Origin of the sequence: Mesorhizobium sp. M1B.F.Ca.ET.045.04.1.1 (genome assembly GCF_003952465.1) — a bacterium.
In the GTDB taxonomy this organism is placed as follows: Bacteria; Pseudomonadota; Alphaproteobacteria; order Rhizobiales; family Rhizobiaceae; genus Mesorhizobium; species Mesorhizobium shonense.
In genome coordinates this window covers 1414870-1472540 of record NZ_CP034448.1, presented here as the reverse complement: position 1 = coordinate 1472540, position 57671 = coordinate 1414870, and the positions used below count along the sequence as shown (strand labels likewise).

The window sequence follows — 57671 nt, the reverse complement described above, 5'->3', positions numbered from 1 at the left end:
GGACAGCCCTATCCGCCTATCCTGATCGCCACCACGAAACGCGACGACCGCGTCCATCCGGGCCATGCGCGCAAGATGGCCGCAAAACTGCAGGCTCTTGGCTATCCCGCTTACTTCTACGAGGCCAGCGCAGGCGGGCACGGCTGCGGCGAGGACAATCGGGAGCAAGCCGCATTCATCAGTCTAGGCACCAATTTTCTCCGCAGCGCAATCGGCTTCAACGATCACCTTCCGGAGACGGCGGAACGCGTTGCAACGCAAGTGGGGCATTTGAGGTCCATCAACAATTCATTCGAGCAGGAGACGAAATAGTGCAGTGCATCCTTTCTGAACATCAAGGAGTGAATCTCATGGCGAGAACGCGAATGGGCGTAGCGCGGGCAACAGCAGCGGCGGTGGCCCTGATCATGGTGGGACAGCAGGCCGTCGCCGCGGAGCCTGCGCAAGCAGAGACCGTCCTGGCGGAGACGGGAGCCTCGGTCACCGAAGCGCCAATCCCTTGGCAGATCCGCCTGCGGGCGTTGGGCGTCGTTACGAAAGATCTGGGCTACGTTGATACGCTTCCCGGCTCCGGTCTTTCGTATTCGGACACGGTGACGCCGGAACTCGATATCTCGTATTTCTTCACCGACAACATCGCCGCCGAACTCATACTCGGTACCACCTATGCCAACATCGCGGGCCAAGGGACGATCGGAGGGTTGGGCAACATCGGCAAAGTTTGGCTGCTGCCGCCGACGCTCACGTTGCAGTACCATTTTACCGATCTCGGCGCGTTCAAACCTTATGTCGGCGCAGGCGTGAACTACACGATCTTCTACAACCAGGACACTGGCAGCGCTGATGCTCTCAAGGTGAAGAACACGTTCGGCACGGCGCTGCAGGTCGGATTCGACTACATGGTGGACCAGCACTGGGGCCTCAACTTCGACGTGAAGAAGCTTTTCCTGAAGCCGGACTTCGACGTCACGGTGGCCGGCGCGAAGCTGACGGGGAAGGCGGAGCTCGATCCCTGGCTGATAGGCGCAGGTGTCACCTACCGCTTTTGAATATCAGAGTGAAGTCTGCTTCCCGACTGCCGGTTTAAATGAAGGGCGCCTCGCGCGCCCTTTTTTACGGTCGACACTGCAGGGCGAGACCTCATGAAGCCGATTGTCGAGAGGGCGGGGCTCTCTTCCGGCGGACCAAGAAGGTGCACTGGCCAGCAGGCCTCGCGCCTGAGATGGAGGGCTTAGAAGCGCTTTGGATCGGGACGGGCTTTGGTATTGTGGGTGGAATGCTTCAGCCAGACTATTTGCCAGCATCGTCTCCCGGACGTTATGTCTGAGCTTCGTGTCAGCGCAAGGCGAACACGCGACTCCTAGATGCCGACACGATGGCTGGTTCAGCCATGCTGCGACAGTTGCCTGTTTTTTCGGTTCCTTTGCTGTTCGCGCGCTAACCGCAACGCTCCATACTAGTCTCGCGTGCCTGTCCCCGTGGGGCGGGCGACAGAAAGCGATTAGGCCCGCTGAAAGAGGCAGACCGCATCCGAAGGACCGTAACCAAGAGAAGGACCTGAAGCGAGAGCGAAGGTTGCGGCAGGCCGCGGCGGGCCTAAAAGGGAATGCCGACCACCCCACGTCCCAGGAAAAGCTGACAAAAACGCAGCGGCCGACTGTCCAATAGGGTGCGCCCGCGCGAGGGCGAGCTAAATGGCAGGGGCTGCCGGGGGACCTAAGAAAAGCGTGGGCTCACAAGCACCCGGCGCGCGCCATCAGGCCGCCAGCTACTTGGAGGGCGGGGGCATCAGGCCTGTTTGTCGGGCCGAACCAGATCCATGTGGCTGACGCCGAGGGCCAATGCCAGTTCATAGATCGTGATAATTGTCGGATTTCTTCGGCCTTTCTCCAAGCCGCTGATGTACTGCTGACTGAACCCGGAAATCTCCGCAAGCTGCTCCTGCGTCAGGCGCTTCCTTTGCCTGATCCTCTGCACATTCCGTCCGACCAACTTGCGCATATCCATGCACGCAAGCCAGCGGATCAGGCGGCTTGAGTTTATCAACTATAATATGTAATCCACATTTAGCAGGCACAGGGCTTCGCGGGTCCATCGGCCGGAGATAGAATTAGCGATGTTGCAGCCCAGATCGAACACGCCGTTCGCCGACGAGGTCCCCTGGTCGGACCGCATCACGCCCTACGACAAGGACCACTTTACAACCTATATGAGGCTCCTGGACGCCTCAGCCGACAACGCCACTGAAGAGGAAATGGCCCATGTGATCCTCGGCATTGATCCGGCACGCGAACCGGAGCGCGCACGGAACGTTCTTCGCAGTCATCTCGACCGTGCAAACTGGGTGGTGACGAGCGGCTACAAGGATTTGTTCGCCAATTGACGAAATGGGCGGTGCGGTCGCTTCGCTTCAAGCAACGAAGTAGCGCAACCACCATGCATCGACGCATCACCACAGCGCGAATGCCGCTCCAAGATGATCGCGAGGACTTCCAGTCGGCGCGGATGGCCCTGCGCTTCGCTGGTCTCATCGTTTTGTCCTCCGCTCGCCAATGGCTGCTTCCCAGGAAGCGGTGCGGCGGCGAGTCATGACAGGAAGGGGCGCGCCGTCTGAGCCGCACCGCATCCGGAGGACCGGATGGACGACCTACTGAAAGCTCACAGCTGGCTAAGGGTTGCGGGACGCCGCGGCGGGCCTAGAAGGATACGGCGCCACCTGCTGGGAAAGGCACAAACAGAGAGAATTGCGAGAGTCTAACGACGCGCTAGGAGGCGCAGCGGAATGGTCGAGACGCCAGAGCCAAGAAAAGCGGGGATCAATCCACCGGCACACGGCACGCGCGGTGAGGGCGCGGGCGCCCACTACGTGCGCAGGCTCAACAGAATCTCACACGGATCAGCATCGAGGGCCGCAGTTACGTCGAGAAACTCAATGATATCGAGACGCCGCTCGCCACCCTCATATTTCGCCACGAAAGATTGCGGACGACCAAGCTTCTCAGCCACCTGCGCCTGCGTCAGCCCTTTGACATTGCGCAGTGAGATCAACTGGGCCAGAAACCGCTGGTGGCGGGGAGATCGAAGAGATTTGGGCATTTAGGTGAACCGGTCAGGTAGAGACCGGCTCAGCGACTAATCCCCGTTTCGGATTATCCCATTTTGGGATATTCTGCCTTGCATCCAGCGATCAACATGCGAGGTTCGCGGCAGACATGAATCGATCACCGGGAACAGATAGGACTCAAAGCTCAACACTGCTCGACGAAGTCCCTTGGTCTGACCGTCTTACCTCCTACGACAGGGCGCACTTTACCATCTATATGAGGCTCCTGGACGCCTCAGCCGATGAGGCGCCCGAAGAGGAAATGGCCCAACTGATCCTCGGCATTGATCCGGCACTTGAACCGGAGCGCGCCAGGAAGGCGCTTCGTAGTCATCTCGACCGTGCGAACTGGATGGTGACGAGCGGCTACAAGGAATTGTTCGCCAGCTGACAAATTCGCAGTGCTCGGTCATAGAAGCAGGCAGTTCCTGTGGCAGCCACGGTCAGGCTGATCGGGACCTGCACTACAGCCCCGGCAAAATGGCCCCAGTGGCGAGCACAATTAAGTTCCCAGGAAATCGGGTTTGGCAACCGAGCGTCTGACGTGATAGAAGGTTCCGCTCTGTCTGGATGGGTATTAGCCCGGAGCAGCACTCCATATCGTGCCGGCGCTCGACGAAGGGTCCACCTCTTCGCTTTCAAGCCGCATAACCGACAGCCATCGCCCTAAGTTAAGGGTTTAGAGATTACCGGCAGGCAGGTATGCAAGCGGGCCATCCTCGGAAACTATATAACCGCACGACTAGCTCGTCAGCGACGAAACACCCGCTCGAGCACCCATAGACTATGAGCACCGGCGCGGACTGGAAGAATACGGCTGCATCGCCCGAGCCGGCGGAACAGAAGATCTTGGCATCCAGTCAACGCTCGATACAAGGCGTGCGATCGAATGGCCCGAGCACAAGGGGATCAGAAAGCTTCTCAGAGAATTGAGGACCCTTCGGACCCCAAAAGGGCTATAGCCTGATTTTGGGTTCGCACGCCTAGCTTCTTCTTGGCATTGTCCAAATGAAAAGCGATCGTGCGTGGCTTGATACCCAAGATGCGGCCGGTCACCCAGGCTGAATTACCCCGCGCTGCCCACCTCAGGCACTCATATTCGCGGGATGTCAGCGAAATCCCATCCACTGTTCGATCGCTCGGCAATTTGCGGCGAACGCAACGATGAAAGCAGGCCGCCATCAGTTGAAGAGCTTGTTCGTACCGCTCAGCGACCCGAAGAAATACTGGACGAGGCTCATCGGCGGCAAAAGTAACCGCAGCGATGCGGCCGCGGAGATCGACAATTGGGATCGTCAAACCGCAGCAGATGCTGAATTGAGCCGCCTCATCGAATAGCTGCTGTTGAGCCGGCGACATTTTATCGCCTCCGAAATTCGATCCCCAGTGAAACGGGCAGCCGCCATTTCGAGCACGCAAGACCACAGGATCGAGTTTCTCATACTGATTTTCCAGATACTGTCTGGTCCAGCGGGGTGGATAGTTTGAAATTAGCCTCGGTTTGCCGGAAGGCCGTGCTGGCAAGGAGAGGTAGGCAAAGAAGATTAGGTCAAGTCGTCCGGCCGCCTCAGCCATGGCATCCCGGAAATCTGCCTCATCGACACTCTGTGACAGTCTTTCTAGGAATGTCTCGAAAACAAGTGGCATGTCCCTCGTCATCGTCGCGCTCGATTCTTCCTCTTTCTGCACGCCTTCCGGCTGCGTCGTGTATGTCCCGACAAACGTGATTGAATCCGCGGGCGTCGCTGGGCTGACCGGGCTCCAGAATGCTGCCACACTTTCGATCTTCGTCGGTCATCCCAATCATGCTGGGCTCACCCGATGGGCGTCTGGCAGACGCCTCATGATCTCAACAGCTCAATCAGAGAATCTCCATGCATTAAATCATGACCGCCCCTGCACCGACCAAACCAGGAGAAATCATCCTGCGCTGACCAAAAGCCATCATTGACCCCAGCTTTTGCAGGAATTTGGGTCGGCATTAGCATAACAATTCGGATAGCCGCTCATCCCCCACCCGGGGCGCCGTGATCCGCAAAGAAGTGTTGCGATGCTTTCTTTTCTTTGATAGGCAAATCGTCTCAACAATATTAAAATGCCTTTCCTTGTGAACGGGGTGGCGTGTGAGTATCGTCCTTTTATATACCTGACGTGATAAAATTCACCGCAATGATTATTCTGCTCTTTGTGATGTGAAGGAAGATAATCATCGGCATTGCCGCACTTTGGAACCGGCGACCGTGGCCCGCTGCAATGATGTAAAGGGCACGTCTAAGCTCAATCTGCATCGGAACGTGCAGATGACCTTTACCAGACCCTCGATTCCGCACGGGCCATAATGATACTGATTACGTGGGTCAAAAAGGGCGCCCTGCCGGCGGGGAGGTACACCCGCAGGGCGCGCCGCACAGAGGTCCTGGTCGTTGGGCAACAGGACAGCGGCGGCAGATCTGATTCGGTTACAAATCGTGACTGAAATAGCCCGGAGCATGCTCAAGATCAGATATCTGGAATTCAACAGTTTTGGGTCTGCTCGGCGCAGTAGCGCGCAGGGACATGCCTGCCTCCGGACTCGCTCCTTCGCGATCGCAAAATCATACGGCACCCTCGGCCTTCAGCGCGCGATAGGTGGTATCGACCGACTTTACCGTCGCGTCGACAATGATGTCGATCTCTTTTCGGGTAATGATCAGGGGGGGGCATAACCGAGGATGTCGCCATGCGGCATGGCCCGTCCGATGACACCATTCTCAAACAGAGCAGCTGCAGTGCGCACCCCGACCTGAAGGTCGGGTTCGAATGGTATCCTTTGTTTTGGGTCCCGCATCATCTCTACGGCCGACAGGATACCCACTCCGCGAACTTCACCAACGATGGGATGTCCCGCCAGCTCGGCCTTCATCCGGTCTTGCCAATACGGTCCAACATCGCGGACATGCTCCAGAATATTTTTTCTTTAAGCAGTCGAATATTGGCGAGCGCGGCTGCGGCACAAAGCGTGTGCCCCGAATATGTCCAGCCGTGGCCGAGTGCGCCGTGCTTCTCAGTTCCTTGTTCCAAAACCGACCAGACACGGTCGCCAATGATTGACCCGGAGATGGGGAGGTAGGCGGAACTCAAACCCTTTGCGATGGTCACGAAATCCGGACGCATGTTATACAGGTGGGAACCGAACTTCTCGCCGGTTCGCGCGAAGCCACAGACCACTTCATCCGCGATTAGAAGGATATCGTATTTGTCGAGCACCGCTTGAATGGACGTCCAGTACCCTTTGGGGGGCGGCACAATACCTCCTGTCCCAAGTACCGGCTCTCCGATAAAAGCTGCAACCGTTTCCGGTCCTTCGGCCAGGATCAAGGCTTCAAGCTCATCGGCACAGCGCCGGGAGAACGCTTCCTCGCTCTCCTCGACACGCGCCTGGCGGTAATAGTGCGGCGTGGTTGTATGGCGCACCAAATCCAGAGGCAGGTCGAAGAAATTGTGAAAGAAGGGAAGGCCAGTTAGGCTACCCGTGACCAATCCAGACCCGTGATAGCCGCGATTTCGCGAGATGATCTTTTTCTTTTCGGGCCGGCCAAGAATGTTATTATAGTACCAGACCAGCTTGATGTTGGTTTCGTTGGCATCGGAACCGGAGAGGCCGAAATAGACCCTTCGCATGTTCTGACCGAAATACTCGACCACGGCCTCTGCCAACAGGGCGACCGGCTCCGTACCTTGGCTGGCATAGACGTGCGCGAACGGCAATTCGTGTGCTTGCCTGGCAATGGCCTCGGCGATCTCCGTGCATCCATATCCCATGTTGACGCAGTAGAGTCCTCCGAAACCGTCGAGGCTCCTTCGGCCTTCGGTGTCCCAGATATAGACGCCTTCCGCACCGGCCATAATCCTATTTGGCGTTTCGCCTCGGCTGTGCTTGGCCAAATGCGTAGAAGGATGGAAGACGAAGCTTCTATCCTTCTCCCGGAGTTGCTCGGTTCCCAGATTGCTCAAGCGCATGTCCCTCTCCTCGCGATAAATTGGCGGAGGGCACTCGGCCAGCCACCTGTTTAGCAAATAGCATACCGGAAACGTCCCTCGAGTTTCTCGGGAATGCAGGTTATTGGCCGTGGAATTCGCGGGATCGGCCCGAATTGCCGTGAAAACTAAGGCGTCACCTTCGCCTTAGCCGAGGGTCGGGGGCGCGTCCTGCAAACACGAACAGCTTACGACGCGCATGCGCCCACCATAGTGCCCGATTAGCGGGCGATATTGGGTAGTGTGCTGAGGGTTCTGCAAATTCGCTGAGAGAGGGCGGTCATGGCAGGCTGGTGATGTTCAACGTCACCGATTCCCTGGAAGGAACGCCACCATGACCAAGACAGAAAGTAAGACCGCCAGCGCTGCCGTCAAAGACATTCTGCTTTCGAATCCGGATGGATTGCACGAGGTGATCCGCGCGGTGATGCAGGAGGTGCTCGAGGCCGAGATGGACGAGGCGCTGGGTGCTTCGAAGAGCGAGCGCACGCCGGAGCGTCTCGGCTATCGCTCGGGTTACTATGGCCGCACGCTTGTCACCCGGGTCGGCAAGCTTGAGCTGCGGGTTCCGCAGGACCGGGCGGGCCGCTTCTCGACCGAACTTTTCGAGCGTTACCAGCGTTCCGAGCGGGCCTTGGTGGCGACGCTTGCGGAGATGTATGTGCAGGGCGTGTCGACCCGGAAGGTCAAGGCGATCACCGAAGAGCTGTGCGGCCATGAGTTCTCGGCCTCGTCGATCTCGGCCATCAACAAGCGGCTGGACGAGAGCCAGAAGGTTCGGCCCGGCAAAGACGCGCGGCGAGAGCTCCTTGCCATCGACATCTTGATTCGCAGCCGACCAGCGCCGCCAAGTTCTATCGGTCAGCGTGTTGCCTTTCTTGCGATCGCAGATTCGTGGTTGCAGCGCAGGGCGAGCCGAGCTGCGGCTCGCAGGAGGGGGCAGCCGACAGAATTGCGCGGCCTGAAAAGCTGCCTCCATCAATGCTCGCCGCTCGTGCAGTCTCGAAACGCTGGATCAAGCCTCAACGTCGAACAGCCGCTCCTTTTCCTCGCGAAACCAGCGCCCTCGCGCGACGTGATCGTGCCTGACGATCCGACGCTTCGAGCGGGGCTCCTCAAATAGGTTGCACATGACCTGCAGCTTTCTGCCAAACTCAGCAAATCGGACGTCTTCTTATCATCGCTCGGCAAGCTCGGAACAGGCTGGCGGTCGTTGCTAAGGCTAGTCGCCGCCAGCGGATGGCGAGGATGTTTTGGCGGCTAAGTGCTTTTAGGTGGGCGATTATAAGCCGAGATCGCGATAGGTGCTTTCGCCATAGCTCCTGGCGCCATCGCCACGCTGAGCGTTTGAAAGCCGATGAAATTCGCTCGGCCAATTGGCTAGCGCGTGCTTGATGGCCTTCATCTTGAACGGCACGTGCACAACACATTTGTCCCTGATGATAGGCGGACAGCTCACATCTTGTTGCCGCGAGCCGTTAAGGTTTGCTGCGATTATCGGCAGACCTAGATCAAGAGCCAATTCCATTTCCCAGCGCACGAAGCGAAAAAGGTTTTTCGTCTTCTCACCGATCAGGACAAGTACCTGGCTCGATCCATTCATTCTGTTGCGAAGATTGCGTTTAACATAATCTTCGTCCTGTGCTCGGCCCGTCATATTGTCCAGATCGTGAGCGTTCGCGAATTCAAAACTCACATTCTCGCTGGCGTTCCACCCTTTCATAAAGCGGTATGCCCAAGCGTCTTCATCGCCGTCAAATATTACATAGGTCGGATCGCTGTATGCCATTGTTGTCTCTTAGTTGTTTTGACGAGCAACCCACTGGGTGTGCTCCCGTGAGAAAGCCAGTTCGGCTTCGTTCACCGCGGCGGAGAATGCCTCATCCGAGTTGGCGTCCGTAATAAGGTCGGCAGTCAAGCCGATCTCGTGAGCTGTCAACGTGTAAGCCGATGCCAATTCGTTAAATTTCTTGATCTGGGTCCACCCGATAAGGGAGGCGGCGATGACAATTAGCGGCTCGGTCGGCCAGCCTGGCATCGCGGGGTCAGCGATGCGTACTACGATGAACGAGAATCCCAGAGCGTATGCAAAAATACCAAGGCCCATCCAGACTTTCGCGGACCTCTTGTTCGAGCGCGCCTTCTTCTCGTACCACTTCCGTTGGTCGCAGATTCGTCTCTGCAGATATAGGTCTTTTCGTTCTTTTCGCGGGGAGTCCCTTATCGACATCATCTCGTCCGTTGTTTGGGGCGATGCTGAATCGGTGCCGCTCAACGCGCTACCAAGGTGACGATTGCTATCAAGGATATCTTCCATGAGCTTTCGAAAATCAGCTCTGGCGTCAGCCGCGCGCGCGTCATCGAACGGCTGTGCTCGCATCGCGAAGCGCCAAGTCAATGTCTTCACCGACTCTGCCAGAGCTCGAGCCTGATACCAGACCTGCTCGGGCTTTGTGACCGACCGGAAAATGAGGACTCCCATTGAGCAAAGAAATACCGCAGCATAGACACCGAAATAGGCTTTTGATGACGACAAGTCCAAAGAGAGCACCGACGCTAAAAAAAGAAGAACGTACTCTGCCCGGATCAGGCGCAGAAACGTCGCCTGCTGCTCGTTGGATGCCACGTCGGCGCTATTATAGAGTCCAGGATATTTCATTTTTGAAGCACACCAGTCTATTTTGTGGCGGTAAATTCTTTAAGCCAGGATTTGGCAAACGTGAGGTTAGCAGTCGAGCTTACAGAGCCTATTCTTGAGCGAGGCGCGGTCCCTCTGTTCATAAACAGGAATGCAGGTCCTGTCCCATCAATGTAAGGGTATAGGCCCAAAAATTCTTGCCCGGAGAATGTTTCCGAAGAATTTTTTGCCACGGGCAGAACCGCTACCGCGGTCCGAAACCCATCGAAAAAGCCAAGCTCCCAAGGCATCCATCTGGATCCTGGAGAATTGTTTGAATGCACATAGATAAGCGTCTTTGACTGCCTCATACGGGTTCGCAGCAACTCGGCGGTGGCCGAGGAGACCTTTGTGCGGTCCAGTTGTGAATCTTCGACCCAATCTACGTAAGCAGTGAACCCAAGCTCCTCGAAAATTCGCTTCACACCGAGAATGATCTCTGCGTCCTTGAAAGAATGTGACAGAAAAACGTCGAATGACGATCTGGCTGTAGCTGCGGCCGTCTCTTCCTTTAGAACGATCGATGCGGCTCTATGTCCTCGACTGGCATTCGCAACTCTTTTCAGCTCTGCCTCGGTCAGTAGCACTATTCAAATCCCCCCATGATCTGTTCGCAATCTATGAACTTGACGCCCATTCGATTAAGCGACCCTTGTCTTGTGAAAACTGGCACCATGCTCTCCAGCCGGGTAGCGCAACCTCCACCTTCTCAAAGACCACGTCGGCTGGCAGGAGTGACCGGCCTTGTCACCCACCTACGCGCCCCCGGCACAGCCATGCTCCTCACTTAGAAGGCTGCGGAGACCAGCAATGTCAAACAGGACAGACGATCTCCTAATCTCGATCAGCAACGAACTTAGGACGTAAAAACGCGATGGAGCGATCTCCGAATGTCCGCAGGCGTCGAGGGCCCGGTTGGTCGTCAAGGCCGAGCGGGCCAGCTTGCACTCCCGCTATCCGTCGGCTTGCCAAACCCTCGCTGTAGATTTCGCCCCCTACACGGATGCGCTGACCGCGACTAAGCTCAATCGCCACTGATCGCCAATCCAGGGCGAAAGTTCCCCCCTTGAAGTAGCGGTAGAGGCATTTTTCGGCACTTCGCATCTTAGATATGGACGCCTCCTCAACCAGGCACGATCCGGTTTGGCTTCTCGCCGTAACCGTGCTGGGCAAGTGCGTCCGATGGCTGCTTCGATCCGTCTCCTGGAATGATCGGTTCCAGATTGCTCAAGCGCATCGTCCTTCCTCGCCATCAACTGGCGGATAGCGCTCGGCCACCTTTTTCCAGCAATTAGTATACCGCAAATGTCCCTTGAGTTTCGTCGGAATGGGCGCCTTTTGCCGACGAATCTACGGGATCCGCGCCAAACGCCGTTGAAACTTAAACTTTCGGTTTCACCGTTGCCTCAGTGCGGACAAAGGTATCGGTGAATTGGACTTCACTGGTTTCGTGACGACAAGGCTATAGTATTGATCAATGCCCAAGCCTGCCTGCAGCAGTCCCTCCATGAAATCCTGATAGGCGGCCATAGAAGGAGATGCGACCCGCATCAGATAATCGACGCGCCCCCCAATTGCCCAGCAGTCCAGGATTTCCGGGATCTCTTGGATTGCAGTTTCGAAGTGTCGTTGGTCCTCAAGACGATGGCGATCCAGCACGACTTCTACCATCACAAAGATCATGCCGCCAATGAGGGCAGGACTCAGTCGCGCATAGAATCCCTCAATAATCCCTGCGGCCTTGAGTGCTCGGAGCCGCTCCGAACAGGCCGACGCCGAAAGATGAACTCGTTTTGCAAGCTCACTTTTTGAAATCCGACCGTCTGCCTGAATCTCGGAGAGAATCCGGACGTCCCAACTGTCGAGTTGCACGGGGTCGGGTTTCGACTTCATAACCTGTTGCTCTCAAGCAGCGATGACAGCGCCTTGTGCGCCGATCAATTCTATCCATCTTGAATGACCGAATGTAGTAGTGGAACGCATCCGTTCTCGGTCCGAAATGTGCCAGAATGGGGTACGACAATCAGCTGAGGGAGAGCGATCCGCTGAGAAAAGCTGCAGAAGTACTTTGGCTATCGCCCCGACGCCTAACGGGGCAATGATGCCGCTGGAGAGAATAGTCGGCGGCGGCGAAGACCTCCTAATAAATAGATACCCCATTTTCTTGAATCTCCGCTGCCGTACTTGATAGACGTGCGACAGCATTCGAGCCTCGATCGCGTGGACGGCATACTCAATGCAGTATTCAGTGGCACATTCAGCTATTGGGGTGAATTGAAGGCCTTGCTCGTCCGGCTCGCGGAGGCGCAAGGCACCGCAAATGCCGCTCGTCTCACGGCAATTTGACGCTGGAGTCTGGCCGAAATCGCCCAACGGAAAGACTCAAACGCCAATGTTGCGTGCGATGCTGTCGGCCGCCATACGCTTACGCCACTCAAGAGGCCCGGAATTGTGAATGGAGTTTCCCTCAACATCGACGGCCATGATAACAGGCATGTCCTGCACATCGAATTCATAGATGGCTTCCATGCCCAGGTCTTCAAAGGCAACGATCCGCGCCGCCTTAATCGATTTTGAGATCAGGTACGCAGCGCCACCCACTGCAGCAAGGTATGGCGTTTTGTGTCTTACAATCGAGGCGATGGCCGCCGGTCCCCTCTCCGCTTTGCCCACCATCGCGAAAAGGCCGGTTTCGGCGAGCACCTTGTCCGTAAAATCGTCCAAGCGGCTGGAGGTTGTTGGACCGGCGGGTCCAACGATCTCATTTCTCGCTGCCCGGACGGGACCGACGTAGTAGATCACGCGTCCCCGCAGATCGACTGGAAGCGGCTTGCCGGCATCGATCAGTTCGACCATTCGCTTGTGGGCAGCGTCACGGCCCGTCAGCATCTTTCCAGACAGCAGGAGCGTTTCACCGCAGCGCCACGATGCCGTCTCTTCCTTCGTCAGCGTATCTAAATTGACCCGCCGGACGCCGGCTGGGTTCAATTCGTCGGCTCCGATGTCGGGCCATTCGCGCAAATCGGGCGGCTGGAGGCTGATGGGTCCAGAGCCGTCCAAAGTAAACTTCAGGTGCCGGTTGGCGGCGCATTGCGGGATGAGCGCCACAGGCTTGGACGCTGCATGAGTAGGATAGGTCGCAACCTTGACGTCAACGACTGTCGTCAGACCACCAAGGCCTTGGGCGCCGATACCAAGCGCGTTGATCCGCTCATAAAGCTCAATCCGCAGCCCCTCCTCTGCGCTTGACGCCCCCCTTGCGATCAGTTCCGCCATATCGATGGGCTCGTTCATGGCCTCCTTGGCCAGCAGCATCGCCTTTTCAGCGCTACCACCGATGCCGACAGAGATCAGTCCAGGTGGACACCACCCGCTGCCAAGGGTCGAAACGGTATTGACCACCCAGTCGGAAACGGAGGCGCTGGGATTGAGGGTGGTAAAACGTGCCTTGTTCTCCGACCCGCCGCCTTTTGCGGCGATGGTGACCTCAATCTGGTTACCTTGCACCAGGTCGACATGGACAACTGCCGGCGTGTTGTCGCGGGTGTTGACCCGTCTGGCGAGGGGATCCGCAACGATCGATGCCCGAAGGGGATTGTCCGGATCGAGATAGGCTTGACGTACGCCCTCATTCACAAGATCAGCGAAACTGGCCGTTGACTTAATGCGGGCATCCATGCCGACCTTTGCGAAGACAACCACAACTCCGGTGTCCTGACAAATCGGGCGCCGCCCAAAGGCCGCCATGCGGGAGTTCAGCAGAATCTGACCTATGGCATTCTTCGCCGACGGGCTCTGTTCTCGCGTGTATGCGTGAGAAAGAGACCGGATATAATCTGGAGGATGATAGTACGAGATGTACTGAAGAGCGTCGGCGACGCTTCTTGTGATGTCCTTGCCAGCGATGGTCCGTGTTCTATTTCCCACCGGATTTTATCCAAATGACCCGAGGCCATTCACCATTTTCAGAATCTGGAAGCTTCGCACCCCCTGCTCGCCGCCTTCATATCCATAGCCGCTTTGCTTGACTCCTCCATAAGGGGCATCAGCGGAAACCCCTTTCAGGTAATTCACACTAACAGCGCCCGCAGAAAGACCGCCCACAAGCCTCTGTTGCGTATCGGCCGCGCCAGTAAACAAGTAGGCGGCCAGACCGTACTCCGTGGCGTTGGCTTCATCGATCGCCTCTTCGATCGTATCGAAAGGAGCCACGCTGAGAATTGGTCCGAACGGCTCTTCATGAAGCACTCTCGCTTCCTTCGGTACGCCAGTCAGGATGGTTGGCGGCCAGTAAAACCCCGGTCGGTCAAGGGGGGTGCCACCGGTCTCGATTTGGGCGCCGCCCTCTACCGCATCTTTGGTCAGGCGTTGCATGGCCTCGATTCGCCGCGCGTTTGCCATGGGACCCATCTGCGTTGCAGGGTCATCCGGTGGACCGATCCTGATTTTTCGGACCGCCTCCGTCATCCGGAACAGGAATTCCTCATAGCGGGATCGGGCGACAAGAATCCTGCTGGGCGCATTACAACTCTGGCCCGCGCACTCGAATTTGTATTCCGAAATAGCCGGTATCGCCGTTGCCAGGTCGGCATCTTCGCACACAATAACCGGGGAATGTCCACCGAGCTCAAGGATGCAGCGCTGCAGATTATTCGCGGCCAGTGTGGCCAGCTGTTTCCCAACAGCGGTCGACCCCGTGAACGTCAAGACTTTGACAATTGGCGAACTGAGCAGATGCCGTGATATATGCACAGGAACACCGAACACCAGGTTGACCACGCCTTCCGGTATCCCTGCTTGACGCAAAGATTCCACGATATGGACAGCCACGCTCGGCGTCTCTTCGGCCCCTTTGAGGATCACCGGGCAGCCTGCCGCCAGCGCGGGGGCGAGCTTGCGGGCGATGAGAACGGCTGGATAGTTCCACGGCGTAAAGGCAGCGACGACACCGAGGGCCTCCGGCACGATCATCCTGTTCGGACCCAACGGAATCGGGGTCGACAACTCATCGGCATGCCGGCCATTCCATTCCAGCGTTTCGACTGCGCGCGCGTACTCTCCTGTTGCTTCGGCAATCGTCTTTCCCTGTTCGGACGACAGGTCCCTGGCTGCGGCGCCAGCTTTCTCTGCCAGAATGCTGGCGGCAGAGACGAGTATCTCGCCACGCTCTTTGGCGGGTCGTGAGGACCACGCCTTGCGGCTGCGTTCTGCCGAAGCAAGAGCTTCATCCAAGTCTGAAACCGTAGCCGAGGCCACTGAGGCAAATACCTTCTCCGTCGCCGGGTTGATCACCGGCAAAGTGGCTCGGCTACCACCGGCTCGCCATTTGCCATTAATGAAGAGCTCGTAACTCTTGGCGTCGGACATCGCGGGCTCCACTTGACTGAATTCTTGCATACGAGCGCAGTTTCGATATCGAAACTGCTGAACTCGCTTGAGCCAGTTTCATCGCGATGGTCGCGGCGGGTCAAATATCGAATATTGCCGAAATCCATCTGGAATCCAGATCGGGCTGGTCCTAATGGCCGCAAAAGATCATGCCCAGCTTTAAAGGTTAGTTTGTCAGGTCGCCTCAGGCGCCACCGCTGCCCAGCTCCGGATTTCAATCAATTCTCGAGCGACCTTCGGAATGAGCGTGCGGACTGCGGACACGGCGGCGGAACGCTCATCTTTCGGGTTTACAGCAAGCACAACGGAGCGGGTAATCACCGGATCCACGATCTTGACCGTACGGACCAGACCCTGAGAGGCTTCTTTCTGAACCGCAGACGCGGCGAGAATAGAATGCGCTTTCCCCTCTACGACCATGTTGATGATCGTTGAAAGCGAGTCCACTTCAAACCTGACGTCCAGCGCGCAACCGTGCTGTGCGACGACGTCAGCCACCGAACGCCTGACATTGTTATTGCGCATGGGAACCGCCAGGGGGAATGCATGCAGGTCGGCCAGAGATATCGCATCTTCGAATGGCGGCTCACCCGACGGTACCACCAGACAAAGGTTTTCGCGCGCTATCACCGTCATTCGGCCTACGCTATCCGCAGTGCGGTAGAGTACCGCCAGATTGAAGCGTCCAGCAGCCATCCACTCCTCCAGCGGTCCCGTCATACCCTCGACCATCTTGAGGGAGACCCTGGGCAGTTCGTTTCTCACCGACTCAAGCAGGGGGCCGCTCAGGACGCGGGCAGCTCCAGACGGAATGCCAATCGTCACCTCCCCGGCGGGGGAAGCAGCTGTGTTGGTCAATTCCACCTCGGTAAGTCGAATTTCTTTAAGAATCGCCCGAGCGCGTTCGAGCAGTTTGGCTCCTGACGCCGTCACGCTCACACCGGTCCTGTCGCGTATCAGCAGTTGAGTGCCGAAGGCTTCCTCCAGTTGACGCACATGCAGGCTCAGCGCACTCTGGGCAACATTAAGGAAGCCAGCGGCCTTCGTGAAACTGCCTGCTTCGACCACACCGACGAAGTATCTTAACTGCCTGATTTCCACGAGTACCCATCCGAGAGCGGACTGCAATTAGTTTAATCTATCTCGAAATGCGATGGCGCGACAGCAATAATTGTGCCGAGTTGCATAACTCCTAGCCGTAGGGTCGCTCCAGTTTGGTAACCAACCTCTGAGGCCTCAGACGCCCAACCCGGCGCCCGGATCCGTGGCGATGATATCTCGGGCCCTTTGGATAACCGGTGGATCGACCATCCTTCCGTCCAGGGCGAACGCGCCTATGCCCTGCGCCGTCGCATCTTTCTCCGCCGCGAGGACACGACGGGCCCATTCGAGTTCCTGTGGGCTTGGCGAAAAAGCGTCATTGAATATGGCAACCTGGTTTGGATGGATCGCCAAAGCTCCGGCAAAGCCGAGCCGCCGTGCACGCTCCGCAGCCTCACGAAGTTTGTGAGTGTCAGAGAACGCGCCAATGCTTCCTATGAAGCCCAGCGGGAGCAACCCCGCCGCACGGGCGGCAAAAAGAACAGAAAGGTTTGGCGTCAAGAGAAGATCAAGTTCTGGGGCGCCGCCAACAGCGGCACTAAAGTCTTCAGGGCCAAGGGCCATTGCGACCATCCTGGGATGTGACGAGGCAATGGCCGATAGCTCTTGCAAGGCACCTGGGGTCTCGATTTGGGCAAGAAACCGGATACATCCCAACGGAAGATTTCTTTCTCGTTCGAGTTCCGATACCGCATTCGCGATCTCAGCTACCCACGCTGCCGAATCCACTTTCGGAAGAACAAGTGCATCAACGCCCGCCATCACGGCTGCGTCGAGATCGGCCGCCAAGGCTCGCAAACCGCGATTCACGCGAACTAAAACAGAAGCGCCCCTGCGGCCCACCTTTGCCACGGATGCACCAAGCTGGCGCCGTGACTCACCTTTTTGATCCTGGGGAACGGAGTCCTCTAGGTCGAGTATGATGCCATCTGCCCCGCGCTCATGAGCCGCCTCCACAAAACGCGGAACATGAGAAGGAACGAAGAGCAGAGATCTCCATCGGCGAATGGACATCGGGCTTTCAACGGCCGGAATGGTGCCCTTCATGAAGTCGCCTCTGGTGCCGGTTTTAGCGCGGGCTGTGTCAGTGAGCTGGCTGGGCGGCCGTGGGACTGGAAAGGGTTAGGAGTAGGCATGCACTCTGTGGGTCGCAACCGCGCCCCCTTCCCGACAAGGCGCGCGCTCACGCTGACGCAGCTCGTTCGCGCAAACGTCCCAGAACCTCCTCGCGGACAGCCTCGGTATGAGCTCCAAGAGCCGGAACGGGGCGCAGCAAAGGGCGCTCAGAGTTGAAGATCGCCGCCGGCGCTATCGCCTCGATGGTTCCTTCGGGTGTTCCGACCTGCACCTTGCGAATGTGTGGGTGCTTTGAAACATCCGCGACTTCGTTCAGTCGGCCATATGCCAACCCGGCCGCCTCAAGCTCCTGCATTGCTTCGTGGCATAACAGTTCGGAAAACCGCTGTTCGATGATCTCATCAAGTTGCGCACGGTGACCGAGGCGCTCCATATTATCGGCGAAACCAGGTGTGCGTATAAGCCCCGGCTGCTTCAGGAACTTCTCGCAGAAATTCACCCATTCACGGTCATTCTGAACCGAAAAGATGACCTCTTTGCCGTCGGCACAGCGATAGGCGCCATACGGCGCGAGCGACGGGTGTTTTACGCCCGCGCGAACCGTGTGATAGCCGCCGTATTCGTTTTGAAGAACCGGCACGTTCATCCAGTCGGCGACGGCATCGAACAGTGACACCTGAATGCTGGTCCCGTCGCCGGTGACCTCGCGGTGATACAGCGCCTGAAGAATGGCACTGTGCGCTGTCATGCCTGCCGAGATGTCGCAAACCGACACACCCACACGGGCGGGTCCCTGTTGCGTCCCGGTGATCGCACACAGACCAGTTTCGGCCTGGACGATGAGATCATAAGCCTTCAAGTGGGAATACGGCCCCTGCTCCCCGAAACCAGAGATATCGCAGGTGATCAGCCGCGGAAAACGTCGACGCAGATCCGCAGACCCGAAACCCAATTTTTCGATACTGCCCGGCTTTAGATTTTGGATCAAAACGTCGGCACCGGCAATGAGCGTATCCAGGACGGCACGATCCGCCTCAGATCTCAGGTCCAGACAGACTGACTCCTTACCCCGGTTGAGCCAGACGAAGTAAGCGCTCTGACCCCGCACCAACTTGTCGTAATTTCTGGCAAAATCCCCTTCGGGCCTCTCGATCTTGATCACCCGGGCGCCGGCATCAGCAAGGCGAGACGAAGCGTAAGGCGCAGCAACCGCCTGCTCCACGGCAACGACGGTGATCCCCTCAAGAGACTTCTGCATGCGACACCGTGTTTTCATCCAACGTTTTCGTTTTGAATTCGACGACGGTTCAGCATAGCCAGCAACCGATTTTGTTCGTTCCCAACTATTGAGAATGCCTCGTCGACACCCATTCCAGGCTTCGCAAGCATCATGTCTGCCTGGGTCGCCACCGATATGTGGACAGAAGCTTGGGCAGAGAGATCTGTCTCGGTACAGCTTCCTCCAACGTACGCGCCTACCTTGTTCTCCTTGCACAGGAGCACGGCATGTGCCGTGTCAGCCAATGAACCGACATCGGGCGTCTTGATCTGGACAAGATGCGCGGCCCTCGCTTCGGCAAAGAGCCGAATATCCTCGAGCGTGTTGCACCTCTCGTCCACGACAATCCGAGCGCTGGATCCCCGGTCATCCAGAATCGATACTATCCGGGCGTAGTTATCAATTTGCGCTTGCGTGGAACCAAAATCCGCGGGGCACTCAACGTTAAGCGTGACACCCGGAACGGTATCGGCGACCCCGCAGATAAAGTCGGCGATCCGTTGCGGGTCCAAGCCAATTTCTAGTCCTATCCAGCCGTACACATCGAAATGCAGCACCGGATCGTAACCCTGGCGGCCGATTTGGCGCGTGCGCTTTGCAACCCACTTCACAAGCTCCATGAAGGTCTGGCCGCCCACCCCGAATTTCTGCCGTGAATTGATCAGGCCGTGGGGGAGAACATCCACACCCTTCAGAATCATCTTGTCAACGTTGATTTCGCGAGCATCGCCGCTTTGGCAGTAAATCGGGACCGCGCACGTCGGCAGCGGCAGATCGAATTCATTACATATTACCTCTGCCATCGTACTGTGGTGGAGATGGGCCGCGGCGCGGAGCAGCGCCTGGCTGACGCCATACTCAAGCGCGAGAGGCAGCCGCTTATGTTCAAAGGGCTCGAAAACCTTTGCACAGGCATCAACGAAACGAGACGCATCGACGTCGAGCAGCCGGGGCGCCACAACGCCTGACGTCAAATCCGCGGTTTGAGCGGCTTCAAACAACGGATCGCGCCCGCCCGCACCAGAGTATTGGACGCTCATCATATCGCCCCAGACAACTGTATCGTCGCTGAGGACAAGCCCCACGCTGAGCGAAGATGCCGGAACGCGAATGGAGGTGAACCCCGTCGTCATCGGTCTGCCAACATAGATGAAACCGTCTTGGATTGCTCCGGCGCCGATGGCGGCTTGGTCGTCATAGAAGAACGCGCCATTTCCGGGCGCGAGCAGGACGTCTCTGATCTGCACTTCGCTTCGCTCAATGTATTCTAGAGGGCCACTCGGTGCGCGATTATGCGCCACTTGGCATTGAGTTAGCCAATATAATGTTCTGGACCGTCCCATCGCGTTTTCAGATAGCTGGGGCCAGAGTTTCCGAGATCGCTCGATCGGCCGGCATTCATGGGAGCCAGCTTTTCCGGTGGCGCAAAGAGCTTTGCCAGATCTCGGCGCCATCAGTGCCACTGCTCGTGCAGTGGAAGTCGTCGAGGAGCGGCCTGCGGCGCAGCCGCCTGTGCAGCAACCACCGATACCGCGACGGCGCAAAAAGAGCAGCACGGTGACGATCGAGCTTGGCGGCGCCCGTCGGCTGCAGGTCGAGGGTGACATCGATAGCGAGGCGCTCGGCCGGATGGCTTGCCACTGGCTATACGGATGTGCTCAAGGGCTTCCCCGGCCTTGCATTGATGGTGCAGAAGATCTTGAAGCGCGATCCGCACAGCGGCCACTTGCTCGGGCGTCAGGGAGGGCTGATCAAGGTGATCTGGCATGACGGCCAGTGGGCCTGCCTTTTTACGAAATGGACGTTTTATTTGGCCACGTGGCCGACGGCACCCTGGTGATCACGCCCGCTCAACTGGCGCATGCCGCAAATAACCTGGAGCGCGACTCGGCGGGATGAGCAAAGTCGTTGCACGGAGGAGCGAATATTCGTCATGGCCGATGAGCCGATCAGCTTCCTGATGATCTTGCCAGTGCGCACGCGATAATCCTCGCGGAGCTGGCCGCCCGCGCGAGGCACCCGGCGATCGCAGAGGCGCCATGGGAATGGATGCGGAGCGAGCGGGCAAGACTGTCCCGAAGCCTGTCCGGTTGTTGAGCCGATCGACCACTCTCAAATACGTTGCCGAGATGCTCGAGAGGACTGAGCACCTACGACGGCTATCGCAACCGAATTAAGCGAAACTGTCCTCCTCTTCACCTAAGACGACATCAACAACATTCGGCAAACCTACACGAGCGCAGGCTACCGGTGATGCTCCGCCCAAGCCTGCGGCAGGAAATCCCGATGCCATAGCCATCTCGGCCTTGCCCTATGGGGACTCATATCTGGCTCTGGTGACTCAGCCTAGGGGATGCCGATTCCGAAGGATCGCGTGTGAGCGAGATCGAGAATGCGATTGATCAAGCTCGAGTAGCTATGTCCGGCAGTCATAGCGGCCAAGGCGTAAGTGCCGCACATACTCAGCCCCGGCATCGAGTTGATCTCCAGGACAAAGGGCTGACCGGAGCGGTCGATCCGGAGGTCGACGCGGGCGTAGTCCCGGCACTGGCAGGCACGGAAGGTCGCAACCGCAATGTCCTGCAGCAAAGTTGCAAGGCTGCTCTCGACTTGCGCCGGACACATCCTGGGCAGCGCCGCGGCGTCCATGTACTTCACCTCCCAAGTCATGAGACGCGTTTGGCCGCCGCCGAAGTCATGCTCCACAGCTGGCAACACCTCTATCTCTCGGTTTCCGAGCAGCGCCACATGGATTTCTCGCCCATCTATGTATTCTTCCACGAGCGCATCCTGCGCATATTGCGTGATGATCATTTCCACTGCCTGCGTCAGCTTAGCGGGCTCATGTACGAGCTGCAAACCGAAGCTGTTGTCTTCGTGACGCGGCTTCACTACCACTGGGAATCGAAGACCCTCGGTGCTCTCGGTGCCGCTGCGCATGACGCGAAAGTTCGGCGTTGGCACGCCGCAACTGCGCATGAGCGTCTTGCTGATGACCTTATCGTCGGTCAGCCCATGCCCGAGCGGACTCGATCCGGTGTATGGAACACCGGCCATCTCAAGCATGGCAGGAACGTGGGTGAAACGGTACTCGCCTTGAATTCCCTCTGCCAAGTTGAATACTAACCCCGAAGGGCGGGCTTGCGGATCGGGTGGCATGAAGCCCTGGAGCGTGGCGAGCAGTTCTTTATCGCCTTCACACAGCAGAGTTTCGTGGCCGCCCTCTTGCAATGCCGCCATCACGCTTTTGGTTATCGCGCCGTAATGCGGCCAAGGCTGCGGCGGCTGCGGATAAGGCTGACCGAACCGGTTGATCACGCCCGTAAAATCACTGTTCCACACGACGGCTACCCGCATGAGCTACTCCTTTGATGTATGCCTTGCTGTCACGTGCATTCGTTCGGATCCGGATCTCTGTGGGAACAGCTCATCTTGACCGCACGCCTACACGAAGCCTCAAGCAATCGGCGTGCCACCGAACAGGTGGCGCGAAAAAGGGGAAGCATGTGTTTCGCGCCGCGCCGGGGCATATTTGCGCCTCAATGTGTCGGGTTCCGCACGAAACGTGTCCCGTGGTGTAGATGATACGGGCGAGTGGCGAAGGCATCTTTCAGCCTGCGGTAGCTCGCGGCGGGCAGCGCCGTCGCGCCAAGCCCGATCGCTTTGACACGGCGCTCGAAGGAGAGGGACGCGCTGCGGCCGAACCCGGTTGTTGGAGGGCAAGGCGCTTCTCGCCCGTTCGGCATGCCCACCTTCCGCTTAAGTCTCTGCAACACGGCCCAGGCTCATGGGTTGCACGATGTTCGTTCCGAACACCGAAACTGGTTTACTGGGTTACCTCATTCGTGACGCCCGACACCGTCGTGGCTGAACGAGCCCTGGGCCAGTATTACTGAACGTGTACGGTTGTTACGGAATACCGAGATGGCCCTCGTTCGTCACTTGGCCCTCTCCATGACCAAGCGTTTGAGCCTGCTCGACTGCGGAATTGCTTTCGGCATTGTGCACGTACTGGGGGGCGAGTTCGGACGTCCACGGCACGAAGCGGCTACCCGCGATTGAAAACGTATTACCCAAACTGATCTGATCGCCGCTGCCGAGGGGCTCGTTGAGCAGGGATTCGCCAACCCGGACGGCATTGTCATCGAGGGAGCGAGCGCCGGCGGGGGCACCGTGCTTGCCGCGGCCCTCATGGGGCCAGATTTGTTCCGCGCCGTGCTTGCCGAGGTCCCGCTCGCCGACATTCTAGATGCTGAGATGGACTTCACAATGCCGTACGCGCTACAGGAAACGGCGGAGTACGGAGATCCCCACACCGCCCACGAATATCGCAACGTGCGCAGCTACGACCCGTATTACAACCTAAGCGCCGATCGGCCTCTTCCGCCGACTTACGTCGATGCCGCGGTGCACGATGGCCAGGCCCTCTATTACCAGCCCGCTTGCTATGTGGCGCAGCGTCGGTCATGTGCGCTCGACCGCGATCCTGAGCTTGTCTTCCGCATTTGGATGGTGGGCGGCCACAGCGGCGCTTCACACGGGGCTGGTGTAGCTGAGGAAGCTACATTTCGCATGGCATGGGTCCTCGACCAGCTCTTCAGCGATAAGTACGATCAGGAGAATCGATCAGGAGCATGAAGTGAGCAATCTAAACAGCGGCCTGAGGTGCTGCCACGCCCGACCATGTCCCTGCGCGCCCTTGTTTCACTCGTCATCTCACGAAGGATTCCCATCCACCCGAGGTGGAACCTCGTATCACGCCGACTGAATCGCTGGGGTCGTCAACAACAGCCTTGCCCAGGCTGGCTCCCTTAATCATCTAGTATGCGAGCAAGGGTCACCGCACAGGGAAACACGTCCGACGCGATTGTCCTCGCCTGATTGATGCAAGCGCGGCGTTAACCGAAGAGCCGGCCCTACGGCCTTCGATTTCTGAAGCGCGCAGGAATGACGACCGTAGCCTTGAAAGCCAGCGCAACGACAGGTCCGACACCAAGGACGGTCGTCAACCGCGCAAACCGTGTCACCCTTCACGATCGACAACAGCCTTTCATGCACTACCGTGAACTGCTCGCGAAGTTTCTGCCGGGCGGCGAGCAACACCTCCATGATGTCACGTAGCTCCGGGATGTCGCCGGAAAGGTCCTGGATGCGATCCCCAAATTTGGCAGCGCCGACAATGCCAACCTGAGACCGAAGTTACGCAACAGGCCTCGAATGTCATTCTCAATTGCGATGGCCTTTTCCTGCAGCAACTTGCGGGCTGTCAACAGGCGCCCGACGTTCCTGGCTCATCAGCGTCTTGACGTGCATCGGCCGGAACACAATTAACCCGCATCACCTGCGCAATGCCGCGCATCGTTGCGGTCGGTCTTGTTGCCTGCGCCTTGAGAAAGGCCTTCCGTTCCTGATGCTTGTGGCTGTTTACGCAGACCACGTTTTATCATCAGCTCGAAGCAGCACCTCAAACACCCGTTCGGACAAAGCCGAATACCCCGTCTAAACACCTAGCGCTATCCGTCACCCAACCTTTCAGGACCACCTTTTCACACGGCTGAGCATGACCTGTTCGGCCTCACAGAGCAACGTTCGCATCATCCATCCCCGCAGAGCGAAGCACGGCCGACGCGCTTGCTCTCTCCAGATTCCTTGATCACTGGCAGTTGCTCCTCCGAAACCGGTCGAAGTGCGCGGGCCGGGATTATCGATGGTATTGGTGAGCCCTAAGGCAACGACAGGCCCGACACCCGGAACTGTCGTCAGATACCGGCAGTTGTTATTACCCTGACAATATCGAGCACTTTCCGATAAAGGGGACAGCTCCTCCGCGACTGCCTGTGATGCTGCACCTCAGGCTATATCAGCTTGAAACGCCGCACCTCTGACCATTCCGTCCAGAGAAGGATCAAGCCGAATACCCCATCTAAATACTTGGTTGTTCGAGCGGGTCGTCACTGCTGTCGCGTAGATCGCAGGGAAGAAGTCAGATATCGTCTTGTGCAACCAGCACCAAGTCGCGCCAGTACCTCGTTCGGGTTAACGCCAACCGTTGCTGCAAGATCATTTACAGTTAAATCTTCTCCCAGTAGTTCTACAAAGCCACCTATAAGACAAAGTGCGTCAGGAACGTCTGTTATATCCACCATTATGTTATCCATGCATATTGTTCCGATTAGAGGGACAGAATATCCAGCGAACCGAGCGGAAGTTTTGTTCCCGCAGGCCCAGGGAAGGCCATGCTTGTAACCGATCCCAACGATTGCTACGCGGCTAGTTCGAGCCGTACGAAATGTCGCCCCGTAGCCAACCGCCTCCCCCGTAGCGACACTGCGCATGTCGAGTATTTTAGCTCGGAGCCTTGCAACGGGTTGCAGCGGATTTGGTTTAATACCAGCGTCATTAAGCCCGTACAGTGCTGAGCCCGCCCGTACCATGTCGAAATGATAGGATTTGCCGAGCCAAATACCGGCGGAGGCTGCGAGACTGCCACAGGTGGGCTTAAGCATATCGTAGATCGCCTGGAAGCGGTTCCTTTGCAACACATTGGTGGGGTCCGCACCGCGTTCGCTGCACGCCAGATGGCTGAGTACGAGCGAAGGGGATACCTATGGAAAGTTCCAGAAAGATACGCGCGATGCACTTCGGCAAAAGCGAGCCCAAAGCGGGAGAATCCCGTGTCCACGTTGAGAAAGTATGTTTGCCTCCCTGTTGCGCTAATGGCCTCCAATTCGGCACAATTGTTTACAACGGGTATGAGCCCGTTAGATCGATAGTATGGGCCAAATTTCGCAAAATCATCGCAAAAAACCGCAATTGCCGCGCCTACATGGGATGACCTTAGATGCAACGCTTCGTCCAGATTGGCGACGAAGAGCAGATCGCAGCCGGCATCGATGAGCGTTCTTGCAATCTCTACAAGACCAAGCCCGTAGGCGTCGCTTTTGACGACAGCGGCCGCCCTTACGTTTGGCCCAACGAGGGCCGAGATGGCCTGGAAGTTCGCCTGAATGGCCCCGAGATTAATTTCCAATACAACATTGGAAGGCCGCACCAGTGGCAGCATGTCCTTCTCTCCAACAGTTCCCGTCTTCTTAAACCTTGCAGACTCGCGGCGCAGCCTACTAAGATAGGTAGGCGCGCCAGCGAGATTACCGTTTAAACCGGCGGAGCACCGCCCCAATCCCCATCTTCGGCGAGATCGCCCTCCAGTCGCCATTGATGATTTCAAGGGCTGTCTCCTCACGCTAGGCTTTCACGGCTATTTGCACCGTCCGCAGGCTTTTTGTCGTGAACCGTGTTTGGTCGATATTCATCAGCCTCTGCAGCACGAGGGCTGCCGAGAGTGTCGGCTCAGACTCCAATCATGCCAGAATCTGAGCTCATAGCGCTCAAGCAAGCTCGGTCTCTTGGGATATTTGTCCGCCGATACGGCCTCTATGGGTGGGTCGCACCTCTCCGCCCTGCCAAGCCGTCTTCAGAAGTTGTGTGCGTCAAGTTCTGCAAAAAATGGCGTGGCATTCAGCGGTGACGTTGGCGTGTCCGCCGCGCAGCCCCGTGTTTAGCGGAGCGGCGGACATGGCGGGCCGCGTCTCAGGCGGCCAGTGCTCTCAGGCTCTCCTTCTTGTGCTCGCGCAGATGATCCATGTTGAGGTAGCGGGTCGCCTCGAGCCAGTTCTCGTGGATCTCCACCGCCAATGCCCGAACCAGCCGCAAACAGCTCTGCGGGTTGGGGAAGATGCGAACGATCAGGGTGCGCCGCTTGATCTCCTGGTTTAGCCGCTCCAGCATGTTCGTCGACTTCATGTGCTTGTGATGCGGCAGCGGCAGCCGGTAGAAGCTCAGCGTCTCCTCGATGTTGGTCTCCACCCAATCCACCAGCTTCGGGTATTTTGCCTGCCATTTGGCGATCCACTGCGCCAGGTCGCGCTTGACCTCGGCTAGGTCGCGCCGGTCATAGAACCATCTGAGCTCCATCAGGCAGTCGTCATCGACCTTGCGCGGCACATAATCGAGCGCGTTTCTGAGGAAGTGCACGTAACAGCGCTGCCAGACTGCCTCGGGCAGGACTTCGCGGATCGCTGCCCTGAGCCCCGGATGGTCGTCGGAGACGACGAACTCGACGCCGGCAAGCCCGCGCTGCTTGAGCCCTGCCACGAACGCCCGCCAGCTCGAATGGCTTTCACGGTTGGCCAGCTCGACACCGAGCACTTGGCGCCGGCCCTCCCAGTCGACGCCGATCGCCACCAAGACCGCCTGGCTGGCGATCACGCCGGCCTCGCGCGCCCGCTCATAGCGCGCGTCCAGGATGAGGTACGGGTAAGGTTCGGCAAGCCGCCGCTCATAAAATGCCTTCAGCGCCTCATCCAGCCGCGCCGTCGCCTGGCTCACCGTCGAGGCCGAGAAGGAATGGCCGCACAGCTCCTCGGTGATCGCCTTCACCTTGCGCGTCGACACGCCTTGGACGTACATCTCGACCAGCGCCGATACCAGTGCCTTCTCCGAGCGCTGATAACGCTCGAACAACTCCGTCGAGAACCGGCCGGCCCGATCTTGCGGAACCCGAAGCTCCAGCACGCCAACCCGCGTCACAAGCTTGCGTTCGTAATAGCCGGACCGGTAACCAACCCGCTCCGTTGTCCGCTCGCCTTTCTCGGCCCCGATGGCCTCCGTCATCTCGGCTTCCAAAGACTCCTGCACCACAGTCTGCAATACCTTGCGAAAGCCGTCCTCATCCGACAACAGCAACGCTTTCAACTCGCCTCTGCTCAGTCTAACTTCTCGATTGGTCATGGCACTTACCCTTCCACGGGAATCGGTGATCGCAACGTCACCAGCGTGCCATGGCCGCCTCGCCTCAGCGCAAGGCCTGTTCTCTCTCCAGAGCTTTTTGCGGAACCTTCAGGACACTATATCTTCAGATTTACGGTGAAGCGCTGCAGGTCAATGACGACCGGTTCCTGTGGCGTTGCTTGCACCCCACGACGATCGACGCGTCTTCCCAAATCTTCCTGCCGCATGGATGCCGGTGAACAGCATCAGCGGTTCCGCCTTGCACAGCTCCTTGTCGACCTTCGCCACCTCGGGATGGGCCAATACACGCTCGACCGGCGGCGCTGGCGGATAATAGCGCTTGATCACACGCGCGCCGAAATAGCCGATCGGATAGGCCTTGAACTTCTGCTTGGCCGGCTTGTCGGCGCCCGTCTGCGGCAACCGCGAACTACCGTGGGGCTGAAGGCAACGATGCAATGACGAGCGCGTCAGATGCGGGATCGTCGGCTGAAGGGCATAGAGACAATCATCGAGCGGCAAGAGCGTGTGCTTGCGAAAGGCGACGATGGCGGCTTCCTCTTCGAGCGACAGCAGCGTCGAGCGCGGCTCTCTGGGACCGGTCGGAAGGTCGGCGGTCGAGGTCCGATTGCGCCACTTCGCGACCGTCTTGGGATCGATGCCATAACGCTTGGCGAGCTTCTTCAGGCTCTCTTGACTATTTTGTATTGCTCGACGGATCGCCTCTGTCGTCGTGGCGCGGCCGTGTAGAACCTGACCCATAGTGCCTCCTTTCCATTCCGCGGAAAAGATCGCACCATTAAAGCCGGGGATCAAACACCTAGCCCGTTTAATGCAGCGATGACAAGACCACTTTCTCGCGTCCGCACCGGCACGCACTCGGTCCACCCTGTGGCGATATCGGTCAAGACCATGGTTTGCACAAGCTGCCGGACGAAGAGGTGCCGGAATGGGCAACGAAGTCGACCTCGACATATCCAGGCGGATCGTTCCAGTCGCCGAAGGTGCGCACCGGAACTGACCGACGCACCGCAGAACTCAGTCCGGCGCGACGGCGCTGCCCGCCGCGAGCTACCGCAGGCTGAAAGATGCCTTCGCCACTCGCCCGTATCATCTACACCACGGGACACGTTTCGTGCGGAACCCGACACATTGAGGCGCAAATATGCCCCGGCGCGGCGCGAAACACATGCTTTTCCCCCTTTTTCGCGCCACCTGTTCGGTGGCACGCCGATTGCTTGAGGCTTCGTGTAGGCGTGCGGTCAAGATGAGCTGTTCCCACAGAGATCCGGATCCGAACGAATGCACGTGACAGCAAGGCATACATCAAAGGAGTAGCTCATGCGGGTAGCCGTCGTGTGGAACAGTGATTTTACGGGCGTGATCAACCGGTTCGGTCAGCCTTATCCGCAGCCGCCGCAGCCTTGGCCGCATTACGGCGCGATAACCAAAAGCGTGATGGCGGCATTGCAAGAGGGCGGCCACGAAACTCTGCTGTGTGAAGGCGATAAAGAACTGCTCGCCACGCTCCAGGGCTTCATGCCACCCGATCCGCAAGCCCGCCCTTCGGGGTTAGTATTCAACTTGGCAGAGGGAATTCAAGGCGAGTACCGTTTTACCCACGTTCCTGCCATGCTTGAGATGGCCGGTGTTCCATACACCGGATCGAGTCCGCTCGGGCATGGGCTGACCGACGATAAGGTCATCAGCAAGACGCTCATGCGCAGTTGCGGCGTGCCAACGCCGAACTTTCGCGTCATGCGCAGCGGCACCGAGAGCACCGAGGGTCTTCGATTCCCAGTGGTAGTGAAGCCGCGTCACGAAGACAACAGCTTCGGTTTGCAGCTCGTACATGAGCCCGCTAAGCTGACGCAGGCAGTGGAAATGATCATCACGCAATATGCGCAGGATGCGCTCGTGGAAGAATACATAGATGGGCGAGAAATCCATGTGGCGCTGCTCGGAAACCGAGAGATAGAGGTATTGCCTTTGGCGGAGATCGACTTCGGCGAACGCGAAACACGTCTTTTGACTTGGGAAGCGAAGTATCTGGCTGCCGTGCAGCCACCGACGATTTGCCCGGCGCAAGTCGAGAGCAGCCTTGCAACTTTGCTGCAGGACATTGCGGTTGCGACCTTCCGTGCCTGCCAGTGCCGGGACTACGCCCGCGTCGACCTCCGGATCGACCGCTCCGGTCAGCCCTTTGTCTTGGAGATCAACTCGATGCCGGGGCTGAGTATGAACTCCGAATTTGTCCTAGCCGCGATTGCCGCTGGACATAGCTACTCGAGCTTGATCAATCGCATCCACGATATCACCCACGCGAGGTACTTCGAAATCGTTGGCTAGATGCCATAATGGGCCGACGCTCCTCGCATAGCGACGAAAGTGACTATTCCTCCCGGTGACGATGTAGGGCGGGTTGGTCGACCCCAGGGCCAGCAACCCATCGCCTCGCAGGAGCGTCACTTGCGGGAAGCCAAGGCGGCGGCTGAGGTCTACACGGGCGCCGGATGCTTTCCCGGCTACTCACCGGGCGCTCGATGGTCAGTGCGACCTCGAGCCCGCCGACTGAACCGGGCGATGAGCCGGGCACCGAGGCCAGTATGATTTTCCCTCGTGATCTAAACATTACTATTGAGGGGGAACTTCGGAGACGGGAATTTTCATCACTAAACCGGATTCGACTACTCACGATAATCTGCGCGGCCTTGCCGTTGTGGGAAAGAGGAACAATGGTGAAGCTCCGTCTGGAGACATTGCAGGCCATTAACGTCGATTTTTTTGACAACCTATGGGCCGAAGAGGATCTTCAAAAGTTGGTGACGCCCCGGTTCGGGGTAGTTCCTAGCTTCGAGAGTTTGCTATCGGATTTGCGCAGAATCGGCGCCAGAGACCTGGGCCAAGTTGCTCCGGACGCCCTAGCGCAAGCAACAGACACTGGCCATGACTGAATGGAGGTCAATCAAAACTATTGCGGCCGCACTCGAGGGCGGCAACCGGTCCGCGGTCGAGATCATCAGCGACTGTATTGCTGCGGCCGAACGGACCAATCCCTCGCTGCGCAGCTTCATTACGGTTGCCGCCGACCATGCACTCGCCCAGGCGGCCAAGGCCGATACACGCCGGAAGGCCGGCCGCGTTCTGGGACCGCTTGATGGAATTCCTTATGCCGCCAAGGATATGTTCGAAACGCGCGGGATCAGGACCACCGGCGGCAGCAGGGTGTTAGAGAACAATGTGCCGGAGAGGTCGGCGGCGGCCATTTGCATGCTTGAGGCAGCGGGGGCGGCCCTGATCGGCAAGACCAATCTCCACGAATTCGCATTTGGCGCGACCGGTGAGAACCGCTGGGCCGGAACAGTCGTCAACCCGCATGATGAGACAAGGCTCGCTGGTGGCTCGAGCAGCGGCTCCGCGGCAGCCGTGGCGGCGGGCATCGTGCCGTTCGCGCTTGGCACCGATACGGGCGGCTCGGTTCGTATCCCGGCCGCGCTCTGCGGCATCGCCGGGTACAAGCCGAGCTATGGCCTGATCAGTCTCGACGGCGTCATCCCCTATTGTTGGTCGCTGGACCATGCGGGCGTACTCGCGACATCTGTTGAGGACCTGGAGCTTGTCGTCAGGCAAATCGCGAAGCTCCCGTCGGCGACGCCACCCGGCGCGGCGCCGAGGGTTGCCTTGGTCAACGGCTGCGAGAACAAATGCGACGCGTCGGTGCACGACGCGTTCCTCGCCACGAAGACACACATCGGACGGCGGGGCGCCACATTCGGCACGATCGCACTCCCCGATCAGTCCGAGGCCCGTGCAGTCTCGCTGACAATCCAGCTCGCCGAAACTCTTGCGTATCACGGCCCTAATCTTGCCAGCGCCCGAGATCGATTCGGTGCCGACATGCGCGGCGGCATTGTGATGGGTCAGTTCCTGTCCGCAGAAAGCTACGTCCAGTGTAAGCGCGTGCTGTCGACCTACAGGCGATCATTTGCGCAGGCCATGCAGACGTTCGAATTCCTGTTGATGCCGACCTGTCCGATCACAGCGCCGGAGGTCGGGACCATCGACGTGGACATAGCCGGGCAGACTATTCCACTTGGCAGTGCCCTGACGATGTTCACTTCCTTCTTCAATCTGGTAGGCGCGCCGGTGATAGTGCTCCCGGTAGCCTCGCCGAGCGGCGGCCTGCCCGTGTCTGTGCAGATTATTGGTGCACCCGGCTCCGATGCGCAGCTCTTTGGGGTCGCCCTCAGGCTCGAGAGCGTATGCAGGGAGGCGAGATTCTGATCGCGTCAACCAGTGACTTCGAGCGTTCGACAAGAACACGGGACTGGTCTAGAAAACTGAGAGGACAGTTCTGGAGTGCACCCCGCGACTGAGACAAATTAATAGCAGACAATTCCTGAATTACAGGAAGAAACGGTTGGAAGAAAAGCCGAGATTTAGCGAACAAGAGGAACACTCCATGCTTTTGCGGATGGACGGGATGCAAATTCCGAGGGATGTCGCCCTCCGATTCCGAAATGATCTCGCCCCCTCGTTCCGAGATTTAACCGCCCCCTGAATCCGAAATGATGCCGCCCCCTTGGAGGCATGCGCTAAGATAGCTTCGGCATGGACTGAAATTTGCGCTTTCGAGGTGGCTCACGCCATCGATGTCGCAAGGCATGGAGATTTTGGCGCAGGGTTGCCAAGGGCGGTTGAGCAAAGATCGCTGCGATCAGCGAGGCGACGATCTGGCGGGTGGCGCGCCACAGCAGCGGGCGCCCGTCGCTCAAGGGGAGAGACACCCAACTCCTGCGAAAGGGTTTCGGTCACAAGCGCGATGAGGAAGTGGGCAAGAATCCAAGGCTTTGCGATCCTTGGCTCTTTGGCGGGAGGCGTGGCCAGTCCGATCAGGCTCTTCAGACGCTTGAAGGCGAGCTCGATGCGCCAGCGCATGCGATAGAGCTTGAGAACTGTGCCGGAGGGAAACTCGTCCTGGTCAAGCGAGATCACAAGGTGTCAATGCCGCTCGAATTTTCCCCAAAAGTGCCGAAGTAAAATTCCCCAGTTTCGCCGCTCAGGCTGTCGCGGAGGGGTGTCCATTTTTCGGTGGCCGGCCGCGCGGCCGCGATGGTGGATTTATTGTCGGCGGCGTGATGGAGGCTTTTGATCGCAAGTGTTCGGGCATGAGCTCGGCGTGCTGGCGGAGCCGATAACTCGATCCGTCGATCTGGACGACGACCGCATGGTGAAGCAGGCGATCGAGAAGTGCGGTTGTGACGACAGGGTCGCCGAAGACCTCGCCCCATTCGGCGAAACCGCGATTTGAGGGAGAATCATTGCGCCCTTCTCGTAGCGGGCGTTGACGAGTTGGAAGAACAGATTGCCGCCACCGTGGACGACGGGCAAGTAGCCGATCTCATCGACAACGAGCAGAGCAGGCCGGCAGAAGAAGCGGATGCGTTCCTGCAGGCGGCCTTCGCGTTCGGCCCTTGCCAGCGCGGCGATGAGTTCGGCGAGCGTGCAGAAATAGACGCTCTTTCCAGCCTTCACAGCCTCGACTGCAAGCGCAATGGCCAGATGGCTCTTGCCTGTGCCGGGCGGGCTGAGGAAGTGGATGACCTCGCAGCGGGCGACGAAGCCGAGTTGGGCCAGCGTGAAGATTCGATCGCGGTCGAGCGAGGGCTGGAAAGAGAAGTCGAAGCTGGCGAGCGTCTTGACCGTGGCCAGCCGGATCACATGCCTTCATCGCACCGCCGTGGACGATCGAGAGGATCAACCGGGAAGCTTCCGCGATCGGTCTCGATGCGGCCTTGCTGTGCCAGAAGATACTGGCGGATCGGCCGCATCCCGAACAAGGCTTCCGCGCCTGTCTTGGCGTCATACGGCTCGTCAAGGGCTTCGGCCGCGAGCGCGTCAACGCCGCCTGCGGCCGGGCGCTGGAGATCAACGCCAGGACTTATGGCTATTGCAGACTGTGGTGCAGGAGGCTTTCGAAGCCGAGAGGACGGAGGCGATCTGGCAGCGAAGAGGTCGGCCGGTGACGATCAGGCTGAGGCGCCTTAGCCCCTCGCCCTGGGGCGAACGCCGTGGGGTTGCGCCGGTCAGGCAACGCGGCGGTAAGCCGATCTCCTCGATGCAGGCTTTGGGAAAGCGCAGCTTCGCTGGGACAAGGCGGTTCCTAATGCGCTTGTCGGCCCGCGGGCGAGCTTACGGTCGAGCATTCGGCCGTGCCAGTCCTTGTGGTCTGATCTCATTGGCGCTGCTCTGTTCGGCCTTCGCGCCAAACAGCTGCCGTTCCGGGCTATCACTCAAAGGAGCTTACAAGTAGGGTCCCGTTACAGAACAAGGCGGCGCCTCCTCGCTTTCGTACCAAAGGCCCTCAGGTTCGCCGCCGAAGCCGGCGAGATCAAAAGGCGTTCATTCACTGACGGGTGGTGCTTAAATGTTCAGGCCGATGCCGTTGTTCAAAGTGGGCCGCAATCCTGGTCCGCTGACCCCAGGCGCTGTGCTGGGCGGATGCGCGCCGAAAGTTCTTCGTGCTTGCCGACGTCGCTACCAATGCCAAGCGCGCAAGGATGCCGCACCGATCTCGCGGATCGCGCTCGAGGCGGTCAACCAATGGACCTGCTGTTGATGTCGAGCGCGACATCAAAGGTCTTGCCGCCGACGAACGCCTGCGAGGACGCCAGCAGGAAAGCCGGCCGTTGGCAGAGACGCTTAGGGGATGCGGAGCGAGCGGGCAAGACTGTCCCGAAGCTCTCCGGTTGCTGAGCCGATCGAGTATGTGCTGAAGGGTGGGAAGGTTTATGACCTTGTTCGCCGACGGCCGGATCAGCCCGACCAACAACGCTGCCGAGCGGGCGTTGCGTCTCTTTGCTACGCGACGATCGCCGACCCATTATGGCTTTCAGCTCAGAGGAATCGAAGTTCGCGATCGCCGTTGCTCAGGACCTCCGCCCCTCCATCGGTCACCAGGATCGTCTCGCTGCAACCGATCGCGAAACGGCCCTCCTCGTCGGTCAGGAACAGCGGCATGTGCAGCGCCATGTTGGGCCGCAGCACATTCTGGCCGCCCGGCTCTAAGCTGGTGTAGCCCCGCGTCGACCAACCGAGACCGCATGAATAGCCAACGCGCTGGCGGAATGTCTGCGGACGGCCAGCCCGCTCTACGACCCCTCGTGCGGCAGCATCGACGTCTCCGGTCAATGCCCCGGGCATCGCAGCTGCGATCGCCGCCTCCAACGCTGCGTTCGAGAGTTCATACAGAGCCGTGGCCTCGGCATGTCTGCCGTAGATTGCGGAGCGCACTAGCCCGGCGGCGTAATCATGAACCCTTCCGCCGACCTCGATGTAGGCGACGTCGCCCTGTTTGAGGCGGTTGTTGCCGGACTTCGCGTGCCCTACGGCTGTGTGATTTCCGAATAAAATCCCGAACAAAGTCGCGTCTACCCCCGTGGACTCTACGGCCGCCTGGACGATAGCGGCGGCCTCGAGCTCGGACACGCCCTCCCTGAGGACGTCAACAAAGGCGGCAACGCCGGCCTCCGTCCCCTTCATCGCCTTTCGCATGACGGCGATCTCCTCTGCCGACTTGATGTCCGCCACAGTGAGAATCAGACGGGAGACGTCCACAACCTCGATGTTCGGAAGTAGCTCTTGTAGCTCCATGGCGTCGCGGGCCGTCATTCCAAAAAGGTCGAGCTCCATTCCGACGCGCCCCCGATCCAGCCCAAGCGATCGCATCACTTCAGCGCAGACCTTGCCCGCTTCGGTAAGCTGGTGATACGTGTGGATCTTGAGAGGAATGCTCTCGGCCCGGACATTCCATTCGTCGAACAAGCGGACGATATTCGTTCGCGGCACGTGTGGCGCGATGATCAGGTAATAGGGCCTCGCGTACGAGCCGGAGGCAGCATGTCCAGTCAGGTACTGGTGGTTGCGCGAGAAAGTCGATATGACTGCGTCGACTCCAAACTCCTGGAATCGGTCAAGAACAGCTTGCCAGCGACGGTTATACTCCGCCTCGCTAAAAGGAAGCCCGGGCGCCAAGCTCGACTGAGTGTTCGCCATTACCTCTCCTCCGCTCCCGTCGTTGTGCTTAGATGGTCAACTGCCGGGTGGTTTGCGTCAAACACAGTTTGTGTATTGTTAACATCTCGCAGTGAGATGGCCGTGTGAGTGAAGTCCAAGCCTATGAAATATTAGTTTCATTGGGTTAACATCTTGAACCTGCTTAAGGGCTGCCTCTCTTCGACCGCTCACAATCAATCTATTTCGTTTGTATCACAGCCGCAAAAGTGGATTAGGGCGGCGTTCTACCTTGGCCGCCGGTCTCTGCCCGGTGGGCAGACACCACTCCCGGAAAATCAATTCGGATCCTTCGGGAAAGGCTGCATGCTCTGGGGTCAATCGGTTCAGCCGGTTCGCAGGCCGCCGGCACGGCAAATCATCTTCATATCGCGTGCGTGGCCGGGGTTTTGTGCTCCGTTGTTCGTTGACAGGAGTCGAAGATAGTCTCTCAACGTTTTTTAGTAACTGCCAGATCTGGTGGCTTGCCGCTGGCCACGATGTGGCGGCACCGCCACCTCGGCGAGAAGCGAGTGTAGGCGGTATGATAATGCTAGTGCATTTCCTGCAAACTGCGAAACTACTGCAGTGGACGTATGACCGCACTGCCTCTCCGAAGTGCGGTGCGATCTTGCCCATTGGCTGGCCAACTAGATGTTTGATCCCAGATTTTGATGGTTCATCATCGTCCGAATCAAAGGATGCGCTATGGGCCAGGTTCTTCATGGGAGCGCCACGACGACAGAGGCGGTTCGTCGAGCGATACAGCATAGTCAAGAGAGCCTGAGAGCGCTGGCGAAGCGGTACGGGATCAACCAGAAGACTGTTGCCAAATGGCGGGAACGGACCTCGGTGGCCGATGGGACTGTCAGGAATTCTGTGCGCGAGGCCGGTTTCGTCATTGGCTGACGAACTTTTCGCCGAAGACGACGGCGAACTGGGTTTTGGCCTCGAACCACTCGCGCGGAGGTCGTTTCCAATCCTTGGCGCGTGGTTCAGGACCAGATATAACAGTTTCATTGCCGCGTCGTCATTGGGGAAATGGCCTCGGGTGCGGACGGCGCGGCGCAGTTTCGAGTTCAGCGCCTCGATCGCGTTCGTAACCGGTATGGTCATGACGGTGCCACCTGATCCCCGCTGAGATGAAAGGCTTTCGGCGTATGGTGCGACCATCCGGGACAGGGGCACCGGGAGCACGCCAAGTACGGGCAGGCCGATGTATTCGATGAGCTGCGAGCTCGCGTTAGTAGCTGGCCGCCCCTGCGACCTGCCCGGTTGCGCCGAGAGCGCGGATCCGTAGGTGTCGCGTCGCCCGCCGGCTCCCGACTGTTTGAGGAGGAGCCGATGAGACGCGTGATTGGGATGGACATCCACCGCACCTTTGCGGAGGTGGTGGTTTGGGAAGATGGCCAACTGCGCCATCACGGACGGGTCGACATGACCCGCTCGGGACTGGAAGGCTTCGGCCGCAGTTGCGACGAATGGATGAGGTTGTCGTCGAAGCTACGGGCAACGCCATGGCAGTGGTGCGGGTTCTGTCGCCCTATTGCCAGCGGTTTTCTGCCGGCGGTCTGGGTTCCCGATGAGCGGACGGAGCGGCTTCGCCGCTTCGTCACGCGGCGCAACCAGGTCGTGCGGCATCGCACGCGCGTGAAGAACGAGGTGCATGGATTCCTGCAGGCGCACCTCGTGCCGAAGTGCCCGCATGCCGATCTGTTCAACCGTCGGGGTCGCGCCTGGCTCGAGCGGCAGGTGCTTCCCGACGACGAGCGGGCCGCTATCGCTCGCCACATCCGCGAGATCGACCGCCTGGCCGAGGATCTGGCTGACCTCGATCGGGAGATCGCCCGGGAAGCGGTTGATGATGTGCAAGTCCGGCGTCTTCAGACGATCACCGGCGTCAATGCCATCGTCGCGAGCGGTATCATCGCCGCCGTCGGCGACATCCGGCGGTTCCGCGAACCGCAGAAGCTGGTGAGCTACTTCGGCCTCAATCCTCGTGTGCGTCAATCCGGTCTTGGCTTGGCGCAATATGGCCGGATCAGCAAACATGGGCGTTCCCATGCCCGCGCCATGCTGGTCGAGGCCGCCTGGGCGGCGGCGAAGGCGCCCGGACCGCTCAGGGCTTTCTTCCTGCGCATCCGCAACAAGCGCGGCCATCAGGTCGCAGCCGTGGCGCTCGCCCGCAAGCTCGCCGTGTTGATCTGGCATCTGCTGACAAAGGAGCAGGACTACTTCTGGGCTCGCCGGCGCTGGTGGCGGCAAAGCAGAGGCAGCTCGCTCTCAAGGCTGGCGCGCCGGGCGAGCGCGGTGTCGGTCGCCGCGGTTCGGCTTACGCCTACAACGTGAAGGAGTTGCGAAACAGCGAGAAAGCCGCGGCCGAGAATGCCGAACGTGCCTACGAGCTGATGGTTCGGCATTGGCGGTCACTAGGGCCGAAGCGGCGCACGGACGCCACAAACGAGGAACGACTATAACGGCTGCGCGGCGGCGCTCTCATCCTCTCACGCCGCTCTTTGCCACGTGGTCGTCCGTGCCAGGCGAACATAACATAAGCAAATATCCCGGTGCGACAGTCATCGCCCCGGTCCACTCCAGAAAGGCGCCGTGCTCGACGCAGTCAAGGCGTGGCCTGGAAACCTCGCAGCCGGCCATGGCGCCATCGCACCGGCCAGCCTTGACTGCGTCTCGACACGCTCGCATGGGAAATCCTGTGGGCCGGGACGAAGAAACACGCTCACCTGAGCCGAACAAATAAACGCACAGGAGTCGAGAAAGCCGAAATCACGCTTGTCGATGTCATCCGTGGTGTAGATGATCCGGCGCACGCTTTCGGGGAAGGCGAAGAACGGCACCACGTGTTGCCAGTTGCGCCGCCAGCTCTGGGTGATCGCCGGATACCGCTGGCCCCAGTAGCCGGCTTCGAATTCCTCCAGGGCCTTCATGCCGGCTTCGGCATCCTTTGCCCGGTAGATCGCGCGCAGCGCCGGCACGACCGGCTTGCGATCCTTCCACGACACGAACTCCAGCGAATGGCGGATCAGATGCACGATGCAGGTTTGGACCACGGTCTGGGGGAAGACGGCGTTGATCGCCTCGGGGAAGCCCTTCAGGCCGTCGACGACGGCGATCAAGACGTCGGCGACGCCACGGCTCTTCAGCTCGTTCATGACGCGCAGCCAGAACTTGGCGCCCTCGGTCTGCTCGATCCAAATGCCGAGGATCTCCTTCGTGCCGTCCGGCAGGATGCCGAGCGCGATGTAGACGGCCTTGTTGCGCACGAAGCCCTCGTCCCTGATCTTGACCCGGATCGCATCGAAGAAGACGAGCGGATAGATCGCATCCAGCGGGCGGTTCTGCCACTCGGCCACTTCCTCCAGGACGGCGTCGGTGACGGCCGAGATCAGTTCCGGCGACACGTCGATGCCGTAGAGCTCCTCCAGATGGCCGCGGATCTCGCGCACCGTCATGCCGCGCGCCTACATGGAGATGATCTTGTCGTCGAAATCGGGAAAGCGGCGCTGGTATTTGGCGATCAGCTTCGGATCGAAGATCCCGGCCCGGTCGCGCGGGATCGACAGCGTCATCTTCGACGTGCCCGTCAGAACCGACTTCCTCGAATGGCCGTTGCGGCGATTGGCGCTGCCGTCGGTGCGGTCGTCCTCGAGGTGCTCGTCGAGTTCAGCGTTCAGAATCCGTTCCGAAAGCGCCTCAGGTCGTCGAGCAATCCGTCCTTGGCAAACACCTCATTCGGATCGCGGCCGGCAAGCAGTTGGTCCAGAAGTTCCTTCTCGATAGCCATGTGATGATTCTCTCCTTTCCATCATCATGGCCTCGCGCACAGAATTCCTGACAGTCCCGTGGACGATGTGCCGACCGGTCCGAGAGAGCCTAGATCGACGGTGCTCTTGCCCGAGGAGGAGGCCGTCATCGTCCCCTTCCGGCGCTACACTCTGTTGCCACTCGATGACTGCCTCTACGCCTTACAAGCGACGATCCCACACGACGCGCTCGTCACTGCATCGCTGCCTGCAGCGCCACGGCATCAGCCGCCTGCGGACGTAGAAGGTGACAAGCCGGCGAAGAAGAAGTTCAAGAGCCATCCGATCGGCTACTTCCACATCGACGTCGCCGAGGTGCGCACCGAACAGGGCAAGCTGCACATGTTCGTCGCCATTGATCGCACCTCGAAGTTCCCCTTCGTGGAAACGGCCACCACCGCCATATCGAGAGACTTCCTGCTGCGCCTGATCGCGGCCGTTCCCTACAAGATCCACGCCGTCCTCACCGACAACGTCCTAAGCGCGGAACGAAATGGAGCCTGCAGTCAAGGTCTCTCTGTTCGTCAGCATGCCCTTGCTGCGTGACGTTGGTCAAGTCGTCGAACCAGGCGGCTTCCACCGGCAAGGGAAAAGGTCTCGTCCATAGCAAACACAGGGTCCGCACGAAGGCGGGTCCTCACCGTCCTCAACACGAGCTTCTGATCCAGGCGGAAGACCCGAACATTATCTACAGGGTCATCGAATCGATGCCCTCACGGCCCTAGCTGACAGAGGTTCTTCCACCTGGCACCCGCCCTTCAACGAAGGGCCGGTAGTCGGAACCACCTTTGACGACAGCGTGCACGACGCGGGCCATCTTGGCGGTAATAGCGGTCATTGCCTTGCGGCGTAGATCGGGATTGTCGCGATCCCGCGCAATGTAGCGTTCGAACTTATGACGGAAGCCATTCTCCCGCTGGCGGATGGCGACTTGTCCGGCGATCCACAGGGTGCGGCGCAGCCGAGCATTGCCGAATTTGGAAAGGCGGGTCTGGCCCCGATATTGGCCTGACTGCTGTGTCGAGAGGTTCAGCCCGCAGAACTTTGACGGCAGCTACAGTTCGGTGTGGCGGCATGCTCAGAGTTGGGCGGCGGATCGCGGCAGCGCCGAGGCCCACATTCCGCTGAGTTTTGCACCTGGCGAGGCCTACCGGTTCGACTGGAGTCACGAGATCGTCCTGCTCGACGGCGTGACAGTGACAGTGAAGGTCGCGCACATGCGGCTCTGCCACCAGCCGCATGTATTCGTGAGGGCGTATCCGTGCGAGACGCAGGAGATGGTGTTCGACGCGCATGATCCGGCGCCGGGCACGATCCTTTCCATTCCCCGGCGCTGAAGCTAGCTCACGAGCCGGTCGCCGACTGCGCCCGCTATGACAGTCTCAGGAGGACAAACAGCCGTGGAACGCACCGAGGTAATGGAACTGATGGGAGCGCTGAAGCTCTACGGAATGCGCAGCGCCTATGACGAGATCATGGGCGCGTCGCCATCAAGCGACAGCACGAGCCGCCCAGGATTGTCGGTGATCTCTTGCAGGCCGAGATATCGGAGAAGTAGGCCCGCTCCATCAAATACCAGCTCGCCGTCGCCAAGTTGCCGCTGGCCAAGGACTTCGACTTCGCCGGCACGCCGGTCAACGAACCCCGGATGCGCGATCTCGCCGGCGGCGTCTTCGTCGCCGATCATCGCAACGTCGTTCCTGGTCGGCGGAACAGGCACAGGAAAGTCGCATCTGGCGATCGCCATCGCCCGCTCACTCATCCGCAACGCCGCGCGAGGCCGCTTCTTCAACGTCGTCGACCTGTTCAACAGGCTGGAGGCCGAGACCCGCTCCGGCCGCCAGGGCCGCATTGCCGATCACCTGACCCGGCTAGACTTCGTCGTGCTCGATGAGCTCGGCTATCTGCCCTTCGCCCAGGCCGCCGGGCAGTTGCTCTTCCATCTCATCTCGAAACTCTACGAGCGCACCTCGATCCTCATCACTACCAATCTCGCCTTCGGTGAATGGCCGAGCGTCTTCGTCGACGCCAAGATGACCAGCGCGTTGCTCGATCGCCTCACTCACCATTGCGAGATCGTCGAAACCGGAAATGAGTCCTGGCGCTTCAAGAGCCGCTCTCAAACTGAAGCCGAAAGCCAATCAGCCGCGCCCGATCAGGCTGTGCAACCCCAACCAGCTCCGCCTGATCGGGCGCTCACCGCAGCTCGCTGCGCGCCTCGGTGGATAGGTGCCCAACATCGAGATCAATAATCAGCTCGAATGCCTGCCCAAGGTAGCGCATCTCTACCTGGCGCATGCACCTGGCCTTCCCGGAAACACCCAGAAGGCGCTCCGCCTCACGCTGGAGCTGAACGTAAGCCTGTTCAGCTGCCGTATCGTCGAGCTCGTCCAGTCGTGCGACGAAGGCTGATGCGACAGCTACTGACTTTTCGGCCAGAAGCAGACCCACGGCACTGAAAACGCCCGCTGCTGCAGGAACATATATGCGGCCGATCTCCAAGCTTCGCGCGATGGACGCCCCATGCACGCCGCCATTGCCTCCACAGGTTGTCCTCGGTTAGAGCCAGGCGACTGATACGTGTTTTGGACTTTAGGCTGCCATGTGGACGATGCCAATTGTATCTGTGTAGCCAGACAGGCAGTTCGGCGGCACGGTGATCGGATGTCGGATGCGATGGCATAAGCCCATTCGCGCAATGCTGTCTGGATGAAGCGCTCGGCCTTGCCATTGGTCTTGGGCGTATAGGGTCTTGTCCTGACGTGCTTGAGGCCGAGATCGCGGCAGGCCTTGGCGAAGGCCTTTGATTTGTAGCAGGAGCCGTAGCACCTACGGAATGAAGGAGCCGCGGCGACCGAGAGAGCGGTGCGCGCAGCTCGCTGCAGGCGCGCACCGCTGTCGAGGCGGCCATGGCCAGTCAAAGTTTCTCTAGAATGTGGAATGTTCACAGCCCATTCCGGAGAGACCGACCATGACCACTTCAGATTCTACACCCGCCGCCGCGGTGCTGGTAGCGATCGACATTGCCAAGGTGCGCAATGAAGTTCTGATCGAAGCACCGGGCCACAAGCGCCGGCGTCGCCTTTTGGTCCTCAACACCCGGTGTTGAGCACGACCATATGATCGAAGTGCTGCAGGCGTACGGCCGCCCTGTGGTCTGCGCCTTTGAAGCGACCGGGAACTATCACCGGCCGATAGCATGGCGCCTGGCTGAAGCGGGTTTCGAGGTGCGGCTGGTGGCGTCGCTGGCGCTGGCCCGAACACGAGAAGCGTTGCACAACAGCTGGGACAAGAACGATCCAAAGGATGCCCAGGTGATGCTGCACATGCTCAGGATCCAGGCGACGCAGGTCTACCATGATCCGCCGCGCGCCGGCATCACGACGTGCAGGAACTGTCGAAGACCCATGAAGCGATCGCCAAGGGCCAAGACCGAGATCCAGCACCGTATCCTGACGCACTACCTGCCACTGTATTTTCCCGAGATCGATCGATTCCGGGGGAACAGCCGCAGCGATTGGTTCTTCGCCTTCCTTCATGCCTTTCCGACGCCAGCAAGCATCACGGACAAAGGAGGAGTTTGTGACAGCAGCGTGGGATGTCGTCGGCCGCAAGGTCAGCAAGACACAGATTCTAATGGATATTTACGAGACGGCGCGCTCATCGATCGGACTGCCGCTGCCGCTTGATGTCCCTGCCATTCGCATGTTCCGGATGGTCATTGACGAAGCACGCAGCCTGATCCGGCAGCGCAATGAGATCGAAGCGCAGGCCGACGAGCTGTTGCGGCACAGCCAGGATTATCAGCTCCTGCGACAAATCCCGGGCATTGGACCGATCAACGCATTGACCATCATTGCCGAAGCCGGCGATCTTCGCCGTTTCACCCATCATCGCCAGTTTCTAAAGTTCTGCGGGCTGAACCTCTCGACACAGCAGTCAGGCCAATATCGGGGCCAGACCCGCCTTTCCAAATTCGGCAATGCTCGGCTGCGCCGCACCCTGTGGATCGCCGGACAAGTCGCCATCCGCCAGCGGGAGAATGGCTTCCGTCATAAGTTCGAACGCTACATTGCGCGGGATCGCGACAATCCCGATCTACGCCGCAAGGCAATGACCGCTATTACCGCCAAGATGGCCCGCGTCGTGCACGCTGTCGTCAAAGGTGGTTCCGACTACCGGCCCTTCGTTGAAGGGCGGGTGCCAGGTGGAAGAACCTCTGTCAGCTAGGGCCGTGAGGGCATCGATTCGATGACCCTGTAGATAATGTTCGGGTCTTCCGCCTGGATCAGAAGCTCGTGTTGAGGACGGTGAGGGCCCGCCTTCGTGCGGACCCTGTGTTTGCTATGGACGAGACCTTTTCCCTTGCCGGTGGAAGCCGCCTGGTTCGACGACTTGACCAACGTCACGCAGCAAGGGCATGCTGACGAACAGAGAGACCTTGACTGCAGGCTCCATTTCGTTCCGCGCTTAGGACGTTGTCGGTCATGACGCGGGCTATTGTGACGCCGAGGCTGGCGTAGCAGGCCACCGCCGCCTTGAGGAAGGCGATGGCGCGTTCTTCTTTCTCGTCGGGCAGGATTTGCGAGAAGGCGATGCGGGACGCGTCGTCGATGCAGACGTGGACGAACTCCCAGCCGGCGCCGCGCGACTTGCCTTTTTGCGGCTCGCCGGTGATGCGATGGCCGACTTGGCTGAAGCGGCCGAGCTTCTTTGATGTCGATATGGATCATCTCGCCTGGGTTCTCCCGCTCGTAGCGCCGGACCGGTTCGGCCGGCTCGCTATCGCTTAGCCGCGACAGCCCGGCACGCTTGAGAACCCGGCTGACGGTGGCGGGCGAGACGCCGACCTCATGGGCGATGTGCTTGCCGGTCCAACGTTGCCGCCGCAGCGCCATGATGCGCTCGGCGATCAACGCAGCGGTGGCCTGTGACATATGGGCGGGCCGCGAGGAACGGTCGATCATGCCGGCCCGCCCTTCAGCCTTATAGCGCTCGACCCAGCGCGCCACGATCTTGGCCGACGCCATAGACCCGCGCCGCATGGGCTTTGGAAAAAGCGCCCTCTATCACCGACAGCGCCATCTCCTCTCGACGCAGCGGTGTGAGACGGGCATTCTTGTGGATGTTCATTCGGACCCTCCGATAGATGCTGAAGCGTGGTAACTCCAGTCTCCTCGGTCCGGTCCGAATGGACAACCTCCCGAAAGCTCACAGCTAGCAAGAGTCTTTGGTGATGCTCGGATGCCGAGTCCACCACCACTGAGAGCCCAATAGACATTATTGTGGTGGGCGTTTGAATTGGCACTAGATATGGACCCACGAGAACTTGGAACGTTGAATACGACGGTCGCCTCTCATGCGGAGACACCTATGTTCGGAAGAAGACACACGAATGGTCAAGTGTTCCGGTAGCGCGGCGCGAAACACAGTGTCCGCCACTTGCTCGGACAACTTCTTCGGTGGCATGCGGATTGCAAGGGGGATGGTGAAGCGAAGGTCAGCGCATCACAACCTCGCCGTTCTGTTAATTGCTCCGCCTCAAGTGCAAATAGGCGTTCTCAACGTGTAAATTCTTTATGAAACTTGGCTTGTTGGAGCTACGCGGTATCGAAACCGGTAGAACAGTGCACCAGCAAAATGGAGTGGCTTCTTAACTGTTAAGCAGGCGCGTTGTTGATCGAGCTGCAGCAGGAGTTTGACGTCTCCTAATTCCATCTGCCAGCACATGGCCCTGGCTTCGCTTGAGACTATTGTGGGTAACAAGGCTCGCCCCGAGGTAGAAAAGCAGCCGTAGACTTTATTCGAAAAGAAGCGGATATATTGGAGTATACCTCAGTGCGAGCCATATCTGAACTCGCCGAATTCGTTAGCAGCTATCCAGCAAGTGCACTGCCTGCGGCGACACGGCGTACAATTTCGTTGCTCATTTTAGATCTTATCGGTGCCACGGCTGCGGGCCTGCGATCGCCGTTAGCTGATGCGGCCAGAAAATCAGCACTGGAAGCCTATGGCGAGGGCCTGATCAGCATTTGGGTGACCGAGGATCGTTCTAGTGTGGTCGGCGCCGCGATGGCGAACAGCGCTGCGGCAAGCGCGCTGGATATCGACGACGGTCATCGTGGCGCAGCAGGCCACGCGGGTGCCGGCGTTATTCCCGCCGCCTTGGCAGTGGCTCAGGCTGTTGACGCGTCGGTCTCCGAGACCATGGTTGCAATTGCGCTCGGATATGAAATCGCCCTCCGAATCGCGAGCTCTCGGCCGGTTGCGGCAATCGATACGTATGCAACTGGACGCTGGGTCGGCTACGGGGCTGCGGCTGCAGCTAGCCGTCTCTTGGGTTTGAGTGCCACGGAAACCGCTCATGCGTTAGGTATTGCCGGATCCGAAGGACCAATCGTCTTCCTGACCACAACCTCGAAATTCGAGGGTAGCACGATCAAGGAAGGGATTCCGCCCGCCGTGGTTGCAGGTATCACCGCCGCCTATCGCGCGCGGGCAGCCGCAACTGGACCTCTCAATCTTCTCGATGACGACGATCGTTTCACCCGCCATCTCCTGACCCAAAATCTTGGGTCTTCATGGGAAATTCAAAAATGCTATCTTAAGCCGTATGCATGCTGTCGCTATATCCACGCAGCTATCGATGCGATACTAGCCATGCGTCGCGATGGGCAAGAGATCCGCAAGCTGCGCATAGAAACTTTCCCACAAGCGCTGCGCCTAGCAAACGAGCGCGCCCCCAGCACCTTGGAGGGGGCTCAATACAGCTTCTATTTTAGTTGCGCACTGGCCGCTTTGTACGGGCGGGAAGCCCTACGGCCTGTTCAACCTGAACGTCTCACTGACGTACGCATCATTGAGTTGGCCGGGCGTATTGAGCTTGAAGCGTCCTCCGATTTCGCTTCGGCGTTTCCAGCCGAAACGCCAGCCCGCGTTGTCATGGATCAAGGGAAAGGGCCGGAAGAAATGATTGTACGACACCCACTTGGGGATGTCCTGCGCCCTTTATCGGCCGATCAGATTTGGGAGAAATTCAAGGGCCTCAGCAGAGAGAACGTTCACCCGCGGTGGCAGGACGAGATCCTCTCGGCAATAGGCAACCTCGAAGCAGCAGGCCTTGGGCCTCTTCTGGCTGCTCTCTCTCGACGGGGCAGGCGATATGCCGAAGATGACGCCGCGATTCTCCTGAGCTAGGAAGGGGCAGGTACTTGCTGTGCGGGCGAAATTTCATGGGCATGGCTTGCAGGTTTCCAGCTTCAATTTCCGCAACGGATCTGCCGATGAGTTGGTGCTGTCACTCTTCGTGAGCGGGCCGGATACCACCACCTTACCGATAAAGATGTGGTCGGGAATTCGGGAAGAGATCACGCCTACAATCGCTGCCGTTTCAAGTCTGCTGATCGCGTTGACAGTCGTTATGTATGCCGGCGTAGAGGTGGTCCGCCAGACGGGTGAACGGCGAAACAAATACAATGAGCTAGTCAACGATGAAGGAGCTTAAGACGGTGAGTGAGCCTGCGAATAACGGCATGGATTTCCCGGCGGAGGAGTATCGGGAGCGCCTACGGCGTACGCAAGAAGAGATGGCTAAGTATGATCTTCCCGTCTTACTGCTGCACCAACCAGAAAACATCAATTATCTAAGTGGCCTCGATCAAATTGGCTATTTCTCCTATCACGCTTTAGCAGTACCCAGCCGCGGCGACCCGGTGCTGATCGTGCGCGACATGGAAGTCCCCACGGCGCACAGCACCTCATGGGTCAAAAACCATGTGGTCTATGCAGATGCCGCTGATCCGCTCCCCGTTTGGCTCGACACGGCGCGAAGAGCCCTTGAAGGTCTTGGGTTGGCAGGCGGGCGCATCGGTCTGGATGAGCACTCATGGTTCTTGACGGTGGAGCGCTGGAAGATGCTGCAGGCGCTGCTGCCGAAGGCAACTCTGGTTGGAGAGCCCCGTATTGTCGACCACCTGCGCCTGATCAAATCGCCGCGGGAACTAGAACATCTGCGCGGCGCTGCGCGGCTAGTTGAAGTGGGTCTGCGGGCCGGCATCGAGGCTATCGCGCCTGGAGTCGCGGAGCGAGAACTCGCCGAGGCTGTGTCTAGCGCATTGGTGAAGGCGGGGGCAGCGTCGCTCGGCGGTATCATCACCTCCGGCGATCGAACAAGTCTCATACATGGAGGACTTTCGGACCGGCGCCTGGAACGTGGCGATCCTGTCTACTTTGAGCAAAACGGGGTCCACAAGAATTACTGGGCACGCTTGATGCGCACCGCTGTTGTCGGTCCGGCGAGCGCTGCGCAACAGCGTATCGCCGACACGATCATCCGCATCCAAGACGAGGCGATCGCATTGATGCGGCCGGGCACACCGGCCAGCGTGGTCGACCGAGCTTGCCGCGAGCCGCTTCTGGCATCTGGACTGCGCGAAACCTATACGAATCGTGCCGGCTATTCGCTTGGTCTTAATCATCGCCCGTCGGCCGGCGAATTTATCCGCGAATTCGTGCCTGGCGTCGAATGGGTCTTAGAGCCGGGAATGGTGTTTCATATGCTGATGATGGCAGCGGGGATGGGCTTCAGCGAGACGGTGCTGGTGACGGAAAAAGGCCCGGAACGCCTGACCACCATGGAGCGCAAGCTCTTCTCGCGTATATAAGCACTCCATTCAAGATGGCAAAGCACATGCGACCAGTCGTAGGCATCGTCAGCTACTTTTCGATGAAAGCCGGCGGATTTCCCATGAACCGCGCCGCGTGCGGGGCGCTCCAACTTTTGAGAAGCAGGAGCCAATCAAACAACAAATCGATTTCAACCGAGGTCCGGCCAGCGCGGTTCGGGTGGTTTGGATCACGAGGGGACCTCCCCAGTCACGCTGAGAGCGACCATGTCGTCAATCGCGGCCAAAATCGGCTACATGGTGCAGACGCTCAAGGACTGGGTGAGGAGGGGCGGATGTGGACAGCGATGTGCTTACCCCACGCGCGGGTGCGGAGAAGCTCGCGGAGGGCGGATAACCGCCAGTTTCGGCAAGCCAATGAGATCTTGCCTAAGGCTTCCGCTTACGGGCTCGAACGCCATTCAAACGCTGATTGCCTTTGTCGACCATCAAGCCGGCGGAGATTGCCAAAAGCGACAAGCCGCGCCTGCCCGCTGGATCACGCCAACCGCCAGCGCCGGCGCCTGAATTTGGGTGTCGGATATGCGGCGATCTGAGCCGGCTTTCTCTATGTCGCCTTCGTCACCGACGCTGCACCCGGCGGTCGCGACTCGACGGGCGTCAGCCTTGGGGAATGCCGACTCCGAAGTACCGCGTGTAGGCGATGTCGAGCATGCGATTAACCAAACTAGGAAAGCTGTGTCCGGCGGCCCTCGCGACCAGGGGATAAAAGCTGTTCGCGCCGAGCGCCGGCATGGAGTTGATCTCCAACACAAAAGGCCGGCCGGACCGGTCGATCCGGAGGTCAACGCGGGCATAGTCCCGGCATTGGCAGGCACGGAAGGTCGCAACCGAAATATCCCGCAGCGCCGTCGCAAGCTTACTATCGATTCGCGCCGGGCAAATGGTCTGCGGCGCCGCGACAGCCATGTGCTGCTTGTCTTCCCAAGTCACAAGACGCGTTTCACGGTCGCCGAAGTCCAGCTCAATCAGAGGCAGCACCTCGGGTTCTCCATTTCCCAGCAGTGCGACGTATATTTCTCGCCCCTCAATGTATTCTTCCACGAGGACATCCTGTTCATATTGCGTGACAATACCTTCCACGGCGCGTCTCAACTCAGCAGGTTCATGCACGAGCTGCAATCCGCAGCTGAGGGATTCGTGGCGCGGCTTCACTACCACTGGGAATCGAATACCTTCGGTGCTCTCAGTGCCGGTACGCATCACGCGGAAGTTCGGTGTCGGCACACCGCGATCCCGGATGAGTCTTTTGGTGATAGCTTTGTCGAGCGCCACCCCATGCCCGAGCGGGCTCGATCCAGTGTATGGGACGCCGGCCATCTCGAGCATAGCCGGAACGTGCGTGAGACGGCACTCGCCTTGTATTCCGGCGGCCATGTTGAAGACCATTCCGGAGGGGCGGGCTTGCGGATCAGGTGGCATGAACCGCTCGAGCGTGGCGAGTAGTCCTTTATCGCCTTCGCACAGCAGTGTCTCGTGGCCGCGCCCTTGCAGCGCCGCCACCATCCGTTCCACCATCTCGCGGCCGTATTCCTCCTGACAAGGGTGACCGAACCGGTTGATCACGCCCGTATGATCATGATTCCACACGACGGCTACTCGCATGACCTACTCCTTCGATGTCTTTATGTTGCATTTAACCGTTCAGATTAGCTGATCGAGGTGAACAGCTATGTCCGGCACTTGGTGCCTTCATCGTTTCCATGCAATCGGCGTGCCACCAAAACCTGTGCGAGAAAGAGGGAAAACCGTGTGGTTCGCGTAGCATTGGCGGAATACGTGTACCTCAGCGTGTCGGCTTGCGAACACAGGCGTTTTCATCGGACGTGAGTGAACGCGAGACACATGGAACATTGAATGGCCGCGTTCGTCTATCATGCCACTCGAACGTATGGTCGCGATGAAACTCCCGATTGCGATGTCACCCACGGAGCCGGCATCTGCGGATCGCCTATATGGAATAACAGGCGCCGCGAAGCTGTTTCACTTCGCCGCGGCGTCGCTGCACGCTAAGTTCGCCGGGGCAGACCACTAATGGATACACGGAGTGTTAGCCTAGTGCACTGCGCAGATGGTTCCTGCGATCGCATTGCAGGTCGTCGCGCAGAGGGGCGACCGCTTGAGTGGGTTCAACTAGTTCACTCGAAGCTGCCATGTCATGGCCATCGACGAGTTCGTCATGGTTCAGGCTTCGACCGCGCTGTCCTGTGTCTGAGAGGTCTTCCCTTAGGTATTGCTTTCTAGCCGATGCATGAGTGAAGAACTGGCCAGAAAGAGACATGCGGGCGAGATCGGCACGAAGCTGCAGCAGGTTGAGTTCTAATTTTGCAGGGCAAATCGATTGCAGAGGCGAACCCAACGATAGGTGACGGAAGTTACCTACTTTCGTCACTGGTCGGACCTTGGGGGGGTGAAGGCGAATCAGGTCAGGCGGCTGAAAGAACTTGACCGAGAACGCCGGCTCCGACCTGACGCCGGACAAGATGATCCTGGCGGAAGCTGCGCGGGGAAACTTCCAGGCGCCGCCCGTCGCCGTGCGTGCGTGTTGGATATTGTTGCTGAACTTGGAGTTCCCCAATGACGGGGGCGCCGGGTGCTTATAAATCCATGGACCGAGGTTCCGATGAAGTGGCTTTGACCGCCGACATCATCGTGCTCGCCCGCCAATATGGCCGCTACACCTATCGCGCGTCGCCGTGATGCTGCTCTGCGTCTGGAGGTGACCTCAAACGGATCTGGCGGCGTGAGGGGCTGAAGGTTCTCAGAAGCACCCAGACGTGGCCGTCTCTCTGTGACTCAATGACGATCTGTCCATCCGGCTTCGGCTGGAGTATCCTAAAATGTCTGGTCCTCCGACTCGTCGAGGATCGAACCAGCAGTGGAAGGTAATGCGCATGCTCAATGTGATCGATGAGTTCACAAGGCACCGTCGTCAGAGAGCGTGTCACCACTTGAAGGCCGTCGACGTGATCGACTTCTCTCCGATCTGTTCATCCTCCGGCATTCCCGGCCCACGTTCGATCCAATGACGCCCAGAGTTCATGACCAGGCGTCGCGTGATGGCGCCGCTGTCGGGGTCAAAACCGCCTACATTATGCCCGGCACTCCTGGGAAATCGCTATTGCGAGAGCTTCAACTCGAAGGTTCGTGACGAACTGCTCGAGGGCGAATTCTTCTAGGAATCCCGGATCTGAATCGAAGAATGTCGCCAACACAACAAGACCCGGACCAGCTACGCCGGCCACCCGTACGCAAAGACCAAGCATGCACCAACGTTCAACATGGATCACCCGATAGGGGCAGGCCAGCTTCGCCTGGCGGTGCGGAGACGTAGCAGGACGCGTAAATATAGCCGGTCGTGCGCTCTAGGCGGTCTTCCATGCCGAGTTTGCTCATAGCCTTCAAGATTGCGCGCCGTTCCACTAGTGTGGAGAAGCGGCGCTGGCGCTGTCTGAACTGGTCTAGGTGCTTAGTTTCTAACCCGAAGCCCCGAAGGGCCGCGGCGATGTCGTCATAACTGAAGGGATGCATTACGAAGGCGACGACCCACGGGCGTGACGTCGCCGAGGCGTCATACACGCGCGCAAAGGTTCGCTCGGTGGCGTAGCCCACACAGCCTGTGCTGATGAGGATGTCCGCATCCTCGAGGGCGCATCGTTCCTTGACGCTCAAATCACGTGTTTCCAAGTCTGCCGTTACTCCAACCTCCAGCAGGCCCAGGGTCTGCGCATACCTGACAGCCCGGAATGATGGATCCACGCCGACGAACTGGATATCGTCGCGGAGACCGCGATCCCGAAAGAAAGCGCGATGCTCTAACTCCTGTCGTCCCGAGAGCGATCCTCCGGATTTCAGATAGGCAGCATACAAATCGTCGAGATCGAGATCGGTGCGCAGTAAAGCAGCGTTGATGCCATAGGAGCAACCGACGTCGATTATTTTCAAACTAGTCTTGTTTCGAACACGTCGATACTCGGCGAATATCCTTTCAAAGACCGGTTTGGCCCGATCTGAAATCACATAATCTAAGGCCAGATGCGCGCGAAAATAGGCGTGCGGCCACCTGCGATTATACGCTGCCGTGAAATCATGCTTGTTTCCCTGAATGTTGCCGCGCATTGCACCTGCTGGCGCCATTGTCCACCTCACTGATCTCTGGCCTTGCCGTCGCAGCAAATGATTCGGACGGTTCTGCCTGAAGCGGAGAGGAGCAGCGAGCGAATCCTGGTGACTGTGGATTTACCGATCCCTCCGTTCCCACAGGATACGTTCTGAGACTGACCTGACATGCTGATTTCCTTCTACTCGTCGATGTTCGCAGGTGTCCACGATATGAAGATCGGCGGCAGCCCTGCCGCCTCGCGACAAACGAGCTTCAAAAGTCGTGCCAACCGGGCAGAAGGGCACAGAAAAGACCGTTCTGGCTGCCGATCAAAGCGTCAAATGAGAGTGCAGCAGAAAGCCCAGCACAAAAACACAGTGTCTCGTATTCGACAAAGCCGACAATAGCTGATCGCGCAGCTGATCGCGCCGCGGAACCCAGATGGTTTACGACCGCCGCGATCTTAGCGAGGCGCATCGATCTCGCCCAGAGTCTGGCCCAGGCAAATACCCAAAGCTACTGGTCCAAGAAGATTGTGCGACCGCATCCTTATACCGACCACCGCGCAACGGTCAGAAGCATGTGAAGCACATCATCGCCAAGCGCTCTGTCAGCTATGCGCTCTATCGCGATCCATCGCACAGAAACGTGGTGTAGGGGTTGCCCCCGAAGAGGGGAGCTCCGAAAGACGCGACGGAATTGAGGGTCCCAGTTTCAGGCCGAGCTCAGGCTCACGGGCCTTGCCCTGCTGTGCCGCAACATCACCGAGAAACCCACAATTCAGTCGTGTAACGGTTCCTTGAAATGAATTTACAGAACCTTTGCGCCTGCAAATAGCTGACCGTGCTACTTACCACATGTCCGGGGTCGCACGGCTACAAAAGCTGATGCCTGTTAAGCTCGGACCACAGCACAGCACGCAATGGAGGTCAACGCCGATGGCAAAAAGAGCGCTTATTCTGATTGAAGGCCATTCAAGGGACACGGGCCTGCGATACACGAAAGCGGCCCAGCGTCTTGGCCTTCATCCAATTACCCTGTCGACCGATCCAGCTCAGTACGATTATCTTGCGGAGGAAAAGCTTGAGGCCACCCGAGTCGATACCGAAAATCTTGATGCGCTGATCCGCGAATGTTCCCGGTTAAGTGAGACGTATGACATTGCTGGCATTACGGGCTTTGCGGGCAATGACGAGTCGGTCTCTGCGACAGTTGGCAAGCTCTGCCAGCACTTCGATCTACCGGGGCCGAACCCCGTATCGATTGAACGATGCTGCGACAAATACACTCAACGTCAGCTCCTCGCGGAGGCCGACGTTCCAATACCTGCTTATCACTTGGCAGCGAATGCGACGGAGGTTGAAAGCTTTGCAGTGGAGATCGGGCTGCCGGTGGTTATTAAGCCAGCCGTGGGCAGCGGCAGCATCGGTGTCCGATTGTGCCGCAATGTGGAAGAGCTGGCCGAACATACGACCTATCTGTTGGGCGGGGATCCCACGCGGTCTTCCCCGATACTGGTCGAAGAATTCGCACAAGGCCCCTATTATTGCGCTCATATGATGGGAAACGAGGTCATTGGAATTGTCGCCTCTGACTTTGGCCCGCCACCGCATTTCGTCTTCCATCAGTGCATCTGCCCAGCCCCGCTGAGTGATGACCAGCACAAGCGTATCGCCGATCTTTCGTTGAGCTGTTTGCGGGCTCTCGACCTTGGCTGGGGGCCAACGAATATTGAATTCCGGTGGACAAAGCGTGGCCCAGTCGTCATCGAAGTAAATCCGCGTCTTTCCGGCGGTCCTCTCTCGGTTCAGCTGGCTTACGGCATCGATCTCACCAGCGAGCACATCAAACTTGTCATCGGCGACGAATGGAATTTGCACAGAAGCCATTCGAATGTTGCGGCGTGGCGGGCCCTACTTCCTGATCGCGATGGCATCCTCGATTGGATCGACGGAGACAGTCGCGCGGCTGCTATACCCGGTGTCGCCGAGGTTAAGTTGTACGTCAAACCCAAGACGCTGATCGTAAGGAAGGGAGATTACCGAGACTCTATCGGATATGTAATGGCCGTTTCACCCTGCCGTGCTGGGACCGAGGCGATACTTCAGAGTGCCGTCGACTTGATCCATTGGTCTATTACGCCTTCTCCGACCCCTGATGGAGATTAGAATCTGCGTCCCTTCCCCCCTGGAGCGGCGCAGCTAGCGCCAGCTGACAGACGTTCTCGCCGAATAGTTGGACAATTCACAGCAGGTGAGCGACGGGGTCTATAATGGGGTCGCCGCCTCGATAAGATTAGCCGCATGTCGCTAGCCATTCGGAACTGTATTCGTCTCATTGATCCGAGCAGTCGGGAGGTGATGCGATGGCAGGTAGGGTGGCGGACGAAGGTGGCGCTGAGCGATGAGGAGCGCTTTCTCGAAGCCCAGGTTCGACGGTACAAGGCGGCGCCCTCGCTCTCGGACCAGCGCCGGATGATCCTGTTCTGCGCCGAGGGTCTTCAGAGCAAGGACGTCGCCGAGCGGCTCGGGGTGCATGAAGACACGGTGGGCAAATGGCGCAGGCGTTTCGTGCAGGACTGGATCGAAGGGCCCACTGATGAGTATCGCCCTGGACGCCCGCGCCACTCTGTCGGACACACAGGTGGCCGAGGTGATCGAGCGCGCGCTGAACACCACGCTGAAGGACGCCACCCACGTCGATCCGTTCTATGGCTGCGGCGACATCCTGTCGCATACCACATCCGCCGGATCTGGACCGCCTTCGGCCTGCAGCCGCACCGGAGCGAGGCGTTCAAACTCTCTGTATCGCAGCAAAACCCGCCGAGGCTCTAACGGCAGCCGGATGAAACTTCAGTGGCATGTATGGACGGCCTCCGCGTGGCAAGGGCTTTCTGACATTGATGACAGGTTGGTCGGGTGCAGGCATGTATTCGGCCTTTGAGTGCGGCCTGTTCATGCCGCTGGCCTTGATGAAGTCCGCGGATCGGATCCCAGACAGGTCAACGCGCTTTTTGAGCGGCACCCACTGAGCGGGTTTTTCCGATCCCGGTTCGACCGTCGGTCATCACACCATCAGCACCTCACCAACCTCTGCGCATCCTCTGCGACTACGTCACTACGCCGGTGAATCCGCGAAGCGCTTGCCCGTAGTCATCAACGCCCAGACGATCCGGGCCATCTTGTTTGCCAAGGCCACCGCAACGACGTTGTACGGCTTTTTCGCCAGAAGCTCGGCAGCCCAGCGAGTGGGTGCCGCTTTGCCCTTACGACAGAAGCGAAGCACGGCATGGGCTCCCACAACAAGAAGGCGACGGATGTAGGGATCGCCTTGCTTGCTGATCCGCCCGAGCCGATCCTTTCCTCCGGATGAGTTCTGTCGCGGCACCAGGCCAAGCCAAGCCGCGAGTTGCCGGCCGGATTTGAACAGGGAAGCATCTGTCACGGTCGCAACGATTGCGCTGGCGGTGATCGGACCGATGCCGGGGATCGTTTCGAAGCGACGGCTCAACTCGTGCGAACGATGCCAGATGTGAATCTGTCGGTCCAGCTCACCGACCTTCTCGTGCACCTCACGCAATTGCTGTACCAAAAGAAAGAGGGCCGATCGGGCAAGCGGGGGAATGAGGTCGTGCCCCTCGTCCTCAACCAACGCGACGAGCATGCTCAGCCCTGTAGCACCCTGACGAGTGATGATGCCCAACTCCGCCAAGTGGCCGCGCAAGGCGTTCACCAGCATTGTCCGCTGCCGGATCAAAAGCTCGCGGACGCGATGCAGCATCAACACGCTCTGCTGCTCCTCGCTCTTTGTCGGAACAAAGCGCATCGTCGGTCGCGTGACCGCCTCGCAGATTGCCTCGGCATCCGAAGCATCATTCTTCTGCCGCTCCACGTATGGCTTGACGTATGACGCAGGCATCAGGCGAACCTCATGCCCCAGAGCCGTGAGGACACGAGCCCAGTGATGGCTCGTTGCGCAGGCTTCGATGCCGATCAAGCACGCCGGCAAGGACGTAAAGAATGCGACTACATCGTCGCGACGCAACTTCCGGCGGACAACCACTGCGCCCTGCGCGTCAACGCCGTGCACCTGAAACACGTGCTTGGCGACATCCAGACCGATTGTGCTAACCTTCTCCATGGACGGCTCTCCCTCATGTGACTTTCGACAGCCACACTTTGGCACATTGCGATGCCGGGAGCGGAGGCCGTCCACCTCATCAGGTCAGTCCGACAGGTCAGTCCGACACCAGGGACGGTCGTCAACCGCGCAAACCGTGTCACCCTTGAATTGCTCGCGAAGTTTCTGCCGGGCGGCGAGCAACACCTCCATGATGTCACGTAGCTCCGGGATGTCGCCGGAAAGGTCCTGGATGCGATCCCCAAATTTGGCAGCGCCGACAATGCCAACCTGAGACCGAAGTTACGCAACAGGCCTCGAATGTCATTCTCAATTGCGATGGCCTTTTCCTGCAGCAACTTGCGGGCTGTCAACAGGCGCCCGACGTTCCTGCTCATCAGCGTCTTGACGTGCATCGGCCGGAACACAATTAACCCGCATCATCTGCGCGATGCCGCGCGCATCGTTGCGGTCGCTCTTGTTGACCTGCGCCTTGAGAAAGGCCTTCGCATGACGGGTTACGATGCAGATTGCAGGTAGTCCGGCTCCCGCCAGACCACTGAACAACCATTTGATAAGGGACCAGCTTCAAGCCCGATCCGGGCCAGATTCCAGGCGGGGTTCTTCAACGCCTCAACAAGATCGTTCGGATGGCTCGCAAGCTTCATCTCTCGGCAAATGCGGCCTCCTTCATCCACGATGCAGACGGCCGTCTCTTTCACCGAGACGTCCAGTCCGGGATAATGCCTCATGCTGCGCTTCCTTTCCTGATGCTTGTGGCTGTTCACGCAGACCACGTTTTATCATCAGCGCGAAGCAGCACCTCAAACACCCGTTCAAGACGTGGGACAAAGCCGAATACCCCATCTAAACACCTAGTTGAGTGTCCTGAACCTGCCAAACCAGTCGTGAACCAGATCGAGACGTCTCCCTGATCCCGTCATGTGGCCGCCCAAGCGCCACGGCGAAGAGAAACAAGTGACCCGTGGACGTCCGAAAAAGTGCAGGAGCACCTTGGGGACAACGACCCAATCAAAAAGGATCTCAGATGTCTTTCTGACTGGATAATTCGTCGACTAGGACCCGCATGTTTTCCGAATAATCCACCGGCGTGCTGATAAGATGGATACCGCCCGCCGCAAATGCCGCTTCGAGCGTCGGCGCGAGATCGTTGGGGCCTTCGATTCGTCTGCCTTCGATGCCGTAGGCCTTGGCATAAGCGACAAAATCGGGATTGCCGAAGGTCATGCCGAAATCGCTGTAGCTATTTACAGCCTGTTTCCAGCGGATCATCCCATAAGCGTCGTCCTGTAGGATGAGCACGACCAGCCGATGTCCGAGGCGGATCGCCGTCTCCAGTTCCTGCGAGTTCATCATGAAGCCGCCGTCGCCGCATATAGCGAGAACGCGACGTTCCGGACAGAGCATCGCGGCAACGATTGCTGAAGGCAGCCCTGCGCC

Annotated in this window: 34 protein-coding genes and 23 pseudogenes (2 of these 57 only partly in view); 24 read left to right on the top strand and 33 right to left on the bottom strand. The window is 58.8% G+C overall.

Annotated elements, in window-relative coordinates; all coding sequences use genetic code 11:
- A protein-coding gene (locus tag EJ071_RS07220; RefSeq protein WP_126097363.1) for a prolyl oligopeptidase family serine peptidase crosses the window boundary here: on the top strand, window positions 1-312 show its 3' end. The gene continues 1851 nt to the left of window position 1, outside the view; only the last 312 of its 2163 coding nucleotides appear in the window; its start codon lies off the left edge, out of view; its stop codon occupies window positions 310-312.
- A gap of 38 nt (window positions 313-350) precedes the next feature.
- On the top strand, window positions 351-1049 hold the full coding sequence (locus EJ071_RS07215; protein WP_126097362.1) for an OmpW family protein: 699 nt from the start codon (window positions 351-353) through the stop codon (window positions 1047-1049).
- A 739-nt stretch (window positions 1050-1788) separates the two neighbouring features.
- Here EJ071_RS07215 and EJ071_RS07210 read toward each other — a convergent pair.
- A complete protein-coding gene (locus EJ071_RS07210) occupies window positions 1789-2007 on the bottom strand; it encodes a helix-turn-helix transcriptional regulator (RefSeq protein WP_029354714.1) in 219 nt (72 codons plus the stop codon).
- Window positions 2008-2116: 109 nt separating this feature from the next.
- Between EJ071_RS07210 and EJ071_RS07205 the strand changes: the two genes are divergently transcribed.
- Window positions 2117-2383, top strand: a complete 267-nt coding sequence (locus EJ071_RS07205; RefSeq protein WP_126097361.1) for a DUF2285 domain-containing protein — start codon at window positions 2117-2119, stop codon at window positions 2381-2383.
- A gap of 479 nt (window positions 2384-2862) precedes the next feature.
- On the opposite strand, the gene EJ071_RS07200 is transcribed toward EJ071_RS07205, so the two are convergent.
- A complete protein-coding gene (locus tag EJ071_RS07200) occupies window positions 2863-3096 on the bottom strand; it encodes a helix-turn-helix transcriptional regulator (RefSeq protein ID WP_126097360.1) in 234 nt (77 codons plus the stop codon).
- 116 nt (window positions 3097-3212) lie between these two features.
- Between EJ071_RS07200 and EJ071_RS07195 the strand changes: the two genes are divergently transcribed.
- Window positions 3213-3494 carry a DUF2285 domain-containing protein gene (locus EJ071_RS07195; protein ID WP_126097359.1) on the top strand — a complete coding sequence of 94 codons (282 nt, stop codon included), beginning with the start codon at window positions 3213-3215 and terminating at the stop codon, window positions 3492-3494.
- A gap of 530 nt (window positions 3495-4024) precedes the next feature.
- On the opposite strand, the gene EJ071_RS07190 is transcribed toward EJ071_RS07195, so the two are convergent.
- The gene (locus tag EJ071_RS07190; protein WP_126102498.1) at window positions 4025-4762 is read right to left on the bottom strand and encodes a LuxR family transcriptional regulator; all 738 of its coding nucleotides are present in this window, start codon (window positions 4760-4762) and stop codon (window positions 4025-4027) included.
- Window positions 4763-5697: 935 nt separating this feature from the next.
- Window positions 5698-7102, bottom strand: a pseudogene (locus EJ071_RS07185) (aminotransferase).
- Between the two features lie 352 nt (window positions 7103-7454).
- Here EJ071_RS07185 and EJ071_RS07180 point away from each other — a divergent pair.
- A pseudogene (locus EJ071_RS07180) lies at window positions 7455-7889 on the top strand (transposase); the annotation flags it as partial.
- Window positions 7890-8402: 513 nt separating this feature from the next.
- On the opposite strand, the gene EJ071_RS07175 reads toward EJ071_RS07180, so the two are convergent.
- The 9 genes from EJ071_RS07175 to EJ071_RS07135 form a co-directional block, all read right to left on the bottom strand.
- Window positions 8403-8909, bottom strand: a complete 507-nt coding sequence (locus tag EJ071_RS07175; RefSeq protein ID WP_126097358.1) for a TIR domain-containing protein — start codon at window positions 8907-8909, stop codon at window positions 8403-8405.
- Window positions 8910-8918: 9 nt separating this feature from the next.
- Window positions 8919-9779, bottom strand: coding sequence for a DUF4231 domain-containing protein (locus EJ071_RS07170; RefSeq protein WP_095488148.1), 861 nt, complete (start codon window positions 9777-9779; stop codon window positions 8919-8921).
- 1413 nt (window positions 9780-11192) lie between these two features.
- Window positions 11193-11690, bottom strand: a complete 498-nt coding sequence (locus tag EJ071_RS07165; RefSeq protein ID WP_095488146.1) for an Lrp/AsnC family transcriptional regulator — start codon at window positions 11688-11690, stop codon at window positions 11193-11195.
- A 489-nt stretch (window positions 11691-12179) separates the two neighbouring features.
- Window positions 12180-13724, bottom strand: a complete 1545-nt coding sequence (locus EJ071_RS07160) for a fumarate hydratase (protein WP_126097357.1) — start codon at window positions 13722-13724, stop codon at window positions 12180-12182.
- A gap of 6 nt (window positions 13725-13730) precedes the next feature.
- Window positions 13731-15164, bottom strand: a complete 1434-nt coding sequence (locus EJ071_RS07155) for an NAD-dependent succinate-semialdehyde dehydrogenase (protein ID WP_126097356.1) — start codon at window positions 15162-15164, stop codon at window positions 13731-13733.
- Window positions 15165-15359: 195 nt separating this feature from the next.
- Window positions 15360-16286, bottom strand: coding sequence for a LysR family transcriptional regulator (locus EJ071_RS07150; RefSeq protein WP_126097355.1), 927 nt, complete (start codon window positions 16284-16286; stop codon window positions 15360-15362).
- 135 nt (window positions 16287-16421) lie between these two features.
- Window positions 16422-17333, bottom strand: coding sequence for a CoA ester lyase (locus EJ071_RS07145; protein WP_126097354.1), 912 nt, complete (start codon window positions 17331-17333; stop codon window positions 16422-16424).
- A gap of 136 nt (window positions 17334-17469) precedes the next feature.
- The gene (locus EJ071_RS07140; RefSeq protein ID WP_167498460.1) at window positions 17470-18621 is read right to left on the bottom strand and encodes a CaiB/BaiF CoA-transferase family protein; all 1152 of its coding nucleotides are present in this window, start codon (window positions 18619-18621) and stop codon (window positions 17470-17472) included.
- A 14-nt stretch (window positions 18622-18635) separates the two neighbouring features.
- Window positions 18636-19889 (bottom strand): methylaspartate ammonia-lyase, encoded by a 1254-nt coding sequence (locus EJ071_RS07135; RefSeq protein ID WP_126097352.1) that lies wholly within the window; start codon window positions 19887-19889, stop codon window positions 18636-18638.
- Window positions 19890-20242: 353 nt separating this feature from the next.
- On the opposite strand from EJ071_RS07135, the gene tnpB reads away from it, so the two are divergent.
- A complete protein-coding gene (gene tnpB / locus EJ071_RS07125; protein ID WP_126097350.1) occupies window positions 20243-20482 on the top strand; it encodes an IS66 family insertion sequence element accessory protein TnpB in 240 nt (79 codons plus the stop codon).
- 506 nt (window positions 20483-20988) lie between these two features.
- Here the strand turns inward: tnpB and EJ071_RS07120 are convergent.
- Window positions 20989-21999, bottom strand: a complete 1011-nt coding sequence (locus EJ071_RS07120) for an ATP-grasp domain-containing protein (RefSeq protein WP_126097349.1) — start codon at window positions 21997-21999, stop codon at window positions 20989-20991.
- A gap of 711 nt (window positions 22000-22710) precedes the next feature.
- On the opposite strand from EJ071_RS07120, the gene EJ071_RS07115 reads away from it, so the two are divergent.
- The gene (locus tag EJ071_RS07115; RefSeq protein ID WP_348628157.1) at window positions 22711-23280 is read left to right on the top strand and encodes a prolyl oligopeptidase family serine peptidase; all 570 of its coding nucleotides are present in this window, start codon (window positions 22711-22713) and stop codon (window positions 23278-23280) included.
- 198 nt (window positions 23281-23478) lie between these two features.
- Here EJ071_RS07115 and EJ071_RS39265 read toward each other — a convergent pair.
- From EJ071_RS39265 to EJ071_RS39250, 6 genes and pseudogenes are all read right to left on the bottom strand, one after another.
- Window positions 23479-24079: pseudogene (locus EJ071_RS39265) on the bottom strand (transposase); the annotation flags it as partial.
- Between the two features lie 514 nt (window positions 24080-24593).
- On the bottom strand, window positions 24594-25184 hold the full coding sequence (locus EJ071_RS40010) for an alanine racemase C-terminal domain-containing protein (protein WP_281058919.1): 591 nt from the start codon (window positions 25182-25184) through the stop codon (window positions 24594-24596).
- Between the two features lie 143 nt (window positions 25185-25327).
- Window positions 25328-25705: pseudogene (locus EJ071_RS40005) on the bottom strand (alanine racemase); the annotation flags it as partial.
- Window positions 25706-26232: 527 nt separating this feature from the next.
- The gene (locus tag EJ071_RS07095) at window positions 26233-27432 is read right to left on the bottom strand and encodes an IS256 family transposase (RefSeq protein WP_126097348.1); all 1200 of its coding nucleotides are present in this window, start codon (window positions 27430-27432) and stop codon (window positions 26233-26235) included.
- 357 nt (window positions 27433-27789) lie between these two features.
- Window positions 27790-28194: pseudogene (locus tag EJ071_RS07090) on the bottom strand (IS481 family transposase); the annotation flags it as partial.
- Between the two features lie 80 nt (window positions 28195-28274).
- Window positions 28275-28501 (bottom strand): annotated as a pseudogene (locus EJ071_RS39250) (transposase); the annotation flags it as partial.
- 272 nt (window positions 28502-28773) lie between these two features.
- On the opposite strand from EJ071_RS39250, the gene EJ071_RS07080 reads away from it, so the two are divergent.
- Both EJ071_RS07080 and EJ071_RS07075 read left to right on the top strand, forming a co-directional pair.
- A complete protein-coding gene (locus EJ071_RS07080) occupies window positions 28774-29781 on the top strand; it encodes an ATP-grasp domain-containing protein (RefSeq protein ID WP_126097347.1) in 1008 nt (335 codons plus the stop codon).
- 597 nt (window positions 29782-30378) lie between these two features.
- Window positions 30379-31716: an amidase gene (locus tag EJ071_RS07075; protein WP_126097346.1), complete on the top strand. Its 1338-nt coding sequence runs from the start codon at window positions 30379-30381 to the stop codon at window positions 31714-31716.
- Between the two features lie 357 nt (window positions 31717-32073).
- Here the strand turns inward: EJ071_RS07075 and EJ071_RS07070 are convergent, their stop codons facing one another.
- From EJ071_RS07070 to EJ071_RS39995, 3 genes and pseudogenes are all read right to left on the bottom strand, one after another.
- On the bottom strand, window positions 32074-32427 hold the full coding sequence (locus EJ071_RS07070; RefSeq protein ID WP_126097345.1) for a transposase: 354 nt from the start codon (window positions 32425-32427) through the stop codon (window positions 32074-32076).
- Between the two features lie 64 nt (window positions 32428-32491).
- Window positions 32492-32683: pseudogene (locus EJ071_RS40000) on the bottom strand (ATP-binding protein); the annotation flags it as partial.
- Between the two features lie 122 nt (window positions 32684-32805).
- A pseudogene (locus EJ071_RS39995) lies at window positions 32806-33153 on the bottom strand (ATP-binding protein); the annotation flags it as partial.
- Here EJ071_RS39995 and EJ071_RS07060 point away from each other — a divergent pair.
- A pseudogene (locus tag EJ071_RS07060) lies at window positions 33145-33380 on the top strand (IS21 family transposase); the annotation flags it as partial. The pseudogenes EJ071_RS39995 and EJ071_RS07060 overlap by 9 nt on opposite strands.
- Window positions 33381-33874: 494 nt before the next feature.
- Window positions 33875-34295, top strand: a pseudogene (locus EJ071_RS39240) (transposase); the annotation flags it as partial.
- Between the two features lie 34 nt (window positions 34296-34329).
- Here EJ071_RS39240 and EJ071_RS07055 read toward each other — a convergent pair.
- Window positions 34330-35487 (bottom strand): Xaa-Pro peptidase family protein, encoded by a 1158-nt coding sequence (locus tag EJ071_RS07055; RefSeq protein WP_126097344.1) that lies wholly within the window; start codon window positions 35485-35487, stop codon window positions 34330-34332.
- 705 nt (window positions 35488-36192) lie between these two features.
- Here EJ071_RS07055 and EJ071_RS07050 point away from each other — a divergent pair.
- A pseudogene (locus tag EJ071_RS07050) lies at window positions 36193-36345 on the top strand (IS481 family transposase); the annotation flags it as partial.
- Between the two features lie 37 nt (window positions 36346-36382).
- Here the strand turns inward: EJ071_RS07050 and EJ071_RS07045 are convergent.
- A pseudogene (locus EJ071_RS07045) lies at window positions 36383-36585 on the bottom strand (transposase); the annotation flags it as partial.
- Between the two features lie 243 nt (window positions 36586-36828).
- Here EJ071_RS07045 and EJ071_RS07040 point away from each other — a divergent pair.
- On the top strand, window positions 36829-37833 hold the full coding sequence (locus tag EJ071_RS07040) for an IS110 family transposase (RefSeq protein WP_348628135.1): 1005 nt from the start codon (window positions 36829-36831) through the stop codon (window positions 37831-37833).
- 443 nt (window positions 37834-38276) lie between these two features.
- Here the strand turns inward: EJ071_RS07040 and EJ071_RS07035 are convergent.
- Window positions 38277-39286 (bottom strand): annotated as a pseudogene (locus tag EJ071_RS07035) (IS256 family transposase); the annotation flags it as partial.
- Between the two features lie 76 nt (window positions 39287-39362).
- Between EJ071_RS07035 and EJ071_RS07030 the strand changes: the two are divergent.
- A pseudogene (locus EJ071_RS07030) lies at window positions 39363-39779 on the top strand (IS481 family transposase); the annotation flags it as partial.
- Window positions 39780-40026: 247 nt separating this feature from the next.
- Here the strand turns inward: EJ071_RS07030 and EJ071_RS07025 are convergent.
- Window positions 40027-40350, bottom strand: a pseudogene (locus EJ071_RS07025) (transposase); the annotation flags it as partial.
- Here EJ071_RS07025 and EJ071_RS07020 point away from each other — a divergent pair.
- The 3 genes and pseudogenes from EJ071_RS07020 to EJ071_RS39235 all read left to right on the top strand — a co-directional run.
- Window positions 40349-40609 (top strand): annotated as a pseudogene (locus EJ071_RS07020) (IS21 family transposase); the annotation flags it as partial. The pseudogenes EJ071_RS07025 and EJ071_RS07020 overlap by 2 nt on opposite strands.
- 96 nt (window positions 40610-40705) lie before the next feature.
- A pseudogene (istB, locus tag EJ071_RS07015) lies at window positions 40706-41557 on the top strand (IS21-like element helper ATPase IstB).
- The gene (locus EJ071_RS39235; protein ID WP_245460402.1) at window positions 41535-41717 is read left to right on the top strand and encodes a hypothetical protein; all 183 of its coding nucleotides are present in this window, start codon (window positions 41535-41537) and stop codon (window positions 41715-41717) included. Before istB ends, EJ071_RS39235 begins: the two are co-directional and overlap by 23 nt.
- 133 nt (window positions 41718-41850) lie before the next feature.
- Here EJ071_RS39235 and EJ071_RS07005 read toward each other — a convergent pair.
- A pseudogene (locus tag EJ071_RS07005) lies at window positions 41851-42127 on the bottom strand (integrase core domain-containing protein); the annotation flags it as partial.
- Between the two features lie 149 nt (window positions 42128-42276).
- On the opposite strand from EJ071_RS07005, the pseudogene EJ071_RS07000 reads away from it, so the two are divergent.
- Window positions 42277-43535 (top strand): annotated as a pseudogene (locus EJ071_RS07000) (IS110 family transposase).
- 250 nt (window positions 43536-43785) lie between these two features.
- Here the strand turns inward: EJ071_RS07000 and EJ071_RS06995 are convergent.
- Window positions 43786-44438: pseudogene (locus EJ071_RS06995) on the bottom strand (leucine zipper domain-containing protein); the annotation flags it as partial.
- Window positions 44439-45143: 705 nt separating this feature from the next.
- Here EJ071_RS06995 and EJ071_RS06990 point away from each other — a divergent pair.
- The 3 genes from EJ071_RS06990 to EJ071_RS06980 are packed head-to-tail and all read left to right on the top strand — an operon-like array spanning window position 45144 to window position 47968.
- Window positions 45144-46502, top strand: a complete 1359-nt coding sequence (locus EJ071_RS06990) for an MmgE/PrpD family protein (protein WP_126097342.1) — start codon at window positions 45144-45146, stop codon at window positions 46500-46502.
- Between the two features lie 46 nt (window positions 46503-46548).
- The gene (locus EJ071_RS06985; RefSeq protein ID WP_126097341.1) at window positions 46549-46809 is read left to right on the top strand and encodes a hypothetical protein; all 261 of its coding nucleotides are present in this window, start codon (window positions 46549-46551) and stop codon (window positions 46807-46809) included.
- A complete protein-coding gene (locus EJ071_RS06980; RefSeq protein WP_126097340.1) occupies window positions 46796-47968 on the top strand; it encodes a Xaa-Pro peptidase family protein in 1173 nt (390 codons plus the stop codon). The genes EJ071_RS06985 and EJ071_RS06980 overlap by 14 nt, the downstream gene beginning before the upstream one ends.
- Window positions 47969-48589: 621 nt before the next feature.
- On the opposite strand, the gene EJ071_RS06975 is transcribed toward EJ071_RS06980, so the two are convergent.
- Window positions 48590-49594, bottom strand: coding sequence for an ATP-grasp domain-containing protein (locus tag EJ071_RS06975; RefSeq protein ID WP_126097339.1), 1005 nt, complete (start codon window positions 49592-49594; stop codon window positions 48590-48592).
- Window positions 49595-50252: 658 nt separating this feature from the next.
- On the opposite strand from EJ071_RS06975, the pseudogene EJ071_RS06970 reads away from it, so the two are divergent.
- The 3 genes and pseudogenes from EJ071_RS06970 to EJ071_RS06960 all read left to right on the top strand — a co-directional run.
- Window positions 50253-51323 (top strand): annotated as a pseudogene (locus tag EJ071_RS06970) (integrase core domain-containing protein).
- A gap of 1706 nt (window positions 51324-53029) precedes the next feature.
- The gene (locus EJ071_RS06965; RefSeq protein ID WP_126097338.1) at window positions 53030-54259 is read left to right on the top strand and encodes an acetyl-CoA carboxylase biotin carboxylase subunit family protein; all 1230 of its coding nucleotides are present in this window, start codon (window positions 53030-53032) and stop codon (window positions 54257-54259) included.
- Between the two features lie 192 nt (window positions 54260-54451).
- Window positions 54452-54895, top strand: a pseudogene (locus tag EJ071_RS06960) (helix-turn-helix domain-containing protein); the annotation flags it as partial.
- Window positions 54896-55208: 313 nt separating this feature from the next.
- On the opposite strand, the gene EJ071_RS06955 reads toward EJ071_RS06960, so the two are convergent.
- From EJ071_RS06955 to EJ071_RS06945, 3 genes and pseudogenes are all read right to left on the bottom strand, one after another.
- Window positions 55209-56231 carry an IS110 family transposase gene (locus tag EJ071_RS06955; RefSeq protein WP_126097337.1) on the bottom strand — a complete coding sequence of 341 codons (1023 nt, stop codon included), beginning with the start codon at window positions 56229-56231 and terminating at the stop codon, window positions 55209-55211.
- A gap of 101 nt (window positions 56232-56332) precedes the next feature.
- Window positions 56333-56962, bottom strand: a pseudogene (locus EJ071_RS06950) (transposase); the annotation flags it as partial.
- Between the two features lie 292 nt (window positions 56963-57254).
- Window positions 57255-57671: the end of an acetolactate synthase large subunit gene (locus EJ071_RS06945; protein WP_126097336.1), read on the bottom strand. Its footprint extends 1224 nt past the window's final position; the window shows 417 of its 1641 coding nt (coding positions 1225-1641); its start codon lies beyond the right edge, outside the window; the stop codon is at window positions 57255-57257.

Excerpts from the sequence above, each read along its gene's own strand:
- EJ071_RS07095 (WP_126097348.1), bottom strand. The coding sequence starts at position 27,432 with ATGACCAATCGAGAAGTTAGACTGAGCAGAGGCGAGTTGAAAGCGTTG.
- EJ071_RS07200 (WP_126097360.1), bottom strand. The coding sequence starts at position 3,096 with ATGCCCAAATCTCTTCGATCTCCCCGCCACCAGCGGTTTCTGGCCCAG.
- EJ071_RS07205 (WP_126097361.1), top strand. The coding sequence starts at position 2,117 with ATGTTGCAGCCCAGATCGAACACGCCGTTCGCCGACGAGGTCCCCTGG.
- EJ071_RS07140 (WP_167498460.1), bottom strand. The coding sequence starts at position 18,621 with ATGCAGAAGTCTCTTGAGGGGATCACCGTCGTTGCCGTGGAGCAGGCG.
- EJ071_RS07170 (WP_095488148.1), bottom strand. The coding sequence starts at position 9,779 with ATGAAATATCCTGGACTCTATAATAGCGCCGACGTGGCATCCAACGAG.
- EJ071_RS07075 (WP_126097346.1), top strand. The coding sequence starts at position 30,379 with ATGACTGAATGGAGGTCAATCAAAACTATTGCGGCCGCACTCGAGGGC.
- EJ071_RS07190 (WP_126102498.1), bottom strand. The coding sequence starts at position 4,762 with ATGACGAGGGACATGCCACTTGTTTTCGAGACATTCCTAGAAAGACTG.
- EJ071_RS07215 (WP_126097362.1), top strand. The coding sequence starts at position 351 with ATGGCGAGAACGCGAATGGGCGTAGCGCGGGCAACAGCAGCGGCGGTG.
- EJ071_RS07055 (WP_126097344.1), bottom strand. The coding sequence starts at position 35,487 with ATGGCGAACACTCAGTCGAGCTTGGCGCCCGGGCTTCCTTTTAGCGAG.
- EJ071_RS07210 (WP_029354714.1), bottom strand. The coding sequence starts at position 2,007 with ATGGATATGCGCAAGTTGGTCGGACGGAATGTGCAGAGGATCAGGCAA.
- EJ071_RS06955 (WP_126097337.1), bottom strand. The coding sequence starts at position 56,231 with ATGGAGAAGGTTAGCACAATCGGTCTGGATGTCGCCAAGCACGTGTTT.
- EJ071_RS06975 (WP_126097339.1), bottom strand. The coding sequence starts at position 49,594 with ATGCGAGTAGCCGTCGTGTGGAATCATGATCATACGGGCGTGATCAAC.
- EJ071_RS07120 (WP_126097349.1), bottom strand. The coding sequence starts at position 21,999 with ATGCGGGTAGCCGTCGTGTGGAACAGTGATTTTACGGGCGTGATCAAC.
- EJ071_RS07145 (WP_126097354.1), bottom strand. The coding sequence starts at position 17,333 with ATGAAGGGCACCATTCCGGCCGTTGAAAGCCCGATGTCCATTCGCCGA.
- EJ071_RS07155 (WP_126097356.1), bottom strand. The coding sequence starts at position 15,164 with ATGTCCGACGCCAAGAGTTACGAGCTCTTCATTAATGGCAAATGGCGA.
- EJ071_RS06965 (WP_126097338.1), top strand. The coding sequence starts at position 53,030 with ATGGCAAAAAGAGCGCTTATTCTGATTGAAGGCCATTCAAGGGACACG.
- EJ071_RS07165 (WP_095488146.1), bottom strand. The coding sequence starts at position 11,690 with ATGAAGTCGAAACCCGACCCCGTGCAACTCGACAGTTGGGACGTCCGG.
- EJ071_RS06980 (WP_126097340.1), top strand. The coding sequence starts at position 46,796 with ATGAAGGAGCTTAAGACGGTGAGTGAGCCTGCGAATAACGGCATGGAT.
- EJ071_RS07175 (WP_126097358.1), bottom strand. The coding sequence starts at position 8,909 with ATGGCATACAGCGATCCGACCTATGTAATATTTGACGGCGATGAAGAC.
- EJ071_RS07040 (WP_348628135.1), top strand. The coding sequence starts at position 36,829 with ATGAGACGCGTGATTGGGATGGACATCCACCGCACCTTTGCGGAGGTG.
- EJ071_RS07195 (WP_126097359.1), top strand. The coding sequence starts at position 3,213 with ATGAATCGATCACCGGGAACAGATAGGACTCAAAGCTCAACACTGCTC.
- EJ071_RS07080 (WP_126097347.1), top strand. The coding sequence starts at position 28,774 with ATGCGGGTAGCCGTCGTGTGGAACAGTGATTTTACGGGCGTGATCAAC.